Source organism: Halorientalis brevis (genome assembly GCF_042678165.1).
In the GTDB taxonomy this organism is placed as follows: Archaea; Halobacteriota; Halobacteria; order Halobacteriales; family Haloarculaceae; genus Halorientalis; species Halorientalis brevis.
The window spans coordinates 1-56,569 of the sequence record NZ_JBHUDJ010000012.1 but is presented as its reverse complement, the minus strand read 5'-3'; the positions used below and the strand labels follow the sequence as shown (position 1 = coordinate 56,569).

Sequence of the window (56,569 nt, the reverse complement as noted above, 5' to 3'; positions counted from 1 at the left end):
CGTGGTGGTGCGAGCAGGTCAAAAAAGGGCTGGAAGCACTGCCGGATATCAAAGCACCCCTATCTGAAGGTGGGCAGTGGCGTCCAGAAGATGCATACGAGGGGGGCTTCGAATCGGAAGACCTGGTTACCGATATCCTCGAGGAGTGGTATCTTTTCGAGGTCAGTTTCCACGAAGCAGAGCAAGAGCGAGAATTAGTTGCCTTCCACGACGAAATCACCCGACCCTCGGCTAAGCCCCTCCACGGACCTCCCGTATTCCGTTTTCAAAGCCTCACCACTGGAAAACGGTACAAAATCAAACGCCCAGATCTAACTGCGCTGGAGCCACTCACCCTTGAGCAATTATTTAACTCTTCGCAGGACGACGAGATTGAGTCGTTGGACGCCCTCGCAGACGAGCACTCAAATCGGGTTAGAATGGACGATGTCGACGCCACGCTTGACGCCTTACGGACGCAGTCTATCGACCCCACCGCTGGACTTGCGTTCCTGTCGACACTACTTCAAGAGGGTCACGAGGGGAAGGAAACGATTATCACCGAACTGTCGACGCTGCTCGGTGATCGCCCGGAGCTCCTCACCAATGAGGACGTATCGTTGGCTGCGACAACCTGCCTTGCCGATATTTCAGAAACAGCCCCAGAACAGGCACTCGATACGGTGCCGCTCCTCGAGACGGTGGCTAACTCTGGGTCTGAAGAAACGCGAGATATGGCAATCTATGCCCTCTCGAATATCTCGGCGGAATACCCCGAAGAACTCCTGCCGATGCTCGACATCCTGCTTGATAGCATAGCAGCCGGGAACACGACTCTCCGAACAAATGCATTGTCAGCAGTTGGGCATATTACAAAATCCTATCCTGACACAGCAACCACTGTTGTGGCCTCCCTTGTTGAGTGTCTCGATAGTGCTGAACCAAAGGTTCGAGCAAACGCGGCGGGCCTCCTCGGTGACATCGCACAGTTCCATCCCGACATCGTTGTCGACTATGCGTCCGTTATCGCGGGATGTCTGACAGCCGACGATGACCAAACGCGGATCAATGCGTCAATCGCACTCCTACGGGCTGGGGAAGCGAACCCGGAGACTATTCGAGCTGAATCTGAGCACCTAGCAGCGGCGCTTGATGATTCGCGGGCAGCCGTCCGTGCGAACGCATGTACGCTGATTGGGAACACGGAAGCCCCGGTTTCTATGACCCGTCTCAAACGGATCGCAGAGGATGACCCGGATGAAGAAGTCCGTGAAAAAGCTGAGTGGGCAGCCACCCGGATCGAATAATGGTTTAAATAACACACTTTGCTGAATACATACTCCTCTGTATAGGTATTGGCGGAAGTTACAGTAGTTCGATACAATGAATTGAGAAGCTAGAACTTCGATACCCAATCCGTTGTAACGCCAGACAACTACGGTGGCCCAATAGTAGAAATCAGAGTGCCCAAACAAGTGAAAAAGCCGCAAACGATCCGTACCCATACCCATCACGCTGGATTTCGGAGTAAGTCACAGGCGTTGTGACGTGGGGCACGAGCGCCAGGCCCATTCGCGTGTGTCGACCACGCTCACTGCTCCTAGAACGAAAGGGGGCCGTACAGTCCTGCAGCTACACATTAGCAGGCAATAGCTAGCCTGCGGAGCGGGGCCAACAGCACCAACTGGGATTGCTGGTCGACTTGATTGACCTATGCCGGGTTCGTCACGGGGTCATCCCGTCACCCCCGTCACAACGGGCGTGACGCCACCGGTCCGTGTTTTCCCGGCCGTCGCCTCCAGTAGATCCAATCCGAGATACCGGCTGTCCAGCAACCCCTCCGCGGTGTCCATGTCCATCGTCAGCAGTTCCTTGGGCTCTTGGCTCCGCCCGACCTGCCGGCGTTTCACCCGGACGTCCTCCCCGCCAAGATCCTGCAACTGATCCCACACGCGATGGATCGTCTGCCGGTGGGGCGACTCCCCCAGGTGCGCCGTCAGCGCAGTTTCCAAATGATCTCGCGTGAAGAAGATGCCGCTGCCGTCGGTCCGCCGCTGGGCGAACTCCGGCCAGCGCTTGGCGACGCAGATCGCCCAATAGGTGTTCGACCGGTTGGACTGCTCGACGAACAGCTCCTTGATCTTCGACTGTCGGCAGTTCGCGAAGAAATCCAGCGGCGACGAGGACGGCTCGACGCCCTGGGGCAGGGTTTCGGCGTCCTCCTGCGTGTCGGTGTCGGCGATGGCCTGCTCGGCTTTGGCGCTGGCACTCCGGGCGATGTCTCTGGTCTTCTCGCTGTCGGCCTCGAGCTCGTCGACGCGGTCCTCCAGCGTGTTGATCCGGCTGACCTGGTCGGTGATCGTCTGCTGTTGCTTCTCGATGGTTTGCTTTTGGGCCTCGACGGTCTCGCGGAGTTGCCGGCACTCGGCGAGGAGTTGCTTGGTAAGGGTGGCCTGGTCGCTTGTGTGGCCATCAGTCTCGTCAAGACTGGAGCTGTCTCGTGTACTGACGGAAGCGGAAGGGGCAGTCATGCTGCCTCCGAGCCGGCAAGCTTGATTCTCCTATGCGATCGGCAGTTCGTGGAGAGCGAGAAAATATTCCTAACCAACAGAGTCGAGAGATACAGGCCGTTGTTGGTTAACGAGATCCAGTCGGTGTGCAATGCTGGCTGTCGGTGAGAGGGTTCAAGCCCCTCGGTGTGATAGATGATCATGGCTTCTGCCTAATTCAGGAGCCTCATGCGGTGGCCTGGTGGTGACAGGTCGTCGCACCGCGGTTCTTCGGTATGATTTGCTACTGTGAAGTTCCGGTATTATCCGACGTACCGTCCCAAGCACTTAGTGGTTTGCAAGCTACTAAGCAAATGAGTGCGCCAGAATGCAAAATTGCACATTATTCAGCGGCTTTGACAGATTCGGTGGTGATATATCGCGCGTTCCCAATCCTGACGACATGGGAAAAGAGGACAGGAAACGGCTCATACTCAAAGTCCTCGCAGACGGAGGATTTGCTCTCCCTCCTGTCGTTATTTTTCGGAACGCGAAACTTCGAGGTGCTACCTTCGAACGGCGATCAGTCAATAACTATCTCACTGAACTGACTGAGGAAGGGTTAGTTCAGAAGATAGACGCCGAAGCCCTTGATGAGGGAGAAATCAAAGAAGTAGACCTGAGTGACGAGGGATATTTCATCGCAACTGACGACGGTATTGACGTTGCGTACGACCGGGACTAGTCAGGTATTCGCGCAACTTTGCACGATACCGGGCAAGCACTAAGTGGTTGCAGACCTAACTATTAGTTACGCAAACCCGGCGCTTTTGGGTGATTTCACCGGATGAATGAGAATCGCCCACCGTGGTCACAACACGGCGGGCCGGGTTTGCGTAGGAACCATCCCATGCAAACCAACGCTGAGAGCTACGACACTTCGAGAGAAAAATCTGTTGCACAGCGCGCCGGCGTCATCGGCTACGATCAACGCGGTCGCTGTCACCGCTGGGACCCCGTGCGAGCCACGCTGTACGTCACCGTCGACGGCGACGTCGTCCACACAGAGGAACTCGCCCGGCCGGCCGTCCAGCACTGGATCGACTACGTTCGCGAGGAGAAATGCGGCTGGATCGACGAGTGGTGGAACACGAAGATGCCAGCGCACGACCGACACCAAGACGCGAAAGCCCAGGCGGCGGACATTCGCTACAACCTGGCCAAGAACGTCGCGCAGGAGGCCACGGCATGAGCTGCCGCGTCGAAGCCCGCCACCGCGCCCACAACGCCGTGAACGAACTGGAGGCCATCCCTGCCGTGGTCGGCGTCGACGTGGTGGCACCGAGCGTCGACCCGACCGACCGCTGGACCGTGGAAGTGACGCTCCGCACTGACGGCATTCCCCCGGTCGTCAGCGGGATCTTCGGAGAACACAGCTTGACGCTCAGTCACGCTGGGCCGCGCGGCGACTGGTGGCACGGGCTCGCCGTCGTCGACCGGTAGTCACCCTCGTCACCCGTTTTTTTGCAGGGGCAAGATTCCATCGCGGACTGGTTCTCCCGACGGCATGGTCGAAATCTACCCACAACCGGTGAAACGCTAACCAGCGACCGGTGTACACAACCGGTGTAGAGCAAGCTGTGGTCACACACAGATACTACACCGAGACTGCGATGCTGATCTACGATGGCTGCAGATACGGGCAATACTCGTATCCAGAACTGCCACAACAGACAGGTCTGAACCACGGACCACGGACCGGTACCGACCACACTACTGCATACTGTTGCCCACTGCCCAGCCGCCAGGAGGGAGCGAGGTCTCGACTTACGCGAGGGCCGTGGGACCGGCCCGAGCGCCGAGCGACCGTCGGAGGGACGACGGCCCGGGAGGACCGCCCTCTTGCTGCGGGGCGGTCGCGGTGTACCGTTTGGTGATCGTTCTCGCTGCAGACGATCGCCACGGATCGCCCGGAAATCGCTCGCTTCGATGGCGACAAAGAGATCGTCATCTATCACGACAATTCCGCGCGCGATCGCGATCTGTCCTTCCGGACTGAAGCCGCCGCCAGTGACGACGCCGATCCTGAATCACTGTCACGAACGGATCGGGTCCAACTCGTCGCCCGGGAAGTCGCGAACAACTACTTCACAGAGAAGGACTTTCAGAACCATACTGGTCGGCCGGACATCATCGCCCTCGAGATCATCTCGCCGGATGGCAGCTACGAGTATCTCATCACGGAGGTCAAGAACAGCTCGCGCACCAAGACGATCAGACAGGGGATCAAAGAGACGCTAGAGTACGTGGCGTTCCTCCGGATGGACGACGAGTTCGTCTTCACCGACGAGTCCGGGAGCGTCTTCGGTGACGGCTGGAACGGCCTGCTCGTCGTCCAGGACGTAGAGCAGGAGACGGCGTCGTTCGCTGACCAGGCCGAGAGCGAACTCACAATCTTGCAGGCAGGGGAGGTCGACGACAAGCTCCAGCGGGTGCTTGAGCAAATTATCTGATCCTGTCTTTTGATCTGCGTCACTCTGTCTCGTTCTTAGCCTGCCGCACCGTCTCGTCCTCCCGAGTAACACGGTCGAACACTTCCAGATACGTGATGCGCTCTCTGACCACTGTGACATCGAGACCGAGTTCGTCTGCCACAGTCTCGATCGATTTCGGTTCATCGAGCACCTGGAAGACCTCCAGTCCGCGATAGTATCGGGTCGCCAGTTCTTCGACTCGATCGCCAATCGGCATCGTCACGCCATAGCGCTCTTCGAGGTCGAGTAGTGCCTCGTTTGCAAACGTCGCGAACTGATCGTCGCCAAGCTGTTCGATCTGCACCTCCAGTTCAGTCCCGACAACATCGTAGTCAAGCCCAGTTTCCACGAGGACACTCATGTCTTCGATATCGTCGTCACGGCCGGCAATCAGCTTGAACAGGAAGATGTCCTCGGTACTGACTAGGCGAACGGTCAGCGAATCAGTCGTGAGGAACGGCTCACTACGGTTAACCATCCCCTCAGTCAACACGAGCTTGTTTGCAACCTGCTGAGTCAACTGCCCCGCGCACGGTGGCGCGGGGCTTGTCAGTGAACTCGGCCTCTGCCGACCGTGGTTAGTCGGACGGGACAAACCCCCGATTCGGCGTCACCGTTCCTGACTTCAGGGCGAGTTGACTGTCGCCCGTCCGCCGCGACGACTGTAGGCCGCGACGGACGTACCGCCACCCAACGTTTTTCGCCCCAACGTAGTCCGCGTTCGCCGTCGCACCACACTTCTCGCACTCAAACTTTGCCTGCCTGACGCGGTTCCCTTCGCTCGTGTGTCCACACTCGGGACACCGCCGACTCGTGTTCTCCGGATCGACGTACTCCGCACAAATGCCCTCCTCTTCCGCCTTGTACTCCACGAGGTCAACGAGCTGGCGGTGCGCCCACTGGTGGAACTCCTTCACTGGGGGCGCACGTTCCCTGATGTGTTTCAGGTTCTCGAACGCGATGTACTCGCAGTCGTGTGTCAACGCTTCCTCGATGATGTCGTTGGCCACCCGATGTAGGACATCTCGAACGTATCGGGATTCCCTGCCACTCATCTGCTGGATGGTGCGGTGGGCGGACTGCGTACCGGTCTGTTGGAGACTGCTGCGAATCCGCTCGAACTCCCGGTGTCGATGTCTGAGTTCTCTGCCGGACGCGAAGTACGCCGTTGAGGTGGTGGCGATGTTGACGATGCCGAGATCGACGCCGAGAACTGTCCTGTCCTCGTCGTCGCCCTGTTGTACGACCTGTTTCTCGGGCTTCGGTTTGCGGAACCCAAGGTGCAGGTAGTAGTCTCCACCGTGTCGGGTGAGCGTGGATTCAGTGAGTTCCCAGTCCTCATCGTTGAGGTACTGGTATTGATAGCCGTCTTTGTCGTCCGGTAACGCGAGGTCACACCGAATACGGTCATCGACTGTTGCGAGTGAGACCGTCCCGTCGTCGAATAGAGTCATCGTCCGGGTGTCGTATTTCACCGTTTCGGCGGTGAACTCCGGCCGTGAGGTCTTGTACTCCTCGTCCAGTTCTTCGAGTTCTTCGACGCCAGAAAGGGCGGCTGCGGCTTGGTGGGTGGCGAGGATCGCGTGCTGACTCCCGAGACGCGTCTCCTCCTGTACCTCGTCATAGGCGAGGTCTTGGAGGTACGTTTTCCGCGTTTCACCGTGTTCCCATCCGATCTGGCTGCTGATGTTGCAGGCAGTTTGCCACTCGTTGATGGTGGTATCGAGCAGCTGCTTCTGCTCGTCGGTGAGGGTGGGGCGAGTGATTGCGGTGCGCCTCAGGTAGTCGTCCGCCACAAGTTTCAATAGGTGATAGAGGTACTTAATGGATCGTGGTTATTGGCAGCGAGTGTCGGCTTCAACCCCGCCCACGGTGGGGCGGGGAATCCGCCTCGCTACCTAGTTTGAAGATGTCAATGCGACATCCGTCGTCGTTTTCGACGCAGCTCGTCGCTCCGAGAGCACGGTAGTCAGGATCCAATGATTGGACTTCTGTATAGCTGAGCTCCATCAGTACAGCCCAGAGCTGAGCGTACGCGTCACCGTCAGCGACCACGAGATCGATATCCTTCGTTGCACCCTTCAGATCGCGCAGGGACATCGCACCGCCCCCAATCAGGTAGACCGTGAGCGGATCGGCGAGCTCATCGGCAAGTTGCTGGAACTCGGCCTCGACGTACGCACGCCCAAATGTTGGTCTCATTCTGCGAGAGTCACCTCGTAGTCAGCCGCCAAGTCCTCGAATTCGGCCCACTCGGGAAGCCGCTTGTCCTCGACGTCTCCGTCATTCTGTAAATATCGCAGCAGAGTATCGATTTCGTCTGCCAGGCCGTATTTCGACGCTGCGTCTCGGAGGGTCTCCTCGTCTATGTCGACGTGGCTGAGGAGGAGCAGACAGTACGAGCGATGGCGGGTATCATCGTCGATCAACAGTGTGTGACAGCACAACTCCGCTGGCTCAACGGCGTCGAGATGCTCCGAGTAGAAGTAGTACCGCTTGCTGGTCACGAGAAACTGGAGGTCGTAGGCAGCGAACCGGGCCAGCCCAGTCTCGTGAAACGCGTCAGCATCGACCGTCGTCTCGGTCTGGGCGAGAAACTCGTCGTATCCCTCCCAGAGAATCGTCCCTCGCGACGTGACTGCGTCGAGGCGCTGGCGATGCCGATGATGTGCGAGCTCGCGGGCGAACGCATGGAGTCGCTGGAAATCCTTGGTGAATCGGTAGCGGCCATCGTCTGCACTCACGAGTCCGCGGTCCCGAAGACGCTTCAGGACGCGGTTGACGGTGTTTCGGTAGTTGTCGCTCGCAGCCGAAATCTCGGCGACTGTGCGTGGCTGGTCGAGATAGTAGAGTATCTCGAGGGTCTTTCCGGTTAGCAGGTCCGGAAAATCGATGTGTGAATACTCGCGGACGAGATCCTGGTACACTTCCACAGCGCGAGCATCAGACGGAATGACTCGCTTTCGACGGCCATCCCGCTCAGTGTAGCAGAGCCCCTTTTCTGCAAGGGTCGAAACCGCACGGGAGACGTAGCTCTCACTGTGGTCGAGTTTCTCCGAAAGCTCGGAGATCGTATCACCACGCTCACCGGTGGCGAGGACTTCGAGTTCGATTCTCCCGAGCACGTTGTAACACTATACGAAACTCATTTATAAATTGGTTTCGGGTAGTGTTACAAGCTTGGTGTGGTGCGTATGGGCTGGTTCTGTTGGTGGTGTCATTCTAGAAATCACCAGCGGGACGCCCTCCGAATAGTAAAATCGTGATTAGTAAAATCGTGATTTAGATACCCGAGCGTATGAATACACCATCAGAGAGCTGACCAACGGCGAGCTCACACATTGCAAACGGGCCACGTCGGTGGTTCAGTGGACGCCACCAAGCGGCACTGATCGCGAGGACGTGTACTGTTGCTTCTGTCGGTCCGGGTTTTCCGATGACCTGCAGCAGGCGGCCGCTGACCGTGCGGACGTGTCCCTGTTTACGCCAGAAGACATCGTACCCGCGATTCACCCATAATGTGCCATTGATACATGAGTTCTACGACACATTGTCACGCTTCGGACACCGTCCACACACCGAAGTCTACTATCATTTGCGACAGCCGATAGTGCAAACCGCCCACCCGCCGGGAGGGAGCGCGATCTCGACTTGCGCGAGGGCCGTGGGACCGGCCCGAGCGCCGCACGACCGTCAGAGGGACGACCGCCCGGGAGGACCGTCCTCCTACTGCGGTACGGCAGAGTGGAGGTAGCCGTCATTTGTCATCGACATGGTGCCTGAAATTGACGCTGCTCACTGTGCCTGCCCACTTTTTACTCCCTCGGGTGTCCTCGCTTCGCTGCGGGCACCGCTCAGTCGCAAAACCTGGACTAAAACCCCCGGACGACTCACTCACTTCGTTCGCTCGCGTCCGGTGAACCACCTCGCTCGCGGTGCTCGCTCGGTGGATGCTTCCCTGGTCACTGCACAGCCTGCACTGATCATCGAGACATGCCAAGCTGATCGCCTATCGCAGTTCGTCGACGAGGGCAGCGACAGCGTCGTCGACGAGTCCGACCTCTACCCGGCCTTGCCAGAAGTCGATATCCTCGTGGTCGATTGATTGCACGCCCCACGGACGATCCGACTCTCTTCCGGCGTTCCACCACGCAGCCAACTCGCTGCTGGAATCTCGATCAGCCCGTCCATCCAGGATTTTGACGTCAACGTCAGCGCGATGTACTGCTCACCGTGGAACGGTCTCCCATCGTGATTCGAGAGTATGAGCCACGGGCGAGCGGCGGCGTCACCTTTGAACGGGTCGTCACCGTAAACGACGTCGCCCCGCTGGAAGAGTGGCGTGTTCTCGTCGGTCACCGGTCGTTCTCCACGCTCGGATGTGGCTCGCTGGGGGCGTGTTCGCGCCACGCCTCTTTGTCTTCATCACCGAACTGTTCGTTGAAGAGGGCTGTCGCTCGCTCGTACCCGCTGTATCCGTCGAGTCGCTCCGTGTCGTCAGTCACGGCCCAGTACGTTGCCTTGTGGTCGACCAGATCACGGTCCTTCAGCCGCGAGAGCGCAGTACTGACCGCGCCCTCGTCGACGCCGATCTGGGATGCGATTTCGCGCGCCTTGAACGCCCGATCATCGTGGGCAGCGAGAAATCCGAGTACCTGATCGGGGACCGATAGGGCTTCGAGTTCTTCCTCGCTCGTGTTCTCGAAGGTGTCTCGGTCGATAGACATCGGTGGATGGAGATACGCCGCTTACTGTAAAGAGTGTTAGGGCTGAAATCGATGAAAATACTGAACGGAGTGAGACATCCCACACCGATGCCCAGCGCCCAGCCGCCGGGAGGGAGCGCGATCTCGATTTGCGCGAGGGCCGTGGGACCGGCCCGAGCGCCGCGCGACCGTCAGAGGGACGACCGTCCGGGAGGACCGCCCCTCCTGCTGCGGTGCGGGGGCCACGCGGGAGCGAGTCCCTGAGCACTGTGGACGGAACCTGGCGAGCGAGCGGTCGCTGCGTACTCTCCCTGACGACCACTATTCGAAAATTGCCCAGTGGCCCACACCGCCAGCAAACCGACACCCCCAGCAGTGGCCCACAAAGACACCACCCGTACACGAAGCCCAGCCGAACGACAGGGGTAGATATTTCACTCTACCATCAGTAGCGACGAGCAGCAGCCCAGTGCGATGACACACAGCTATTCTCGCCGCCAAGTCCTCACAGTGGCTGGCCTCGCTACCACGGCGGGCCTCGCGGGGTGTAACCTGGAGACAGAACCGGCGACTGAGACAGACGAGACACCACGACACACCGCAGTTCGAGACTCGGCGGTGTATCTCGGGCCACACATTACGGCCGATCTCCCACCCTATGTCACGGTTGTCGAGAGTGCGACGGCGGCCGATGTCGCGATTCTCGCAAACGACACCCCCATCACAGGGGAGAGCGTAGTGGGCTGGTTGGTCGAAGGGATTCCAACCGGCGTCTATGGTGAACCTGCGATCTCCCGACTGCTGGAATTACTTCGAGACGGAGATGTCACGGAGCACTTCGACGGCGACTACTTGTCGGCCGGACGAGGAGCCCACGACATCGCTGTATTTGTTCCAGCTGGCGAGGAGATGAGTTCATACACGGGTCGCATTGAGGGCCGAGAGCCGTCCCTAGTCAACGTTCTTGATCGGGTACTTGCGTGGATTGCCTCCAATGACTCCGCACAGTAGTCTCGTACGGACCACTGCCCACAGGACACGAGGGCCGGCAGACCGGTGAGACACGACGGCACAAACCCCGATCGCCCGGAACACACTGGGTTTCGAGTGAAACCCTGGCCGACGCACAACACCCGGTCACCATGCAGGAGCCCTCTCTCCGAGAGGGTGTCGGAGGTGTGGTGGTAAATGTAATTCTACCATTATTTATGCGAGTTCGATGGCACTCTGGACAGCTGGTGACCGATACAGACCCGTCGCCCGTGTGCGGTTCCGAAGGGCATATTCATACCGACACGTACTGCCAATTATGAGTCATAAAAACAGTATTTCCAAGACAGCTGCAGTAGCAACGAAGTACTTCGTCGTCTGGATCGTCGTTGCTGCGGCTCTTGCACTCGGTGCCCCATCGACATTTGTCCCGATCCTCGAGTACGTCAATCCGCTGCTCGGGCTCGTGATGCTTGGCATGGGGCTGACCCTCCAACCCGAAGACATCCAGCGCCTCGTCGACCGCCCCATCGACGTGGGGATTGGTGCAGTCACCCAGTGGCTTGTGATGCCGCTGGCTGCATATGTCCTGTATCTCCTGTTGGATCTCCCAGATGCCATCGGCGTCGGGTTGATCCTCGTTGGAGCGGCCCCCGGTGGGACCGCGTCGAACGTGATGACCTACCTCGGCCGCGGGGACGTCGCACTCTCGGTCGCCATTACGACGGTGACGACGCTGGCTGCGCCCATCGTGATGCCAGCGTGGACGCTGTTCATCCTGGGGGAGAGCATTGATGTGACGTTCGCCCAGATGTTTACGAGCATCGTCCAGATCGTTATCATCCCCGTCGTACTCGGGTTTACACTGCGCTTCATCCTGGATCGGTATGCGCCTCGCGTCGCGGAGATCGGCGTCGACATCTTCCCGGTCGTCAGTGTCGCCGCGATCGTCGCGATCGTTGCGGGTGTCGTCGGCGCTAACGTCGAGAATATCCTCACTGCCGGCATCTTCGTGCTGCTTGCCGTTGTGCTCCACAACGGCCTCGGCCTGAGCGTCGGCTACGGGGTCGGCGCTGCGACTGGGATGCCCGAGGACCGAAAACGCACGAACGCGTTCGAGGTCGGCCTCCAGAACAGTGGCCTTGCCGTCGCCCTCGCCGCGTCGCTGTTTGAACCCGCGGCTGCCCTCATTCCGGCGCTGTTCAGCGTCTGGCACAACGTCAGCGGTCCGGCACTGGCAAATTACTTCACGTGGCGCGACACGCAAACAGCGGAGCGAGGGGAGCAGTCCACTCTGGAATAACGAGCGTGATTGGGCTCACCGCCCACTCGCCGGGAGAGCACGGACTCGCCGCCCGCGCGGGCCGTGGGACCGCTCGCCTGTTTCGAAGCGGTCGCATTGGCGTTGGCAACAAGTGAAAGGTACTGCCCTCGGGCGGCTCCATGGCAGACGAGACGAGGATGCACCCGGTACCTGCCTCGTGCGCACGGTACGTGCGAGCAGCATCGAAGCCAGTGATCACGCAGGAGGACCCACGAAGCGTCGCTCGGCCTGGGAACTCACTCGCCGTCGTCGTGATGAACAGCGGGTGACGCTCCTGGCCCCGCGTCGATTTCACGAGCGAACTGATCGAAGAAGCGCTCCATAAACGCCCATCGGGACTCGCCAAGGCGGCGGCCCGGTTCAGTGTACAACGCGTCGAGCCGCTCGCGGGTCCACTCGCGGACGAGGTCAATGTCCGGCAGTTCGGGACTCGGGCCGTCGAGTGTGGACGCGTCATCGATCACGGCATACTGCTCCCCGGTGCGCCCTGAGCGCTCACCGACGATACAGGCGAGGCGAACGAGCCCGACAGCCCCCGCCGCGTCGAGCTTATCAGCGTCGAAGAGTAATTTCGCCTCGAGTGTCTCTGGCTCGGGCGAACTCGCCCGGATGCTGTGGGCCCGCAGACAGTGCTCGATAGCCGTGATCCGGTCGGGTGCCACCGCTTCAGCCTGCAGGAGGGTCGTGGCTTCGGTGGCCGCCCACGCGTCGTGGTTTTCGATCTCGCCGACGCGTTCGAGTGGCCGGCCAATATCGTGGAACCACGCAGCGCCAGCCAGCACCTCCCGGTCGACACTGTCGGGATGCTGGGCCGCCAGTTGCAGGGCCACGTCACGCACTCGTTTCGCGTGGAAGATATCGTGTGCGGGGAAGGCATCCTCGTAGTACGGACGCGAGAGCTCGCGGGCAAGGGAACCGACGGTGGAGGGCATTGCTGCCAGAGAGTTCTCGCAGGACGCTTAGTGGTTATGAAGTTCACACAGCGACCTCAAAGCAGGGGTGACGACTGGAGCTGTGAACCGACCGGGAGACACTCACTGACGACACCTACTCTCTGCAGCAGCCGATTTGTGCCAGGGACTGATTCCGGGAGCCACGAGCAGGTGGGGAACTGGACGTCTCGTCCGGCGCTGGTTCGAACCCGTCACGACAGCTCCAGGAGCAGCTCGCCTGCGCACGACGCTGATGAGCAGTTGCGTCTCTACACCAGCCAGACCAGCACCACACGACTGCCCTCCGCCCAGCCACCGACCGAGCGTGGGCTCGACGTGCGCGCGGGCCGTGGGACCGGCCCGGCTCGAGCGCCGCGCGACCGTCGGAGGGACTGGGGACCGTCGTCTTGCTGCGGGGGGACAGGACATCACCTGTCAGTGGCACAGATCATGACGTGCGAACCAACGCTGTCCACTGCATGTGCACACTGTTTTTCTGCTCATGAGTAGATAGATAGAATATGGATAGCGAGACGAACACGAACCGAGCAGGCGGGAAATACGTCTTGGCTCTCCTCGGCTCACTGTTCGTTGCTACCGTTGTAACCCTGCCCTTCGAAGGAGATCCCGAACCTGGGAGCCTCCCACGGTTGGTCTGGGTTATCGTATTCTTTGCAGTATTCACGCTCTTCTTTCTGTGGGATTCAGGGGACGTGGGACGCTGACTCACGATTGGCGTGTACTACAAGATAGGACGCTGTCTACGAGCGGATCCAGGATCGCGAGACGCCAACGCACGTCTACACCGGTCGAATGAGTTGACGAAAGTGTCAGTTTAGAATATAATATGTCGAGGGACGCAGCCATCGAAACCCGGATGGAGTGGATGCGATCCGAAAACCGATTCGCCGTATTCGTCGCACTCCTCGGAGTGACCGCCTTTATCTTCGGCTACGAGGCGTGGCAGGCGTTTGCCGGGGCGCCGTTCGAGAGCCATCTCTGGCGGTCGTCATCTGTTGCAACCTCGGCCTGATGGGACTCCTTGCGGCAAAAGACGAGGAAGACAGGGGACCTGTCCCGGTCAGTTCAGAGGGCAGAGTAAGCACATTCCGTGATCGATTTTGGACTTCTGAGAACTGCCGTAGTGTCCGAGCCGCCCGGTTTATTATTCTATTCCTGAAAGACTCGCAAAGAGACATGGAGGTTGTCGAGACAGCGACCGCCCGCATTCCCAAGCTCGGACTTGGGACCTGGCAGAACACCGGGGAAGCGTGTACGCAGACTGTCCAAACCGCGTTGGACGCAGGGTATCGGCATATCGATACCGCGCAACACTACGAGAATGAGCGTGCAGTCGGGCGCGGGCTCGCACAAGCCGACGTAGACAGAGAGGAGGTCTTCCTCACAACCAAGGTCTGGCGCTCAAATCTCCAGTATCAAGACGTCATTGCATCCGTCACGGATAGTCTCGATAGATTACAGGTCGAGTACGTCGATCTCCTGTTGATCCACTGGCCGCACCCCCGAGTACCGATCGAAGAGACCCTCGACGCGATGGCCGAACTATGCGACCGAGGGCTGGTGAGACAGATCGGCGTGAGCAATTTTACGCTTCCACAGCTGCAAACGGCACAGGAAACCGCTGCAGTGCCCATCGTCGCGAACCAAGTCCTCTATCATCCCTACACGGACCAGTCCACTCTGCAACAGTACTGCGCCCGCCACGACATCACCCTCATTGCCTACAGTCCACTGGCCCGGGGAGACGTGCTGTCCGATGCTGTCCTCGAACGAATCGGCGAGCGGTACGACAAGCGTCCAGCCCACGTTGCCCTCCGCTGGCTCGTCCAACAGGACGGCGTCGTGGCGATTCCGAAGGCGAGTACGCCGGATCACCTGCACCAGAATCTCGACGTCTTCGATTTTGCATTGACTGCGGAGGAAATGACGCGAATCAGTGCTCGGTCCGGACCCCTTCGCGTGCGCCTTCGGAAGCGCCTCCCTGCTCTTATGCGTCATCTCCCGATTTGACTGCCGAGCGTAGCGGTCACGTTCGAGGACACTCCACTCACCAGCGAGCAGCGAGTGACGACTCGGCCACTGCTCCGACCTTCGCGTCCAGCTGTTCGGCGCTCACGCTTAGGCTCCAGCAACAGTGCACACCGTTAGGGCAGAGCAAACGGCACTCACACCTCGACGGCGAACCGCACGACGTAGGGAAAGGTCCCATCACGCGCTGCTGCCGTTGAGTAGCCGACGTCGTTCTCGATGCGATAGCGCCCCGGGGAGAGGCTGGGATCATCCACGGTAAACGTCCGTGCGACCGTTCCGTCTGGCTCGATCGACGTTTGGAGCGCGATCGAGTTGACCGCAGTGACCTCACCGTCCTCAGTGTGCACGTGCGATGAGTCCTCGTACGCCGGCGACCAGAGGAGCCCACTGTCCGCCGTCGACTTCGCGGGCTGATACCGGAGCACGCCGAACGGTTTCGGAGCCCCGCTGGAGATGTCGAGCTCACTGTCCGCTGTGTTCCGGAGCGTCAATCGGATTCGCGCCCCGTCGGCGTCGAGCGTCGCATCTTCGACCGTGGCATCGATCTCGAGCGGCTGGGGACCGGCTTGCTCGACGTACGTCGTGTAAAACCGCCCGCCGACGTAGACGTACTTGTGCTCTCGTAACTGTGCTAGCAGTCCATCGGGTGGGGACTCGAACGCGTACAACCCGCTCTTCGCGGCGGCGGACCGAACCACGTCTTGGACCGCCGGGGACGCAGCGGAAAGACGCCACACGGACCCGCCTGCGAGGTCCGACAACGAGGCCACAGTTGCGTCGACGCTGTAGGGTGAGCCTGGGTCGTTCCGCGTCGTCGAGAGTGCGAGCACGTCGCCGTGATACTCGACGGCGTCGTACGTGGACAGGAACGAGTCGAGTGTTGGCCAGACGTAGGGCAGAGTTTCACCGCCCTGCTGGGCACTGCGCAGCAGGCCGGACATGACAACGCCATCATGCGTCACGGCCTGTTCGTACGCCTCGTATGAGGCGATCTCGCCCGTCACGTCGTCCCGCGAAACAGGCGTCGCAGTAATGGTCGTCGTCGGCATCGTGGCTGTCAGCCGGTAGTACTGGTCCTCCTGACTGACGTAGGTAGTTTCGGCGACGAATTGCAGAAGCCACTCCGGCGGTGACCGAGTGGTATACGTCTCGTCGATCGCCGACGTGACGACGGACTGCTCGCGATCACTGAACGACTCGACAGCGGGCACGTCGCCGCGCGGTGACTCCCCCAGGTCGTTGAGCCGGATCGCATGCGTGTAGGAGCGAACGTCCGTGATCGACAGGCGGGGGGACGCGGAAGCCGTCGACGGCTCGCTCGACGTCGTCTTGGTGCTGGGCTCGGCAGGCCCCGACTGCGAGCGGTCGAGACAGCCAGTGAACAGGACGGTACCTGTGCCAAGAGCGCGAACGACTGTTCGGCGTTGCATGGACGAACCAGTCATTCCAGCAGGAAAACAACTTGTGGTGACTCAAGGACGTGTTTAACCATCCAGCGGCGCCATCACGTACTACTGAGGCGGGCTGGCCACGATTCCAGAACGCCACCGCTCAGTTCGCAACGGTATCGAAGCAGATGCTACAGGGCTTGTCCCGAGGTGACTTCCGTCAGCGCAGCTTCGGCGGCGTTCACAGACGGATACCACCGTGACTGGTGGTGCCTGCTCCGTGCCCGCAGTCATGAGTGCCAGCTACCGCCAGCCCCGCCACAGCAGGCGAGCCTGCATCACGGCGTGGCATCGAGTACCCTGTTGCCCACGCCCAGCCGCCGAAAAAGTGCGGTCTCGACTTGTGCGAGGGCTGTGAGACCGCCCTCTTGCTGCGGGGCGGCAGGGTACGGGTGGCCGTCAGTTGTCATGGACATAGTGCCTGGCACTCGAACCGCCGCTGCATATCCAGCACCAATAACCACCGTGGAGAGGAAGTTCCCGCCCGATAGGAAACGGTTCAGAATCCGCGCTCCGCAAACGCTGCCTGTGCCTGTTCGTATGCTGTCTCACCATTACTCGTGTAGAGCGGCTGGAGGTTCACCCGACGCCTGTAGGTGGTTTCCCCGTCGATGTAAGTGATAATGAGCCGTGGGCGTGTCAGTCCTTTCATGCCAGCCGTCGCAGAGACCTTCTCGATTGTGTCAAGCTGAATCCGATCTGGCGATCGGAATCCGCGCGCGTAATTCATCACCCAGAACATTGCTATCGACCCAACAACGACAGCTAAGAAGAAGAAATCACCACCGCGGACTGCGCTGACAACCCACCCCAGTCCGATTGGAAATGCAAGTATGTACCCGACAAAGATTCCGTTGTGCCACCAGGTCCCGCGCTGCCAGAATTCTTGATAGAGGGACTGAATGTAGCCGGAAAACGACTCCTCAAAGTGTATAGAATCCTCAGTGAACCGTGCTGTGCCGCGCTTTGTCGGAAAGGACTCAATGGAGGGCATACGACGAACTCCTTGATATCGGAGTTGCCACCAATCGGTAAAAATGTTCGACCGCTGTTTCATAGGCTCAACCGCTTCTGTCGGCACGTTTCTTCGCTGAGGTCACGCTCTATCCCGCACCCAGTTTCTGACGGAGTGTGGGTAGATCCGTGATCTGTGTCGGTATTTGAACTACCTATACTGACCGGGCGGGTAGCAGATTCGGTGCTCGATGCGCGTGCTGATTGAGTAAGCAAGAGTTGGGAAAAAGGCCTATGGAACGGTTGTACGTCTACAACGGCGCTCTTTCAGTAATCGGGCTTTCGCTTGGGTTCCCAGCGGTGCGATCGCTCATTGCTGGCGACCATAGTATTCCGGTACTGCTTATGACAATCGGTGGGGGTGGGATGATTGTCAGTGCTGGCTACGAATCACTGCGAACCGATCCTGATGAGTTTGAAATCTCCACTGCCACCCTCTTTGCGTTCGTCGGTGCCGCCTGTCTGAGTCTGCTTGGAACTGTTCTCTCTGCAGTGCCTGGTATATGAGTGACCTGTAGGAACTGCCGGGCAGATTCGTGGAGGTCATCGCGGCGCTCGTTGGGAACGACAAGTTTGACGGGCGCGGTACGCCTGACCTCCATATTTCAGATGTGTGCCCGACGGTTCTTACGTATTCGAGAGTCGAGCGGTCGTAGTATGTCGGTTGCGTCGTACTGTGTCGGTTTCTGCTCACGGGCCACAGGACGGTTCGCATGGTCAGAGGGAGCTTCGATCCCTCGCGATCCTCTCCGGCCTACTCGCTCCCTTCGCTACGCTTCGGTCGCTCCTTGAGGCCGGAGGCTCCACCTCGAAAATGCTGAATGGACTCCCTCGGGGTTTCTGAGACAGAAGTCCCGCACCCTCTCTTTTCCCCGGTGTCCGATTAAGTGAGAGTACGATGGATCAGCCGAGGACCGATGGGACAGTAAGCGGATCCACTATCGCAGACGGTGTTCGCCCTCTCACGGAGGCACAGACGTATAAGAACCTGCTGTACCTCGTGCTCACGTTTCCGCTCGGACTGGCGTACTTCGTGATCGTAGTCGTGGGTTTTGCTCTGGGCCTGGGACTGTCGGTACTACTCGTCGGACTAGGAATTTTGCTTGCGACTGGTATCGGACTGCGAGTCATCGCATCATTCGAGCGGCGACTGGCGAATACCCTTCTTGGCACGGAGATCACCGCACCAACGGACGTCGAGCAGACAACCGATGGACTCATCGAGACCGTCACAGCGTACTTCGAGGCCTCCTCAACATGGCGGGGGCTTGGATTCGTGTTGCTCAAGTTCTGGCTCGGCATTCTCTCACTGATCCTGTTGATCACCTTTCTGGGGACCGCCATCGAACTCACCCTGCTACCGCTGTTCACGGACGGTGTGTTAAATGTCCAAGTGGTCGGCTGGCGGGTCGCCCACAGTTTCCAGACTCCGACTCAACGTTTGCTGGCAGTCCCAGGTGGTGTAGTTCTCGGGATCGTCGCGGTACATATTCTGAACGCGTACGCCAGAACCAACGCCTCGATTGCAGTGTCACTGTTGGGTCCGACACGGGCGCCGGCCAATGCGGACCGCAGCCGAAAACAGTCCGAGTAAGTTGGAGCCCACCTAATGCGAAATCAAGAACAATCCTCGCTTTGAGTCGCTCAGCAGTGAGACCACAAGCGTAGTGAACTGTCGTTTCCTCGTCCGCATCGGTTCAGGGAACGATTTAACGACATGAACGCGATACTTCCACCGTGATGTCGATCGATCGCCTATCCATCGTGCGGGGCTTATCGACCGTGAGTGTCCTGGCGTTTCTTGGTACGTTAGGGTACTTTCTGATGCAACTGGGATACTCACGGACACGCGTGATATTTTTCGCAGGTCTCGGAGGGTTGGCAGTATTGGGGGAAGCCGGAGTCATCTTTCAACGAGAACTAGTGGCGGTTGTCGGGGTGTGTGGCCTCCTTGTGATTGGTTTCTGGCAGGCCGTCCTCTGGGTATACATCTTTCCCGTTGTAACTGTCCTCCTCGTCGCCACCATCGTCATTGCGAAGGAGAATCCGACACCCACACTGGCCGCAGAGTAGTCAGTACGCTAGTTGCCACCAGGCCTCGGAGTACGCCAGACTCAGCTCTCCTGCAGAGACTCGACGAGAGAGTTTCTTTCACCGTCCCGCTGCTGAGAGGGCATCGTGGCCAGCTTCTCCATCCTTTCAAAGCAGCAGGTATGGAGCTAACTGGATCGCAACTCCCGGTACCGCGGCCAGTGCTGCCTGCCACCACGATACGTCTCGAACAACCCTCACTCCAACCGTCCACAGCCCACCAGCCCACAGGGTCGCACCGTAATCCAGATAGTGTGTTGCTCTCACCAGCTGCGTCTGTTGGACGGCACGGATGAATTCAGAACTCGCAGCAACGGTGGTCGGCGTTGGCGTCGCCTGAATACTCACGATCATTGCGAGGAGCCAGAGTACGCCCGAGAAAAGAGGCGGAACGAACCCCCAGCCCACGATCCACAATGTCGTGCGGAGGTCCCCGGAGTCGGAAAACGGAGCCGTTAGCAGGTACGCACCGATCGTTGCAACAATCCAATAAACCAGTGCACTGGCAAAGCTAGCCAGTGAGGATCCGACTGCAGAGACAGCGACACTTGCAGTCTCCCCACCAACAACGTACGATAGTGTCAGACTGTTATCTGACTCGAGGACAATGGCTGAGGTGAGTGATAGCTGTGCTATCAACGGAACACAACCCGCTGCCAGAAGAATCAGCAGTACGAAGAGGCGGTCTGGCTCCCCCACCTGCCCCCGAAAGAATTGACGAGGATTCGTTAGGAGAGATCGATACGGCACGACTGAACGTGTTTGGGCAAGGCAATTAAATATTCCTGGTTACGCCGGAAATGATTTGTGACTTACAATTATAGGATCATGCGACGCACGCCTCGCTAGCAGTCTCTTTGGCACCTCCTGAAAAAGGATTACATATTACACATACAATATTTTCGCGTCGTTACTGACACAGAAGTTGTGCATTTGGTTTATATATGATTCCTGCAATAGAACGACTGTGTTCGACAACACCGGTCGAACGGTAGCTCAAATGTTCACCACTTGGCATGAGCGATGACGCAGAGTTCGACGACATCGCTGATATCCTCGCTGATGAGTACGCTCGTTCGATTCTCCGGGCAACGAGCGTTAAACCACTCGCCGCCGAGGAAATTACAGAGAAGTATGATATGTCGAAACCAACCATCTACAGACGGCTTGAGCGTTTATGTGAATTAGATTTGGTTGAGACTCGACAACGCGTGGACTTGGATGGACACCACGCCAAGGAATACTACGCCACGCTCTCCAGTGTTACGATCGATCTCGAGAACGGACACTTTGCCCTCACTGTTGAGCGCACAGAGACGGATGCCGCTGACCGCCTCACCAAACTATTCGAGGAACTCTAATGATCGTCAGTCCACTCCAAACTGCATCAACCAGCGGGACCAACACTGTAGCTAGTGTTGTGCTATTTTTGGGATTACTTGTCGCGGTTATCATTTCTGCTATCATTCTACTGAGAGGGATTCAGGGTTTTCGGCGGGCCCACAATCCGGCGTTACTCGGGTTATCCATCGGCATTGCATTCACTAGCGGCCTTCCAATTGTCATGAACACCTCCCTCTCGACTTTCACGGTATTAGATAACAGGCTCATCACGATAGTCACAAATGGACTCCGCCTCCTCGGATTAGGGATAATCCTCTACGTGATTGACCCGTCTCGAGGTGATCACGGATGACGAGTCTGATTACGTCGCTCTCGATTATTTCACACCTGGCAACAATCGTTGTTGGGACATACGTTGCGTATCAGAGCTATCGCGGGTACCGGCGCAACGACAGTCGCCCAATGTTGACACTCGCACTCGGGCTCGTGCTCATGATTCCGATCGCCTCGATCATCGATCTTGTCTTACTCGACCTGCGGATTCTCACTGCACTACAGTCCGAGTTGGTCATTCAAACGGTCAGTATCAGTGGCCTCATAGTGATTTTTTACGGCCTGATTCAGACATGACTGCCGCCGCACTGCAAACGCCGATTGGCTTTCCCTCGCTACCACTGTCATACTGTTCCGACCACCTGTGACTCGTTGCGGAATCTCAGGCTGTGTGCCTGTGGGATGTCACAGGTCGCCGACCTTGAATTTTCGATAGCCAATGCCGAGTGAACACACACAGTAGATACTGAGGACGAAAATCCCCATCCACCAATCGACGTAGAATGGCGTGCCAGCTGCCCGGTACCGGTTCGCGCGCTCGATATCGAATCCAAGCTGAAGCAGGCGCTAATAAGCCTCGCTAGGCTGGAAGAGGCGATAGAGGAACGCCCAGTCGGGCAGGTTCAGTAGAACCTGAGCTTGACCCCGGTGGAGGAACAGCAGCGTTGCGGTGTGGATGTCGTTGTAGAGGTTGACTAAAACCACGTACGCTGTGAGTGCGCCGAGCGTCAGCCGCCGATCGTTCGTCGTCACGAGAGGTGGCGAGACGGAGCGAACGGACTGGCAGGTAACACGGCGGCCAACGACTGCACACATTCGACTACGAGCGATATCGGCTGTCCCTGGACCGGACGTCGTCGTCTCGAACGGCACTCGAAAATGGGCGTACAACCGGGATAACGGCACTGTCCGACCTGCTGTTCAGTTAGGGGCGCCTATTCTTTAAGTATCACAAACTAGTCCGTTTTTGACGTTTTCCAACAACAGCGGGATAATACATTTGAATTACAAATCGAAGAGATACCGTAACTTATAATTCTGTCCTGAGCAGGAATCTCTCATGTCACGGGAGACATCGGAGATGGTTCCCCAATGTGACCATCCCTTCCAACGGTGCAGTGTCACTCCCGCATGGTCCCCGTGACTGGAAGCGCCGATCCCGATTATGTCGGGATCGGCTTCCACCCATCCTGCCTTCCATGACGCCAACCTTCTAGATCTGAAGATCACTGGGGTCTTTTATTAATGGACCGACGGAACTCCTCGCGTATGTCTCCAGAGTCAGGACTCTCGATCGGGAGTACGGGGAGTGACTCGGCTCGTGGTGTGCTGTTGATGATCAGCATCGGTCTCGCCCTCGCTGGGTACGGCGGATACGACTATGTACAGCAATCCGACGCCATCTCGAACGCAGTGACGGTCAACGCAACGGTTACTGAGACTGGCGTCGACACCGTCTCACAGCGCCGCGGTGGGGTCGAGTACAAACCGACAGTCACGTTCACCTATCGGTACGAGGGTGAATCGTACACGGGAACGAAGGTGTATCCAGCCTCTGTCACACCAAACTACGAGACGAAATCGAAGGCCCAGGCCGTCCTGGACGACTACGAGATCAACGAGACGGTGACTGCGTACGTCTCCCGGTCTTCGCCTGGAAACGCGTTCCTCAAAGAGAAGACGTCAAATGCACCATTGAAATTCGCAGGCATCGGTCTCCTGATCGTTCTTCTTAGTAGCGCGAAGTTCATTCGGTCGGGGTGATGGCTGTCTCCATCAGAGATTGGACAACGACAGCCAGAGAGTGGTGTTCGAGCTCGGTGTGTCTTAGAAGACCCTCGAGCTACCCGTCGTGAGGCCCGAGACTGATGCCAGATCCGAACACCCCCACGGACGCGGACAGCACCACGTCTCGGGGAGATCACGGCGACCGGGGCACTGACGCACTCGGGTCTCGTCCACCCAGTCGCCGCCGTCTTCTGGAACCGGACGGAGAGTCGACACGAGCCCTGCTCCAAGAGCGATTCCAATTCTCATCCCTGTGCTGGTGTCACGGTCAGCTTCCTGAATCATTCCCCTGGATTCTGGACTCATCTCATGTATACTCCGTTAGAGAGGTGCGATCCCCAAGTAACAGAGCAGGAGTCCAACGGATGCTGTGGCCGCGAGAACGACGATAGAGAGGAAGTCAGTGACGCCGTCGTTCTGTTTGTGCGTCATGAGAGTGTAGTTGGACTCGCCACGGTGGATGACGTACCACCCTGACCCGAGATCACTCGTGTCCGTCGGATAGTCGAAATGCGAGACAGTCTCGTCTTCGGTGTCGACAACGTATTCGCCACGCTCGATCGTGTTCGCCACGACACGCTGTCCGTGGGCTGAAAGACTCGTATATCGGATGTGCCCCTCGCGGGTTTCGTTAAACGTGGTATCCCCCTCGCTTTGCAGTGTATGGACATACGTGGTCGCCCCACCTTGTTGCCATCCTGCCACAGCGATCAGGAGGAAAAACAGTCCGCCCGCCACGAAGCCCCAATTTCGATCCGTTCCCATTAATCCCAGAACAAAGACAAGGAAGTATATGTTTTCTGCATACCATGTTGTGCGGCTCTCAAGGGAGAGAAGAGCAGCCAGCCACCGGTGGTTTCATACCGGTTCTGATGACTCCTCACCAACACTGGCGGTCACCCATCGGGCATCCACGTTGGCCGTGTCACCGTTGCAGTACCCAACGCAGAGAGGTCATAGCGCGTCTGGCGCGTGAATTCTTCGTTGCCTCTCGTGACGTTGTATGCGGCGATGAATCCCTCTCTGGCAACAGTAACGTGCCCCGTTGCAGTGTTCGACGGGACTGAGTCAGGGTGTTGAATACCAGTCACGGTATATCTGACAGCCGTCGTCCCTTCGACGCTGACAGTGTCAGTCGCGGTCAGTTCGAGGTTCCGGAGTGGTCGTTCCAGCCCTGCCACCGTGGCTACATCGGCTGCCGTCCAGTTCTCATCAGGGCTGCGACGCAGCTCTCCCGTCGTCCGATCATACTCGAAGACACCCGCAGCACTGTAGTATGCATGGACGTCGTTATTGAATCGCGTGTCGACAAAGCGTAGCGAGCCGGTCCCAGCCTCGGTATCTAGCGTTCTGACTACCGTCCGATTCGCGTCCTCGTCGGTAATGACCAGCCGACTCTCCCGGGAAACATTTGCGACCGTCTCATCGTGCGTTTCCAGCGCGGCCGAGAAGTCCGTAATCCCCGCTTGTGACCACCCTGCTGGGTACGAAAACTCCGCTACCGTCGGCTGTTGTGTGGCCGTCTGTTGGCCCACGACAGGTAGACCCGAACAGCCAGTCAACAGCACTGCAACCGTGAGCAATACTGCCGGGCGAGAGGCTCGCGGGAGCGCAACCATATCAATGAGCCATCCCACAGACCGGTGAACATTACGTTTCAGAGCAAGCAGTCCGCTCTCGTATGAGTCTGTATTGAGCGATTCACTGCCGCACTGCTCCGTAGAAACCGGGTGGCCGATGCGCCACCGTCCGCCTCACAGCAGCCTTAAAAAGAGGCGAACGCATACGACCCAACTCGCTTCTCGTCTCCGTGTCAACGATTCAATTGTCATGCGCCTAGTGCTCTCGACGCCCGGCAGGCAGTGGGGTACTGTCGAATGGAGGCGGTTGCAGTGAGCCGCGACACGCTCGGAAGGGAGGGAGACGGGTAACGATGCCCAGTTCGACGCCATGGGGACGCGACGCCGACCAGGAGGTGACCTGCATCGCCTGCGGCGAGACGCTCGCCCGCGAAGACGCTCGGGAGTACGACAAACACGGCGACCGCTGGAACCGCGAGGACAAGACGTTCGAATACCTCTGTAAGCCCTGCGACCGTGCGTGCTGCCACCAGCCCCGCGACGGCCTCGAGGCGACGCTCGTGGCGGCCGACGCCGGCCGTACCGACCGCAAGACGTTCCTCAGACGGTTCTGCGAGTTGACGACCGACGACACAGAACCGAACTGGCCGGAATCGTAGCAGGTGCCGCGGGCATCCGGGCAGCCACGCGGTGGGGGACCGTTCGGGCAGTTCAGCGTGTCTGTGAACAGAGTGGGAGTGGCGAGGTCGCCATCAGCAGGCGGCAGGGCCACTTACTGGGCCGCGAGTGCTGGATAGGAAAGCTGGAGTTCACCGGCGAGCGTGTAATCACTGCTGAAGGCAGTTCCACCCGACAGGTCGATAGTTGCGTGGATCGTGAGGTCTGTCGCCGTGTCTGTTCCCGGGATGACGATGAGATCGAGGGTGCTGATCGTCTCGTCCGCGAGGTCGTCTAGGTCGGTGATCTCGACGACCGTCCCAAGTTCCCGAGCGGGTGTATAGAGGGAGACCGATGGCGGCGGTGAGCTGTCTCCCTGAACTGGAGAGACGACAGCGACCTCCGCAGGCGAGTCAGTTGCGATTGCTGGCATCCAGAGTCGCAATTTGATCGACGTCACAACCGTTCCGTCCTGATAGAGATACGAGCGCATACCCCCGCCTTCTCGTGAGTGACGAGTGTTCCGACACCTGTCGGAACCGAGGAGCGAACAGGCGGGGGTTGAGCGGACACTCCGTGGGAGAAAACCACCGAACTGTGGCCGGACTGGATGACCAACCGAATATTTTTGTTGTGGCCCGACGTACCTGAAACTGCTACGGAATCGGTGAGACGCCGGCCCCCAACAGACAAGGGGCGGTGACGAACGCGGTCTGTTCGTCACACGGCAATGACATCGATCCGATGGGGCCTGCGTGACCGGGCCACAGCCCTATAGCGAGGGAGAAAACGAGAGTTTCGCCGGTATGCTGCCGGTTCCCTCTGAGTGCGGGTTGGAACCGGAATGCCGTAGTCTAACACGGTAGTCATCCGGTGGCCGGATGCCACGGCCTTCAGGTCGTGGAGGAGGTCACGCCAGATTTCCGTCGAGAGCCGGATGTGGTCGGCGTCAACGCTCCCATCGACACCGACATGGCCCACTTCCTCCTCGTTCGCCAGAAATGTGAGCGTCTTCCGTCCAGGGGAGTCAGTGCTCACAGTCGGCTCTGAAAGGGTCTGCTGCCCAGCAGGCGTGCGACAGCCTGCTGTGACCGTGACGCCAGCAGTAGAGACTGCCGTGAGATACGTCCGCCGGTTCATATCAAATCCGAACAGGCCCACTCGGAAAGGTGTAGCCAATGCTCAAACAGCCACTTGTGTCTCACTCGTGCTCGTGTCACCGGCTCCCGGGTACGTCAACAACCCGTCGAGAGACAACGGGGTCGCAACGAGGACGACCGCAGCAGGGACGACCACCCAAACGGGGGCGCTGTCGCTATCCACCAGCGTTCGAGCCACGACAGAGATCCGCTGTGGGAGAATGCAGACCGAGCGAGGAGAGTGAGCCGATCGGCCGTCTCGGACAGTAGAGTCAAGTGCGCTACGGCACGTAACGTCCAAGAGAGACATCAGATGGAGATACCGGACACGCTTCGCAGTCTGTTTACTGCCCAGGTCGAACAACGAGACGGCTCGTACGTTATCGAGGTACCAGACAGAGAAGTTCAGCTCGGCGAGATTGCACAGCACGAGACATACAGGATTGCAGTGTTGCCGTCGCCATCGAACGACGAAGAGACGGCGACGGAGACGGAGACAGAGACGAAGACGGAGACACAGCCATCCCGAGACCGCGCGTCACAACGGCCACCGGTCGAAGAAGGTGAGATCCGCCGGGTCGAAATCGAGGATCTGGGGGAGCAAGGCGACGGGATTACCCGAGTCGAGCGTGGGTACGTCGTCATCGTACCCGATACTGACCAGGGGGAGCGCGTCGCAGTCGAGATTAGCGACGTCCGCGAGAACGTCGCCTTTGCCGAGGTGACCGAGCGGCTGAGTTACTACGACTGATCCCCTCCTGACCGTCCACGGGACGAGGCAATGACCCGTCCTGCACAGTGACACTCACTCTTCGGCGGGCCGGCTGCAGTTGCCAGCTCCACCCGCGTACACAGGAACAGAAGACGGGACAAGGCGAGATAGTACGCTAGCGAGCGTCGAGTGCTGAGATGGAGCTCTGCGTCCTCCGGTGGCGGATTGGCGATGGGGTACGTAGTACGTTCGAGAAAGTCGTTATCTCTCAGTGGGAGACAGCAGCTCGACAGTAAACACTGCCCCGGTCGGCTCGTTGTCCTCCACCCAGACCTCTCCCCCATAGTTCTCGACGAGCGTCTTGACGAGATACAAGCCGATGCCAGTCCCCTCGCTTTCGAGTCCCATCTCTCCTTTCCCGAAGATGTCGTCTTTCCGGGACTCGGGGACACCCGGTCCGTTATCCGCGATGTGGACGACGACTGTCCCGGATTGCTCTGTCGCCGACACGACGATCTCTGGGACCTCCTTGTCGTTGTGCTGAACGGCGTTTTTCAGGAGGTTCCGGAACACCGACGAGAGCATACTGTCGGCCAAAATATGGGTATCTGGAATCTGCCCCTCGACCGTGAGCGCCACGTCGTCGTTCGCTGTCCGGATCTCGTCGAGTTGCGCCTCCAGGACGGGTTTGAGGCGAAGCGACTCCTGTTTCTCCCCCGTCTGGAGCATTACCTCCGCGAGATCACGCGCAGCCTTGGTCAGTTCGACTGCTGTGTCCACACTCGAGAGGATCCGCCCGATGTACTCCTGTTGGGTCTCGTCGACGTGCGCTTTGAGGGCTTCAGTGTACCCAGTGATGACCTGGAGATCGTTGCGGATGTCGTGTCGGACCATCTGATCGAGCACTTCGAGGTTGTTCCGCTGTTCTTTGACGGAGAGTTCTCGTTGCTTGCGGTCGGTAATGTCCTGGAACGTGCCACGAGCGCCGAGTAAGTCGCCGTCCTTGTACCAGGGCTCTCCAAGCGCTCGTACCCAGCGCGTTTCCCCGTCAGTCCGCGTTATTCGCAACTCCAAATCGTATGGCTCACCCTCGGTCGTCAGGCGCTCGTGCGCAGTTCGGATCGTATCCTGGTCTTGCGGGTGGTAGAACTCGATTGCGTCTTCGATACTGACGTCAGTATCGGGATCGACCCCGTGAATGTTGTAGACCTGGTCGGTCCAGCGCAACGTCTCGGTTCGGAGATCGATCTCCCAGCTACCGATCTCGGCGACTGTTTGGGTCTGTTTGAGGAACTCACGGTTGCGTTCGAGTTCCTGTTCGCGCTCCTTCCGATCGCTGATATCTCGCCCAACGCCTGCGAAGCCGACCACATTGCCCTCCGAGTCATACAATGGCGAGCCTGTGAACTCGTACGGGACTGATTTGCCAGCTGCTGTTAAATACCGGGTGTCGAGTTGCACTTCCTGTTCGTTCTCAACGACGTGAGCGATTTCGTCGATGACCCGGTCACGATCCGCTTCGACGACGAAGTCCCAGGGCTGCATCGACTGGAGCTCAGAGGGGCTGTATCCAGTTACTTCCTCCACCCGATCGTTATAGAATAGCAAGTTGCCGTCCAAGTCGTACACGTAGAAGATATCCTGCACAGCATTCAGGAGTTCTGTAAGAAATCCCTTGTGTTCATCTTGTAATAATGCAAGATCTTGTTTGACAGACGGCATTTTCAGTCCCTAGCTACTACGTTTAGTTATAATTTTCTTTCATCCTTGCAGACTCGCAGCCAGGCATTCGAGGAGTAACTCAGTGAGGATGTTAGCTATTGGATTGATGAGATTACTTCCGGGCTCGACAAGACCGTCACCAGGGTTCCCCTCCCTGCCGGTTGGAGCTGTTACGGTGTTGCACAGGTCCTGTATTCTCCCTCCGCCCTGGTCGATTGGGAGTCGTCCGGGGGCCCTGACAGGGGGACCGTCCACCGAACGCATCAGCCGACAGGTGACGGATCACGAGTGATGGTCGTCGACGTGGTCGGACAACTGGCCCGTGAGATCGAGGATGCGTCGCGTCCAGTTCTCGAGCGTGGACGGGGTGTCCGCGTCGCTGGCGGTGGCGTCGGCCACCACGTCGAAAAACCGCAGCAGGCCCTGGTACAGATCCATGCCAACTAGCCCAGCTTCGTTCCCTGCCTCGACGAGTGCACGCGGCTCGGACGGGACGTCGTCGCGTTCCGCCTGGAGTCCCGCCCGAAGGTACGCTTCCCAGAACGCAGCGAGGTGGGCCGCCGCTGTCGTCGCGTCACCGTCGCCCAGAGCCTCGTCGACCGTCTCGAGCAGTTGCCCGAACGCCTCGACGTCGGTTAGCGAGAGGTCGTCGTGTGGCGTCGTTGCAATGCGCTCGGCGAGGTGGGTGTGCTCGTGCCTACCTGCCTCCCGCTCGGACAGTGGCCAGTCCGTGTCGTCAGTGCCGTGTCTCATTGCCGCGAGGATTGCGGGGCTGGGCGCTTCAACGACGTGGTCCGCAGTCCACTCCCGGCTGAAGAGTCTGCGCCGCGAGAGTGGGGTCAGAGAGTGGTCCGTGCGTAGGGAGATCACGATAGTCACGGTGGCGTCTGCAGCAGTGAACCGCTATCTCGGACCGTCTGTCGCAGCTTCTGTGGTCGTGGTGTTTTCTTTAGACTCTGTGAGCCTGCTGGAATGGGTTCCGAAACACGTTTCGAGCACCTGCGTCCGCGAGACTTTCAGAACAGCTGGCAGCCTCCCAGAGCGATGGGTTCCATATTTCTCCAGAGAGCATCAGGCAGTCGGCAGTCGAATGGTGACGACGCTGCCGCGAGGGTCGTTGTCTTCGAACGCCACCGTGCCGTCGGACTGCTGGACGATGAGCGTCACCAACCAGAGACCGAGACCGCTGCCGTGATACAACGGATCGATGTCCGACTGTTTCGTCAACACCTGGCGTTCCATCTCCGGGATTCCCGGACCGTCGTCAGTGATGCTGATTTCGACCATGCCGTCCGCGCGTTCCACAGCAACCGACACCGTTGGGGTCGACTGATCCGAGTGGAGCACGGCATTTTCGAGAATTTCCCCAATAGCTCGAGAGATCGGGGCGACCACGCGGACCGAACACTGCGCAGAAACCGACAGCGAAATATCGGCGTCCGGGTGCCGTTCGCGGGCAGTCGAGACGATCGTTCTCACGATCTCGGCCAGATCGATCGTCTCCACGGACTGTGATTCGGTGAGGAAGTTCATGATGGCTCGCTCCTTGCTCACGGTCTTGAGGAGATCGTCGCTCGTTGCGACGATCTGTCGTGCGTTCGCGGCGGTGTCCCCAGACTCCGACTCTCGGATGACCGTTGCGTACCCCTCGATGACGTTCATCGCATTGCGGAGGTTGTGCCGGAGAACCCGATCGATGACTTGCAACTGCTGGATCCGGTTTTCACGGTCAGTGATGTCCCTGATGAGCCCGATGTAGCCGACGACGTCCCCGTCAGCGTCGCGAAGGTAGAAGATGGTAACTTCGACGGGGAAGCACTGACCGGATTTCTTCTGGCAGGTTGTCGTCCGGGTGAATCGCTGGTCACCTTCGTGCTTCTCGATCGCCGTCCCCATCCGCTCGAACGCCACGTCGTCCTCGTAGAGGTCTCTAGTCGACTGCCCTTCGATCTCTGCGAGGTCGTAGCCAAAGAGGTCCGTGAACGCCGGATTGACGTCGGTGATCCGACGGTCGGTATCGGTCATCAGGATGCCGTCCCGGATGCTGTTGAACAGCGACTCGTAGCGGTCCAGGAGTTCCTGCTCCTGTTTCTTGCGCTCGGAGATATCCATGTGGACGGCGACGTAGTTCTGGATCGTCCCCTCCTCGTCGGTAATGGGCGCGATGGTCTGGTTGACGACGAACTGCTCGCCGTCTTTCCGCTCGTTGACGATTTCGCTCTCCCAGACCGTTCCGGCAGTGATCGTCGCCCACAGATCCTCGTAGAACGCTTCGTCGTGCTCGCCGGATTTGAGTATGCTCGGCCGGTTGCCGCGCACTTCCTCGAGCGAGTACCCCGTGACCTCCTCGAACGCCGGATTGGCGTACTGGATCACGCCGTCCCGATCGGTGATGACGACCGAGTGCCCCGAGTGTTCGACCGCTTCCTTGAACTTTCGCGCCTCGGCTTCCCGCGCCGCCAGCGTCCGGTAGAGCGTCTTCTGTGGCTCCGTGATCCCGGTTTGCACGACCGCGAAGTAGATCAACGAAAACGAGCCGAACTTGAAGAGATGACCGACCACGTTCGAGAGCCCGTACACGTCGACGTAGAACGTGAAAGCGAGTTCCGACCCCGTACTCAAGAGTATCGAAACGACGAGCAGCCGATAGACGTACGGCTCGAAGCTCTCTCGCTGCTTGTACAGGAGCACTAGCGCGACGACGAGCAGTGCGACGATGAGATACTCGCTGCCGATCTTGAACTGCGTCAGACCGCTACCCTCGACGTACGCTCGTGGAAAGACGTCGAACACGAATATCGAGGAGAGACCGAGCGCGGTGACGACAGTGTATCCGACCCCGACGCCCGGCACGAGCCGGTTACACAACTGTCCGAGGGAGGAGTCGTCGTCACTCGAAACCAGCCCGGCCACGCCCGCCCCGACGAGCGTGAAGGCTTCGAGATAGCGGCCGAGAATCCAGAGTTGCGTCGGGAGGTCGGCTCCGTATCCAGGAAACACGCCCATCCCCTTGTAGGCGAGCGTGTGTAACAAGTCGATCCCACCGATGAACAGATACGCGACGCCGAGCACCGACAGGAACGTGCTCTCGAGTTCCGCCCGAGCGTTCCAGGCGACGATAAACACCGCGAACGCGATGAGAATGCTGAACAGTTCCACGAGACTGTGAAAGAGGAGATAGTTCTGCAGCTGGATCAGAAAGAGCGCGACACACCCCACAGCGGCCAATAACAGGCGAGAAGTGTACGTGGAGTAGCCACCGTCGAGATCCATCTAGTGATTTTGAACAGTCATCCGACGAAATTCTTACTGTTTGCGTCTCGGTCGTCATCAGTTAACGGTGAGATTGCCCGATCCATGCGTCGCGGACGGAATCGGCCCTCTCGTACGGTGGACGGCGTCGCTTGGCGGTGTGATCACATGCTTACAGAGTCGTGGACGTGTCCTGGCTCGCGCCGCCACAATCCGATGGGATAGACTGGACGCTCGTCCGATTGGTATCCCCCAGCCATTGCCCCATAATATAATTCATCCAACACTACATTTTCACACGATGAGAATGCTCGGTACGCTTTCTTTCACTGGCAACTGATATTCTCTCGTCGCGGGACGTATCCCCATGCTCCCTTCCCCCCTAAGGCGTGGCGTCCCGTGATGGCGGGGCTCGACTCCCGCATCCATGACCTTTTTGAGCAAGTCCATGCGTTGAAAGCCGAGTGTGATCGGCTGACTGTGACGGATGACCGAGACAAGACGTCAATGGTGAGTCGGTGTTTCTCACACAGTAACTCTGGGTAACACTAAACCGAACCGAGTGACAACGCTCTCATATGCGAGGGCACTCACGGGAATGGTTACCAACCAACCGATCCACCGCAGGTGGCCGAACGCGGTCACCGCTGCATAGCTAGAAAGCATCGCTGCAGATACCCGGTCCGCCTCCGCCGACGGTGGTGTCTCGCTCACAGGTCGGCCGACTGCCCTCCCGAGGAATACGATCGATGACAAACCAGAGTAACGCCGCGATCCCACTCGACATGCACCCCGATCCGGTGCTCGCGTACGCCAGCGAGGACGGGACTGCCTACATCACGGCGACGAACGACGCGTTCGAGACTGCGTTCGACGACAACTCGACCGAGGAACCCGTCGCGAGCGTCTTCGAGCAGTTCGGCGTCGTCGAATCGACCGGCGACGAGGAGCCAGCAACGCAGCTCGTTCGCGGCGACGACGTCGGTATCTATCTCGACGGGGTCGGCGAGCACGGGGCGTACGTCGCACGCATCGTTGCGACCGGAGACGGGACTGGCTACCTCGTGTTCACCGCCCTAGACGAGTATCCGGCTGTGGCGGAGACTGCAGGCGTCGGAGACATCGCGAGCGTCCTCAGCCACGATCTCCGGAATCCGCTCGACGTCGCGAAGGCCCACCTCCGGGCTGCACGGGAGACAGGTGAGACCGAGCACTTCGACGCGGTTGCCAGTGCACACGACCGGATGAGTCAGCGCATCCGTGACGTACTCGTGCTCGCGCGCGGTGACAGCGTCGTCGAGCCCGCTGAAGACGTCTCGATCCGGGACGCCGCCGAGGACGCGTGGCAGTCCGTCGAGACCACCCACGCGACGCTCGACGTCCAGGAGCCGCTTCCGACGACCACTGCCGACCCGGATCGCGTCCGAAGACTGTTCGAGAACGTCTTTCGGAACAGCGTCGAACACGGCTCCGCAGCAACCCTATCATCGTCGGAACACGACAGTGAGGCCACCGCCGCTGACTCGCCGATCACGGTCACGGTCGGTGCGCTGGAGAACGGCTTCTACGTCGCCGATGATGGAAAAGGCGTCCCGCCCGACGACCACGACGTCGTCTTCGACCCCGGATATTCCACGGCAGACGGGGGAACTGGGCTCGGGCTCGCGATCGTCGAGCGGATCGTGGCGGCACACGACTGGGACGTAACGCTCACGGCCGCTCACGACGGGGGTGCGCGCTTCGAGATCAGATTTTGAGAGGAAAAAAGTGGACAACCCAGTAACAGAACCGACAAACCGATATCGAAGGGTACGGCTGCTAGCAGGTATGGACGATCGGCTCCAGCGCGCACCCGTCGGCGTTCTCGAAGTCTCGCCCGAGGGGACTGTCACCGCCATCAACGACGTTGCTCGCGGGCTGATCGACGTCACAGCCGACCCGTCTGGCGTCCCGATAGCCGAGGTGTTTCCGCGGTCTGTCGAGGATACGCTCCTCGGTGCGTTCGAGGGGGAGGACGTGTGTGCGGTGGAGTTCGAGGAGTACTACCCCGATCTGGAACTGTGGCTCGCCGTCTCGGTTGTCCCGACCGACACCGACGTCGTCGTCTACCTCCAGGACGTGACGCGGCGACAGCGGTACGAACAATCGGTCGAACGGCTCCGGACAGAGCGGAAACGGATCACGCTCATCGACGAAGTGCTCTCGAAGGTGCTGGCGGCGCTCGTCGACGCCTCCACGCGGGAGGAAATTGCGGAGACCATCTGTCGCGAACTCGGTGACACGGCACTCTACGAGTTCGCCTGGGTCGGCGAACGCGAGATCGGGAGTGACGACCTCACCATCCGCGCTGCGGCGGGCGATACCGGTGAGACCTTTGCTGCTGTCCGCGACGCGCTCACGGGGCCAGCACCGACGCCGGAAGAGCGGGCCGTCGAGAGCGGACAGCTCCAGGCTGCCGATCCGCTCGCGGACGACGCGGCGGTGCCCGAGCGCGTTCGCATGGCGGGCTTTGCTGATGGCGTCCAATCGGCGCTGGCGATTCCACTCGTGTACGGCGCGAACGTCTACGGCGTCGTCGGCGTCTACGCGGACGGCACGGACGCGTTCTCCGACCGGGAGCGCAGGAGTTTCGAGACGCTCGGCGAAGTCGCCGGGTTCGCGGTCACCGCTGCCCGAAACCGCAACCTGCTGCTCTCCGACAGCGTGACGGAAGTCACCTTCAGCGTCGGAGCCGACTCGGTCATGGCCTCGCTCAGTGGCGCACTCGACACCGAGTACACGCTCGACGGGATGGTCCCGCGCGGGGACGAGACGCTCCTCTGCTATACCGTGATCGAGGGCGCAGCGTTCGACGAGATCGCCGCTGTCGCCAGCGACATGGAGTGCATCGGTGACGTCCGAGCCATCGGCGACTCGCAGTCCGATCCCACCGTCGAACTCGAGATCCAGGGGTCGACACCGCTGCTCGCAGTCTCGTCGCTCGGCGGCACGGTACGGCGGGCGCGGTTCGACGACGGGACTGGCCAGATCGTCGTGGATCTCCCACCGGAGTCGGACGTGCATCGAATGAGCGACGCAGTCAGCCGCACCTACGACGCTGACGTCGTCGCCAAACGTGAACGGGAGCGGTCGGTGACGACCGCTCGCGAATTCCGTGACGAGTTGGACGAGCGACTGACGGAGCGCCAGCGCGTCGTGCTTCGGACCGCGTACCTCGCGGACTACTTCGAGTCCCCGCGGGGCAGCACCGCAGAAGAAGTCGCAACCTCCCTCGACATCACCGGCTCGACGCTGCTGCACCATCTCCGCGCCAGTCAGCGAAAGCTCCTCGACGCGTACTTCCAGGACCAGTAGCGGCGACTGAATCGCTCGTGAGCGGTTAGAGTTCTTCGCGGCCGATCTGGTCGAACTGATCGATGAGAGCGTCGTCAGCGAGCAGCCGCCGGGCGCGTCGTTCGAGCCGCGCGGCGTGGTCGGCGAGCTCGCTGTAGCCATCGTGGTCCTGCACCGCGTCCGGACCCATTTCGGCTTCTAACACGGCGCGTTTGGATTCGGTGCTGAAGTACGCTCCGAGCGTCTCGTAGGCGAGGACCTGACGCTGGTGGTCGATAGCGGCACGCACGTCTTCGCGGTCGACCGGCTTACAGAGGTAGTCGTCGAAGGGCATCTCCAGCACGTCGAAGCCGGGGTCCACTGCTGTAACCATGATAACGCGGCCATAATACCCCCGATCGTCGAGTTCAGCCAGCACGTCGTCGCCCGACATCCCCGGCATATGGCGGTCTAACAGAACGACGTCGATGTCAGCGTCGTCGATTATCGAGAGGGCGTCAGTACCGCTGTAGGCCGTCTCCACGTCACAGAAGCCCCGGATTCGGAGCGCGTACGCGTCCGCCACTTCCCGCTCGTCGTCGACGACGAGCGCACGCAGGTCCGCTGACGCATCGGTGTCTGACATCTGTCCAGGTGACTCACGTTTGATTCGTAGCTGAATCCCTATAACTGGTGGCTTCTCGGCGAGACCACGTCTGCACTCCTAGAGTCCCGTGACCGAAGCGATCGGGATAGCTAGCATCGGCATCCAGGACGGAAGGGGGCTTTCGAACGACTATGTCCGCCCACCTCGAGGCACCCGAGGCGACGCGTTCGAACGAACCGATGCAGAACGACGGTCCCGCTGGGGCCGAACTCCTCGATCTCTTCGGCGACGAGTACACCCGGCGTGTCTTCGAAGCCGTCGCCGAACAGCCACGAGGAGGTCGTGCAGTCGCTGAAGTCGCCAACGTATCGCGGGCGACCGCCTACCGGCGGCTCAACGATCTCCGTGATGCCGGGCTCGTGCGAACCGAGATGGCCCTCTGCGAGGACGGCCACCATCGCGAGCAATACGAGGCCGTCGCCGAGTCGCTCTCGGTGTCGTTCGAAGACGGACAGATCGAGGCGATGGTCAGTGTCGACGACTGACGCGAGTCGTCGCCCATCGACCCGCCGGCCTCCGAGGTCACCCATCCTTTTGAGAGCGAAGCGTAAACTGTCACGCACCTGAATCCCTCAGCACCGACGTGGGCCCTGCCAGTCATGTCAGAGAAACCGGCCGGAAACACGGAGCCATGATCGTCGCGACCTCACCAGCCGCGCTCGCAGCCAGTCTGGTGGCACTCGCGACCAGTGGCGTCTTCCTGGCGACGATGGTTCGCTACCGGGACGACCCGACGACGCGGCCCTTGATCGGAGTGGCGGTCACGCTCCTCGTCGGGGCCGTCGTCCACGTCGGCGTCGTGGACCTCGCACCGATCCGCGAGCTACTGGGAATCCAGTGGCAGCCCACGGCTTTGGTCGGTGGCCCGTGGTTGCTTCTCGCGTTCGACCTCCAGGCAGTCGTCAGCGGGTTCTGGTTCCTGTTCGCACTCCAGTACACGGGGCGAGACAGACGGACGTCCCCGATCGCTCTGTCCGCAGTCGGCGTCCTTCTCGTCTGCCTCGTCGCCCCGACCGTCGCACTCACGGTTCTCGGATCCGTGGTCGCCACTCCGACTGGGACGTTCAACGCGCTCCTCGGGAGTACGATCGTGCTCGCCGAGTCGCTCGCGTTAATCGGCGTCTTCTTCGTCCTCGCGACGACCCTCCGGCACAAGGCGTTTCCTGCCGGACAGACTGCAGTCCTGACTGCTGCAGTCGGCGCCGTCCTGACCCTCCCGTTCGCAGCCACCACGCTCCAGGCCCCGATGACGACGCCCGTTGCTGTGACAGTGTCAAGCCTGCTTTTCACAGCCGCCGTCCGCCGGTACCGCCTCTTCGAGAGGCTCCCAGTCGCGTCGGTTATCGGTCGAGACCGCGTCAGCAACGAGATGGCTGACGGCGTCGTCATGGTCGGTCGAGACGGCCGGATTCGCGACCTCAATCTCGAAGCCGAACGCCTCCTGGCCGTCAGTCACGCCGACGCAGTGGGTGCGCCACTCGAAACCGTCGCGCCGGCCGTCCCACAGCCAGCCGTCGCGGCGACCGAACCGACCGACGTCCGCCTCGATTCGGGCCGGATTGCCGCCATCAGCGCAGAGACGGTCACCGACGACCACGGTCGGGAACTCGGCGCCTTGCTCGTCTGTCGGGACGTCACCGAAGCGCGGCAACGGGAACGCAGACTCGGTGTCCTCACGCAGTTGCTCGTCGGGGCGCTCCAGGCGGAGATGACCGATGTTGCACACCGTGCAGACGCGGTCGCCAATGGCGAAGAGAGTCCGGAACACAGTGGGCAGGACATCCACGAAACGGCGACGGACGTGGCGACGTTGGTCGCTCGCGTGCGCGAGATCGAGCAGGCGCTGGCCGCGCACCCGAACACGAGTACGTCGGCCGATCTGGAAGCGGTCCTGTCCGAGCTGCGGGAGGCAACGGCTGTCGACGTCGTGACGACGCCAGCGCAGGTATCGCCGGTGGTGGGAGGTGACACGGATCTCCTGACGGCCACACTTCACACACTGACCACAGCCGCGGGGACACCGGACGAGCCGGCCACCCTGCGAGTCGAGGATCGGAACGACGCGGTGACAGTGACGCTCTCCCCGTTTGCTCCTGGGCCCGACGGGACAGTTGCCGACGTGTCACTCCGGATCGCCCGTCTCGCAACTGAACAGACCGAGTGGAGCGTTCGACAGCCCACCGACGCTGGGGACCCGTCAGTCATCGTGCGCCTCCCCACGGCTACCCGTCGCTCGGGCGGCCCGCAACCGCCGGAGGAACAGGCATGACGACGGCCCTCCTCGGCGTCGAACTGGTTGTGACTGTGGTGTTCGTGGGGCTGTCTGTCGTGGCAGTCCAGAATCGGGATCGGCCCGGTGCACTCAGTGCCGGGCTGCTCTGGCTCGTGTTCGCGCTGCTCACCTGTCTGCTCGCCGCCAGTCGTGCGGCGATCCTGTCTCGGCAAACAGTCGTGGCTGCGCTCGTCATCGGCTGGCTGGTACTCGTTCCGCTGTGGGCCGGGTTCGTCTTCGAGTACACCGGTCTCGGGCCAGCTGTGACCCGTCGGTGGCTTGGCCTCGGCACCGGGTACGTGATCGTCACCGGAGCGACGACGGAATTTGCAGGTGCGCTCGACGGCCTCGTCGCGCAGTTGCTTCGCGTTGGGTCCTCGCTCCTCCAGACCGGACTCGTCGGCGTCGGACTGTTCGGCGTGTTCCTGCTCGTGCAATCCGCGGTCACGTACGACGACCTTCCGAACGCACAGGCGAGCGTCCTCTCGCTCAGCGGGACCGGCGTCTCACTGTTGCTGTTCTCCCTGGGCACCGTCGACCCGGCGGAGCCGACGACGCTCCCGCCAGTCGTCACGGGCTTCCTCGGCGTCATCGCCGGCGGATTCGCCGTCGGCGTGTTCCGGTATCGCCTCTTCAGTGACACTCCCGGAACGGGACCACTCGCACGACGGTCTGTGCTCGAGGCGATGAGCGAATCGGTCGTCGTCGTCGATCGCGAGGACCGTCTCGTTGACGCAAACGAGGCTGCCGAAGCGACGCTCGGAATCGATCCCACCCGTGACGCAGGCCGCCCGATAGCGGCGATTCTCGGACTGTCCCTCGATGGCATCGACACTGGGACGACGACGGTTCCGACGCCCGATGGACGGCGTCAGTTCGACGTGAGTGAGTCCCTGCTGACGAACCAGCACCACGAGACGGTCGGAACGTCGTATCTCCTGCAGGACGTCACCGACGAGCAGACCCAAAAACAACGCCTCGAAGTGTTCAACAGGGTCCTGCGACACAACCTTCGGAACAACTTGGACGCGGTTCGCGGATTCGCTGAAGTCCTGTCCGACGGCTCACTCGACGATCCGACTGACGTCGCTTCTCGCATCCAGCGAACCGCCACCGACCTGGCTGAGATCGGTGAGACGGTCGAGCGGGCCGACCGGGTCATGACCCAGGACACCCTCACGCTCCAGCAGGTCGATCTCGAAACCCTGTGTGACGCGGTGGCCGCTGCTATCAGGGAGCGCTACGACTGTCAGATCACGGTTGTGACAACCGCCACCGACCCTCTCGTTCGGACTGACCGTGCGGTCCTCCGGATGCCGCTCTTCGAGGTGGTCGAGAACGCCGTGGAACACAGCGACGCGGACGTCCCGACAGTGACGATCGAGATCTCGCGGGCCGGTGACAGCGGGCAGATCGCCGTGCGTGACGACGGTCCCGGCATTCCGGACCGCGAGCAGGCCGTCTTGCTGGACGGTGAAGAAACGCCACTCCGACACGGGAAGGGTGTCGGACTGTGGTTCGTCTCGTGGGCCATCACGCGTCTCGGCGGCGACCTCTCGTTCGAGGACGTCGCTGACGCCGGGAGCGAGGTCCGTCTCACCGTCCCCGATCGCGCTGAAGGGACCGACGATGACAGCAAGTGAGCAGTTTCTGGGTCCGAAACTCGCAGTACCCCCTTAAGTGCCGGACCAGTGAACACGTCGTTCGATGTCGCCCATTCCCTCACTTTCCCTCCAAACGTGGGAGCGGTCGGCGAAGGACGCCCGCACACGGCGCAGAACGTTGGTGTTCTGTCTCGCCGGCGGTCTCCTCGTGCCGACGTACTTCCTCGGGATCGCCGACGTCTCGCATTTCGCGTGGGACTTCCGCGCCTACTACACCGCCGCTCAGGCTGCGCTGCACGGCGACCCCTTCATCGGACTGTCTCCTGGCCTCCCCGGAGTGTCGTACGTGTATCCCCCAGTCTCCATTACGCTGTTTCTGCCGCACACAGCGGCAGGAAGCTGGCAGCGTGCCTTCGCGGTGCAGACGATCCTGAACGTCGTGTGTGCCCTCTTCCTCGCTGGACTCACTGTCTGGACGATCGAGCGCCACAGCGGTCGGCTACCGCCAGTCGATCGCGTTCTCGTCACCGGCTTCTGTCTCGGGACTGCCCCCATCATGGCTATCTTCGGACAGGGACAACTGGACGTGTTGATCGCAGTCGCACTCGCCGGGGCGTTCCTGGCCGTCGAACGCGGTCGCCAGGTGCTCGCTGGCGTCGCCCTCGCGGGCGCGGCGTTGATCAAGGTCTTTCCGGTCGTCCTCGGCCTCTGGCTCGTCTGGCGCCGGGCCTGGCGCGCGCTCGTCGCCGCCGTCCTGACGGGCGTGAGCGGCCTCGTGCTGGGTGCGTTGCTGTTCGGCCTCGACGCCTACCGCCGATACCTCGACGTCCTGGCTGGCCGCAGTCGGCTCGCCGAGTTTGCCGGGACGGTCTCGCCAAACTTCTTTGCGATGTCGCTGTATCGCCCGTTCTCCCAGTTGCTCCCGAATCTCGATCCGTCCCTGTACGCACCGCTGTCACTGCTCGCGCTCGCACCCACGGTGATACTCGTCGCTCCTCGCAGGCGGCGTTTCACCGATCGATTGACGACGTACCTCGTTGCGCTCACGGCGATGTTACTCGTCTCGCCTGCTTCGAACGCGCTGTACGTGGTGTACGTGTACTTCCCGCTGCTCTGTCTGCTGTACGTCGGTGTCCCAAGTCGCGGCCACTCCTTGCTGCTGTTCGGGACCGTTCTGATTACGTTCCCCGTGCAGCCTGCACAGGTCAGCGCAGTCCTGTCACTGGGAGCCGTTCCGGTCCCGATCGCCAGTGCCGTCGTCGCTGCCGTCCGAGTCGTACTGACGGTGGTCTCGCTGCCACTCGGTGGACTCCTCGCCATCCTCGTGTGGTGTACCCTCCGGGCGACGGGGAGTCGGAAAGCGACGGCCGCCAAGCGCCACCCTGCGAAATCGGACTGAGACACCGGTTTCTGGTGTGAGCGGCGCTTCCTGCCAGGAGATCCCGTGACAGCACTGTGTCCCGTCAGCGATCGCGTACCCCGTCGGATCACGATCCAAGCCGGTGGATTTTAAAAATCCTGGCACTCAGTATACAATAAATCGCATCACACGTTCGGTGCGAGTGCCCGCCGTCCCCCACCATGTCCCCTCACACCCGCCGTCGATTCCTCGCGCTCGGTGCCGCAACGACAGTTGGCGCTCTCGCAGGCTGTTGGGGCACGACGGAGACGGCCACGTATGCCGACTGGCTCCCGGCGACGGACGACCCGATGCTGACCGCGTACATCGACCTGACGTTCTCGCAGAAGACGTCGAAGATCGATCCGTTGCTGCCCTTGATTCTCCCGTCCAGCGACGACTCGAACCCGCCCGGAATCGCCCCGGACCTCTCGGCGCTCGATCGTATCGACGAACCCCTGCTCAAACTCCCGCTTCAAACCGGTGGACAGGTCATCGGCGTCTCGGCCATCTCGTTCGCCGCGTCCGGCCTCACCTATCTCATCGATGCCGCACAGCCGACGCAGGGAGTGACGGAGTTGTTCAGAGTGAACGACACTGTCGTCGGCACCGGTGACATCGACGTGACCAAGGCCGACGAGTCGCTTCGCGCTGGCGGCACGGACTTCCTCGGGGAGATCAGATTCGAGGTCGTGACTGACGGTGACGAGTACACGCTCTACGAGCCGAAACCGGATGTCTCACAGTTCGTTGCCGTCAGCGAATCGTCCGTGGTGCTGTCCGAGTCACGGACGAACGTCGAGACGGTCATCGATACCGGGCAGGGCGATCACGATCGAGCCGTCGAGCAGCAAAACACCGTCGAGTGGTTGGTCGACACTGCTGGCACAGGCGATGTCGTGGTCGGCTGGCTCGGGCCAGCGGATCTCGACGGGTACTACTGGCGAAGCAGTGACGCCGACCCACCAACAGCGGTCGTCTCACAACGCGACGACGTGTGCTCGTCGGTGACGTTTTCCCCCGAGGACAAACGGATCACGGCCGACCTCGCGCTCCGAAGTGACACCGTCAGTCAGTCGACCACGGGCCGCCTGAAGACGCAACTCGGGATTGCGGGGGCAGACGCCTCGCTGTCCACCGACGGCGATCGACTGTCTGCAACGAGTACGTACGCCGACAGTGACCTCGATATCGACTTCGTCAGACAGACTGCCACCCCGGAGGAGACCACAGCGCCCGAGCGACCCCCGGGGTCTCGCTCGAAACCGGATGCGATTCCCGACAACGCCTTCGAGTTCTCCTACAAGGAGGAGAAAGGCACCGTTCGGGTCAATTTCGTGAAAGCGGTCGAGGCGGACGAAGTGACGGTTCGCGCAGTCAACTCCGGCAGCGAGACGTCGACGACGACACCGGGAGTCGTCTCGTATCTGACGGTGTATCTCGCGTCCGACGGCGACGAAGTCGTCGTGACAGTGACCGTCGACGGCGTCTCGACTGAGGTCGCCCGGAAACAGTTTGCGTGACGGCTGCCCCCAAGAAGGTATCGACGAGCGCCGACTGAATCGACTGGTCGGTAACTCAGGGAGTCGCGCGCACCGGAAACGTGATGGTCGCGCTATAACTCGAAATCGGGTGTGTGCGCTCACTGCCGGGTGTGCATCCGAGAGACGGTTTCGGCGTCCCACATCAGCCGGTGTTCCTTGTACGAGCCGGTCCCTTTGCCGCCGTGGTTCGAGCGGTTTTCCGTCACTTCAAGGAACGCGAGTTCTTTGAGCAGCTGTCGAATCCGGTCTTTCGTGAGCGAATCCGTCCCCTCTTTCTCACACACTCGTTCGTACGCGTCGATGATCTGGGTGGTTCTGAACCACTCCTGGTCGTTGTTCTGTCTCGTCAGGGCAGCCAGGCCACTGAGAACGTGCCTGGTGTGGCTCGGGAGCCCGGAGACGAGATCTCGGAGGCGTTCGGCTTCGGCCGAGGCCCGAACCTCGAGCAGGTGGTCTTCTTTGACCATCTCCGCGCCGTTGTTCTTGGCGTAGTCACCGGCGTATCGGAGGAGGCGCATCGCTTTCCGGGCGTCACCGTGTTCTTTCGCACCGAGCGCCGCTGCGCGTGGAATGACGGCGTCCCCCAGTTTGCCGTCTTTGAACGCGTCCTTCCGATTGTCCAGGATTTCCCGCAGTTGGGTCGCGTCGTACGGATCGAAGATGTACTCGTTGTGACCGAACGAACTCTTCGTTCGTTCGCTCATCTGGTCACGGTAGTTGATCTTGTTCGAGATGGCGATCACGCCGATCGGCGTTTCGACGCTGCCGGTCTCGCCCGCACGCGAGAGGATCATCAGGAGGTCGTCGTTTTTCAAGCGGTCGATCTCGTCGAGCGTGAAGATCGCAGCGTCGTAAAATTCGTCGAGGACGTCCCACACGCGATTGAAATACTCGTTTTCGGAGATCCCACGCTCGGGGAACGAGATGCTGCTCTCGGAGGGGTTGATCTGCTGGCCGAGTTGCTGCAGGGCATCGGCGTTGCCCTTTGCCTGTGAGCAGTTCGCGTACGCGACCGCGAGATCGTTTTCGCGTCGCTCTGCTTCCTGTTCACTCCGTTTCATCACGTGTTTCGCGACGAGCGACTTTCCGGACCCGGTTTTCCCGTAGATCATCACCGAGTTGGGGGGAGCACCGGAGACGGCCGGGCCGATCTCGTTGGCGATCATCTTGATCTGATCGTCACGGCCAACGATCCGGTCCTCGGTCGGGAGGTGGTCGATCGTAACGAGTTCCCGCCGCTCGAAGATAGGATCACCGCCGGTGAGCTCGACGGAATCGAAAAGCGGGTCTGGCTCGGTGTCCAGCCCGTCTTGGGGGGCCATACGTACACCTGTTCGTGCATCACATAAAAGAATTGGGACCGGGTTTCGAGTTATGTTCATTTCTAGAGCGCTTGAAAGACGGAAATATACACAGTTAGGGTTAACTCGAAATGGTGTACACACCCCCCTGATTTCGAGTTATATCGCCTCTATCGTTCGTTAATCGCAGATGAGGTGTTACTCAGAATATACTCTCGCCGGGGGAGAAGCGGCGACGGACACACCTGATTTCGAGTTATATCTGGGTTCGTATCCGGTGGGAGAGCGACGAACACACCCAGTTTCGAGTTATAGGGTGACGAGTCGTGTTGGCGCCCCGACGGTCACACACCTGGTTTCGAGTTATATTTCGACGGTTCGTTTCGGAAGATCTCGAGGGCACACACCCAGTTTCGAGTTATACACTGGCAGTACGAGTGAGGACTGGATATCGAAACACACCCGGTTTCGAGTTTTACTCACGACAGGGCGTGTAGCGTCGTCGGGAAGCGACGGCGATCAGCAGTCATCGAAACCCTGCGAACCGAGGGGTCCGGAATCAGTCGGAGTGACATCCCTGTGCGGAGGGAGATGGATGTGTGATCACACATATACAACGCGGTTATCGGGATCTGGTCGAGGAGGGAAATCGTCGCGAGCTGGCTGATTGTTTCCAGACCCTAGGTGCGACAGTCGACGATGGGCTGAAAGCCACTGGTGAATCAGGACGGGAGACTGACAGGATCTGTCGGATCGGGGTCTCGAAAGGTGGCAAGAAATGTTGTGGCTGACGAGAGTCAAGCGGAATCACCACAGGAAAGGGGGGACACACACCTAGTTTCGAGTTATAGGGTTTCGAGAGGGGGTCCCCCCGCTGTGGGCTGTGCTTTCCTTACTAGAGGCTGTTTCTCTCTCTTTCTTTTCTTCTTTCTAGTTCTTCTAGCTCTTCTTCTAGTACTACTAGACTAGCTAGACTAGTGGCAACACACCTAGTTTCGAGTTATAGTTTGCTGGTTTCCGAACGAAACAGCCATTCTCACAGCACAGAGAGATTCTCCCCACCTCCGCAGCGGCTATAACTCGAAACTAGGTGTGTGTGTCCCTGTTCTTTCTCTCACCCACCTAACACACGGCATCGTCGTTACTCTGTCTCGATGTGTTCGTCTAGTATCGTGACGATGACTGATACAAAATCGGCTGTATAGCGGTCTTTCCCGCATAAAAGGCCAGTTTTGCTACTGGCGTTCGGTAGCCGCCTCAGACCTCCCTAGAACCACTCACTTCGATAGCTCCCCGTGATGTTTCGGCGTTCGACGGGACACGTTCGGTTAACGGCTTAACCAACACCTCCGTTTGGCTGCTGTGTGTTGGTTAAGCGATGCTCGTCTGCCCTGACCACCTTCCGTCGATCGGTGGTGATTCTGACTCCGACGTCGAAGGGACTCCACTCTGGTCGGAGTTGCACACTTCTCACTCCGACGAACGCGACACCCCATTCGACGATCTTGCCCCATCTTCACACCTCTCGAGGACTCAAAACACGGGCACGAAGGCATACTCCCAAAATGGACACGAGATGTAGTAACACGCCCCAGTGCGGGCGGCAGTATACAAATATATCGCGGTCGTGTCCGAACGGAGCAATATGGAGAAAGCATCCATCGACGACGTGGAACCGAACGCGTTCGGCCGAGACGTCGACTGTCGTGGACTTTCAGAACCGCTGGGAACGACCGACTTCTCGATCAACTACTTCCGGCTGGAACCCGGCGAGGGGTTCTCCAACGCGATGCACACCCATCTGGACCAAGAAGAGGTGTTCGTCGTCGTCGAGGGCGAAGCCACGTTCACGACGATGGACGACGAGGTCGTCGTCGGCGAGGGTGAGGCGATCCGGTTCGCGCCCGGGGAATACCAGACTGGGGCGAACGAAACCGACGAGCCAGTGGTTGCCTACGCTATGGGTGCCCCGCGTGACAGCGAAGACGTTCGCGTGCCACAGGACTGTCCGGACTGCGGGAACGACAACATGCGAGCGGTGCCGGGTGACGACGGGTTCACACTCGTCTGCCCCGAATGCGGAACAGAACTCGACGCCGAGTAGTCTCTCATTCTCGATCGCCAGCACTCCCGAGTCCCGAGGACACGAGACGCAGTTCCGGGATCCTTTCGGGGTTTCTCGCTTGCGTGGGCAACCGTGGAGGGCCACGACTACTCGACAGACAGCGGGTTTCCTGTTGGATTCGCTCGGCAACGTCGCGAATGCTTCTCATCAGCTCCGAACCACTGCTGAATCGGGAGTCGAGCAGCACGAATACACCCGTACGACCACATCAGTAGTGACCGACAGGTTCAATTAATTCTGTGTCTTACGATGCGACACGATGATGCTGCCAACCCATGCGCTGGGCGGAATGGCACTCGGGCTCGTCGTGGGTGCCGTCGTGCCGGAGTTCGCTGGTATTGCCCTCGTGGCGGGGTTGTTCGGCGGAATCCTCCCGGATCTCGATATGTACGCTGGGCACCGCCAAACCCTCCATTTCCCAGTGTACTACTCCGTGCTCGCTCTCGGTGCCCTGGTGCCTGCACTGCTGGTCCCGTCTCCCGCTACGGTCGGGAGTGCCGTGTTCCTTCTTGGTGCAGCCACGCACAGCCTCGCTGACGTCTTCGGTGGCGGGCTGGAACTGCGCCCCTGGGAAGGGACGTCGGACCGCGCGGTGTACGATCACTACCGCAGCCAGTGGATCGCCCCCCGCCGCTGGGTCGGCTACGATGGCTCTCCGGGCGATCTCGTCCTGTCGATGGCGCTGGCCGGCCCGCTGTTACTCAGAGTTGACGGCGTGTTCCGCGACGCCGTCGTCGCGAGCGTGGCCGTGGGCGTGCTGTACACCGCTGTTCGACGGTTCCTGCCCGACCTCGCCGAGGTCCTCTTCGGCACTCTCCTCCCGGTTCTTCCACGCCGTCTGCACGAACGAGTGCCGGACCGGTACCTGCAATCCCACTCGCGATGACTCTGGCAGGCACCAACATCGAGCGGTAGCCGGATTCCGTTGCCGCTCCGTTCCCGCCGCGATGCACTGCCGCGGAGCAAGCCCAAGAGTCATGCCGATGCGGTTTCGACTCCCTGACAACAACCGTTACCACCGATGGCCTGGATACTGACAGCGGTCCTCACAGCGCTTCTCGGCGCGCTGGCGTGCACGTTGCTCGTCGCGCTGCACCGCCGAGACGTCTCTGCGTCCGTGAACGCGCTGGTCTCTCTGGTCCTCGCCCTGCTCTCGCTCTCGCTTGCGACCGGCTCACTGTCGCCGTTGCGGGGGCCGTTCCTCACGCCAGAACTCCCAGTGTGGGTCACTGCCGCCGGGCTCCTGCATTCGGTGGGGATGTTAGGCCCCTACGACTCGTGCTGGTGGTGGGATCACCTCACCCACACCGTCTCTGCCACGATCGTCGCAGCACTGGTGTACGCTGGACTCATCGTCGCCGTCAGCACCGGGACGACGCGGGCGCTCTCCCCAGCCGCGATCGCCGGGGCGACGATCATCTACACGTTCGTCATCGGCGTCTTCTGGGAACTCGTCGAACTGGTCGCACGAGCCGTGGGCGAGCGCTACGACATCGAACCGATGCTCGTTCACTATGGGTGGCGGGACACCGCGTTCGACCTCGCGTTCGATCTCGTCGGGGCGATCATCGTCGTGGCCCTGGACGTGCGGATGTTCGTCGAGCTCGCGGCGCTCGCTCCGGAGGTAACGCAGGTCCTTCTCGGCGTGACTGGAACCGTGATCACGGTGGGTTCGGTACTGATGGGCGTGAGCCTCGGAGTGACGTCGTCGCTGAACTGAGTTGGACGAGCCGGCCCAGGGCGGCGCCACGACCGACGCGCTTCTGGCCGAACGATCGCTGGCAGCGTCCGCACTGACCGCGTGGCAGTGACCGCTCTGATCGTCGACAGCGACCGCATTGATCGCGTGACAGCGACCGCACTGGAAGTGGCAACTGCGAGCGGCACACGTGGATTCCGCTAGCCCAACGGTTATCTTTCGCTCCCTCTGAACCCGGGTATGGATCTCTCTGTCGTCGACCTCTCTCCAGTTCCCGACGACGGTACCGCACGTGACGCGTACGCCAACACAGTCGAAACGGCACGCCAAGCCGAACGGCTCGGCTACTCCCGGTTCTGGGTGGCCGAACATCACGGCATGGCGGACACCATCGCCGGAACCACGCCCGAGGTCCTGCTCGGCCACCTCGCGGGGAAGACCGACTCGATCCGGCTGGGGTCTGGAGCCGTGTTGCTCAACCACTACAGCCCGTTCAAGGTCGCTGAACAGTTCGGCGCGCTCGACGCGCTTGCCCCGGGGCGTATGGATGTGGGTCTCGGGCGGGCGAACGGCTCGCCGGCCGCGGATCGCGCCCTCGGGACGGAACGGCGGGTCCAGAACCCCGACGCGGACCACGAAGAGAAGATCGAGGCCGTCGTCACGCACCTGTACGACGACTATCCCGCGGAGCATCCGTACAGCGACCTCACGCTCCCACGCTCGGATCAGGCGACGCCCGAGCCGTGGGTGCTGGGATCGAGTCCGTCGAGCGCGGCGATCGCTGGCGAACTCGGCCTCCCGTACTGCTTTGCGGCGTTCATCCGCCCGCAGCTCGCCACCCGCTCGTTCGAGACGTACCGCGAGCAGTTCCAGCCGTCGCGGCTGGCCGGCGGCGTCGACGAACCGGAGGGAATCGTCGCGGTGAACGCGATCTGTGCCGAGACGGACGCCGACGCTGCGCGGCTCCGCGCCGTGGCCGAGGCGACGTACAAACGCATGCAGCGAGGCGAAATCGGCACGCGACCGTCCATCGACGCGGCCATCGACGAACTGGGTGGCGTGCCCGATCCGACTCCCGAAACCCTCGACGCCGACGAGTGGCCCCGTGCGATCTCCGGCAGCCCGGAGACGCTCGCCGGACTCTTCGAGCAGCTCACGGAGCGCGTCGGCGTCGACGAGGTGATGATCCAGCACATCGCCCCCGACCACGACGACGCGCTGCGCTCACACGAACTGCTGGCCGACGGCGTCGGCCTCACGCCGCGCTGACGGACCCACGCGACGCCGACGAGACGAGCGGTCGGTCTCGCGTCAGTGGCGGGGCGGGAGTCGATCGCACGCCGTGACAACCAGGCCGTTCCCGCGTTCGAGAATTATACTACGGGAGTGAAGGCGGTCCGACGCTGACGATACGGACGATTGGTCGAAACTCCCGATGCGTACTGGCACAGTCATCCTCGTCGGTGTGTTCGCCGTGAGCGCGTTTCTCGTTCCGTTCGCGATCGGTCCGAGCGGGACGACGCCGGACCCGGTGCGGTTCGGCGAAACCATCCAGACGGGCCTGTCGAGCGAGACCGTGCGGGTCGCACAGGCGAAGGGACACACGATTCCGAAGGTCCAGGTGTTCTACGCCCAGTCCGAGTTCGTCGTCGGCTACTACGGCGTCTCGTCGTTCGCGCGGTCGGCGAATCGAGACGGACGGACCCAGCGGTTCGGGCCGCCGGTCGCGATCTACGTGTCCGCGTTCCCGGACGCCAGTCCCCGCTTGACGTCCGACGGGTTCGTCAACGCGTCCATCGACACCCGGGCGACGTGGGTTCGCGCGACCGCGGCCCAGTACGCAGTCGTCCCCACGCCAACGAGCACGGCCGTCGTCCCCTTTACCGACGCGACCGCGGCCCGGTCGTTCGCCGCTCGGCACGACGGGCAGGTCCGTTCGTGGCAGGCGGTACGCGACGAGTTCGACGAGCGGGCGGCTGTGGATCGTCCCGAGTGGCCGACGCGCCGGAGCGAGCGCGCGAACGAGACCGTCGCAGCGGTCAGGCCGCTCCTCGATCGGCCAGTGTCGACCGTCGTCGGGCGGGACGCCCCGACGATTCAGGCGGCCATCCGCGACGCGCCCCCGAACACGACGGTTCGCGTGCCGCCCGGCCGGTACGAGGAGCAAGTTCGCATCGCGAAGCCTATCACGCTCCAGGGGGCGGGTCGAGGGACGCATCTCGCGGGCGAGGGCAACGGCACGGTCGTCACGGTCGCGTCGTCGGACGCCGCCGTCGCCGACCTCCGGATTTCCGGGGTCGGGACGACCCGCATCAACCTGAGCGACGACTCCGACCGGACGCGCGAGTGGGACAGCAAGGTCGAGCAGACGTACGGCCGCGGTGACGCCGGCGTCGCGGTGCTCGGCGGGACGCGAACGCTCGTCCAGTCGGTCACCGTCGAGACGCCGTCCAACGGCCTGCTCTATCGCAACAGTTCGCGAGCCGTCGCCAGCGACGTCACCGTCCGCGGGAACCCCACGCCGAACCAGGGGTACATGGGCGTAATGGCGATGGGGTCGCCGGTCGTGGTCCAGCATTCGACGTTCCGCGGCGGGCTCGACGGCGTCTACGCCCATCGGTCGGACGGCATGGTCGTCCGCGACTCCGCGATGTCGAACGTCCGGTTCGGCGTCCACGTCATGTTCACCTCAGAGACGCTTCTGGCGGACAACACCGTCCGGGACGCCCAGACCGGGCTCGTGATCATGACGCGTCCTACGGGGAACGCCCTGGTCGGCAACGACGTGCGCGCCAGTCGCCACGGGATCGTCACGGCCGGCACGCGGTCGTACGTCGCCGACAACGTCCTCGTCGACAACGGCGTCGGGCTCACGATCGGCTCGCGCACCTCGCGGTACGTCGGCAACGTCGTCGCCGGCAACGACCTGGGCGTGCGCGCCGAGAACTACGTCGCCTCGAACCGAGTGGTCGGCAACGATTTCGTCGACAATCGAGAACAGGTGCACGCGACGGCCGGGATGGCACGCGTGTGGTCGACGCCCGGGCGCGGGAACTACTGGGACGGTGCGATCTCCGTCGGCTCGAACCAGTCGATGCGGCCGTACGCCCCGCTCGACCCCGTCGATGCGACCTTGCGTGAACCGGGGCGGCTCACGCTGGCGCACTCGCCGATTCACATCGGCCGGCGGCTGCTCCAGCAGCTCGTGCCCGGGATGCGAGCACAGGGCATCGTCGACCGGCACCCGGCGACGACCCCGCTGAACCCGGTGCGCCTCGGCCAGGCAGGTTACGCCGATGCGAGACAGGAGGATTCTCATTCATGACTGCGACCGACGACACCCGACGGCGAGCAGCGGAATCGACACCCGTAGTGACTGTCACGGACCTCGAACACGGCTACGACGGGCTGTGCGTGCTCGACGGCGTCTCCCTGTCGGTCCCCACGGACGCAGTGACGGCACTGGTCGGGCCGAACGGTAGCGGCAAATCGACGCTGTTGCGGCTCGTCACCGGCGTCCAGGCGCCACAGTCCGGGACGATCACGCTTCCGGACGCGGACGCACCGCGGACTGTCGGCTACCTCCCGCAGTCGCTCCGTCCCCGTGACGGCTTCACCGTTCGACAAACCGTCGAGACGTACGCGGCGCTCGTCGACGGCGGGCCGGGGACGGACGACGTGCTGTCGACGGTCGGGCTCGACGAGGTCACCGACGAGCGGGTCGACGCACTGTCCGGGGGGATGCGCCGGCTGCTCGGCGTCGCCATCGCGCTCGTCGGCGATCCGCCGGTGCTCGTCCTGGACGAACCGACGAGCGGGCTTGACCCTGCGATGACCGCCAGAGTGTTCGACGTGCTGTCCGACCTGGCCGCCGCTGGCCGGGGTGTGCTGGTCGCCTCACACGATCTCGACGCCGTCGGCACCAACGCCGACCGGGTCGTCCTCCTCGACCAGGGGACGGTCCAGGCACAGGGGCCGGCTGCGACAGTTCTCGCTGATCTGGACGTGCGATCGCTGAGCGACGCGTTCGAGACGACAGTGGCCGACGATGCAGGCGTCACCGTTCGCCACGGGGTGTGAGTTCGATGGCACAGCATCCGCTGACGCGACTGCAGGCACTCGCCCGGCGCGAGATTGCGACGGTGGTGTCGACGCGCGCGTTCGGCCTGTTCGTCGTCTCGCTCGCGGGACTCCTGGCGGGACTGGTCTGGGTGAGCGGGGCCGCCGCCAGTGGGTATCTGCCGACGGCCGTCGACCTCCTGCCAGCGCTCGAACTGCTCGTGCCGCTCCTTTCCTTTACCGTCGGCTATCGCGCGTTGCTCGACGACCGCCGGCGCGGCGAACTCGCCGTGCTCTCGACGTTTCCCGTCTCGCGGGCGACGGTCGTCGCGAGCGTCCTGGTCGGCCGTGGGATCGCGCTAGCGGTCGGCATCGTCGCGGCGCTGCTCCCGACGATGGCGCTGGTGTGGGTCCTCGGCGAGCCGACGACGCTCCTCGTGGCCACCCACAGCAGTACCGACTCCGTGGTCCTGTTCATGCGGTTGCTCTCGGCGACGACCCTCTTCGGACTGGCCGCGCTGTCGGTGGCCATCGCCGTGTCGGCCGTCGCGAGCGGCACGCGCCACGCTGCAGGAGCCCTCGTGGGACTCTGGATCGCACTGACGGCAGTCGTCGACCTTGGCCTCGTCGAGGCGCTCGGCGCTGACCTCGTCGGAACGCAGGGCGTGCTGGCGCTGCTGGCTCTCTCGCCGAGCGGCGCGTACCGCGGACTGGTGTTACAGACCGTCGTCGACGTCGCCACGGGCGGTACCCTGCAGGCGGCCGCGCCGCTCGCGAGCGTCGCCGGACTCCTCGCCTGGATCGGCGGCGGCTTCGCCGTCGCGACGCGGTCGGTCTGGCAGGAGTGATGGGTTTCGAGAGGTGTACTACGGGGTTTTCGTAGCTCTCGCTCGAAGCGCACGCTAATGCACCGACGCACGTATCTCACGGCGGCCGCGACGGCAGGCGTCATCGGGACCGCTGGCTGTCTCGGCTCGGTTCTCGGCGACGGCGGGAACGGACAGACGATCCTCGAGGAACCGGAGGGCCGACAGTTCAGTAGTTCCGACCTCCCGTACCCCGCGTACGGCCAGCAACTGCCCGAGGTGACGCTGCGCGCACCGCTGGCGGAGCGCGACGTCACGACGACCGAGTTCGACGACCGAAACGTGGTGATGACGTTCTTCTACAGTAACTGTAACACGGTCTGTCCGATTCTCATCTCCTCGCTCAAGCGAGTCCAGGATTTCGCATCGGAGAACGGGTTCGCCGACGACGTCGCGTTCCTGGCGGTCACGTTCGACCCGCAACGCGACGACGCCGAGCGACTGCGACAGTACGCGGACACGATGAACGTCGACCGCGACGCGGGGAACTGGTACTTCCTCCGGCCCGACGGTCGCGATCGGGCGAAAGACGTGGTGCAGGGAACTTACGGCGTGACCTTCGAGCGAACCCAGCAGTCCAGCGCGGAGGAATACATGTTCAACCATCTCGGCCTCGTCGTGCTGGCGAACGAGCAGGGCGTCGTCGAGCGCGCTTACACCGGTGACGGTCCGAAATCGAAGCAGTTGCAGGCTGATCTCGAAACCCTTCGCGCCGAGCAGAGCTAGCTCCCGTCACTGCACCCGATCGACTTGCACAGCCCGGCCGTCGTCTGCGTCCGGTATGCTATCCGACCGTCGACCCAGTCGCTTGCAATCGCCCTGGCAGTGTGTACCACGGCCAGCGCACCGAAGTCGTTCTGGCATCCGAGTCGCCGATAGCAATCGGTTGTGAAGCAACAAAAAGGTGTGACACAACAACGAAAATCAGTGGTGGTGTATTTTACACGTCGAACGACGACTGTTTGCTGATGAGTCGATCAGGGAGAGATCGGGAAGTCTCTGACCACGAACTCCTCGTTGCCGGGAGAGACGTCCCAGAGCCCGTGTTCACGGCGACTGAAGTCGGCGAACGGGTCGGGATGAGTCAACAGGGCGTCGACAAGCGGCTCCGAGAACTCGCAGAAGATGGCCTCATCAACACTGCGATGAAAGGTGCATCGCGCGTGTGGTGGCTCTCGTACCGTGGCAGGCAGTTTATCGACGAGGAGTAGCCGGCAACCTGCCACAGAACTGGCGACGATGGCTCTCTCGGCTCGATTTTCCCAGCGCCCCGGAGACAGTTATTCGAACACTCACCGTTAGGGGGTCCGAACGGCTCCCCAGGCCGGGGAGACTACGGCGGTGATTCGATGCTGTATAACGGACCCGGAGTGTTGATATTTCCACTGCACGCTCACGTCAAATGTGGAAGGTACCAAATACAACTTTCATTCGTTGTTGTTTAACTATCAAACTGTGGCAATACCGAAAAGGGAGGGAGCGACGGGACTACTACCTTCGAATCCGACGGTGCCGCGAACAGAATCGTCAGACGGTGGAACAGACGGCGGTTCTGGCACACGTGTTCGCCCCATTCAGGGGAGAGAACCCGTTACCCTTGCGTTCGGTACGGAGACTTAGGCGCCAGTTTCGTTCACAGAGCGGTGCGGCTGGCGGTGGAGACCAGCGGCGACCAAACAGAGCACTCCGAGCGCTCCCCCGACGATACTCAATACGACGATTGCGGTCTTGATGGCTCCTGTGGCCCCGACGATCGGCCGCAACCGATGGATCGCGGCGCCGAGGAGCACTGGCGTGAACGTCGATCCGACGCGACCGAGTGACGAGCCGAGGCTCACGAGACTGCCGCGGAACGTCTCCGAGATGCTCGTGATGACGCTTCTGTACAGCGAAAGCGTCGTTCCGAACCCGAAGCCGACGAGCACGCTGCCGAGGAGGACCACGGGGAACGACGGTGCGAACCCCACGAACGAGAGGCCGACGCCCATTCCGAGCGTCGCGCCGAAGAGCGGCTGGAACCGAGTGCTGAAGTAAGCGGTCATGCGACCGCTTTGAGTCGCTGCGGCCGCGTGTGCCAGACTCGCTGCCGCGACTAACAGCCCGGCTTGCCTGGGCGAGCCATCGAGGACGCGCACGATGACCAGCGAGTTGTAGGTCAAAAACGCCGTGTAAAACGCGTTCGGGAGCGCTCGCGCGATCAACAGTGCCGTGATGCGAGCGTCGAGATAGGCGACGAGGTCGCGAACGGTCGGCCGGTCGGCGACTTCCTTCGACACCCCTCGCTCTCGTGGCTCGTCGAGAAACAGGAGCAACACGACTGCGATGGGGATCGAGATCCCGTAGAAGAAAAACGGGAGCTGCCACGCGACCGCCACCAGCACGCCGGCCACGAGGGGAAAGACCATCATCGTCACCCCGGACGTGGCAAACCGGATGCCCTGTGCCGTCGCCTCAGCGCTGTCTCTGAAGAGATCGCCGGTACTGGTGACGATAACTGGCGTCAACCCGGCGAACCCGATCCCCTGGACGAACCGGAGCGCCAGTGCGACGCGGAACTCCGTCGTCAATCCGACGGCCGCACCGGCCCCGCCGAACACCAGCAATCCAGCCACTAACACCGGTTTCCGACCGTAGCGGTCCGCGAGGGTCCCGACGAGCGGGATCGAAACGATGCTCGGTGCGGAAAAGGCGGTGATGAGCAACCCGATCTCCGCACCGGAGACGGCGAAGGGCCCTGTGAGCGTGTTCAACAGCGGCGAGATGAGCGCCACGCCGAGCGGCGGTGTGAGATTCGTCAGCAAGAGCAACTGGAAACTCCTGTCGCGGAGGACGGCAGCGTCTCTCCCGAAGAGGGCGGCGAGTGAACCCACAGTAGGGTGGTATATTTCACTACTCGTATATAAGCCGTCGGACTCCCACCTTTTTCGGTGAGTGGGTCGCAGAGCGACCCGAACCGAAAAAATCTGTTCCCGCGAGCTTGCGAGCGGGAGCTCGGAAGAGCTTGCTCTTCCGATGGACCAAAAAGGCGCGGCCTCGCGTTACTCGGCCGCGTGAACTGGGCTTGCTCCGCTCGCACGGATGCTAGAAAAACGAAAGAAAATTGCCGAGTTTAGACGTCTGGCACGTCGCCGCCGAACTCTTCGATCAGCGCCGGCACCACGTCGAAGAGGTCGTCTTCGATGCCGTAGTCCGCGAGGTCGTAGATCGGCGCGTTCGGGTCCGTGTTGATCGCCACGATCGTGTCAGCACCCTTCATGCCAGCGACGTGCTGGACGGCGCCGGAGATGCCGATCGCGATGTAGACATCCGGCGTGACGACCTTCCCGGACTGGCCGACCTGGCGGTTCGCCGGCAGCCAGCCGTTGTCGACGATCGGACGCGACGAGGACAGCGTCGCGTCGGTCGCTTCGACGAGCGCCTCGATCAGCGGGAGGTTCTCTTCCTCTTCGATCCCGCGACCGATGGAGACGAGGAACTCCGCTTCGGCGATGTCCACGTCGCCGCCGGCGACTTCCTCGAAGCCGGTGACGGTCGACTTGATCGCGCTCTCGTCGATGTCGGCGTCGAACGCCGAGACGTCGGCGTCGCCCGTGCCTTCGGCCTGGGGCCACTCGGCTGGGCGGACGGTGACGGCT

Annotated in this window: 54 protein-coding genes and 4 pseudogenes (1 of these 58 cut by a window edge); 35 read left to right on the top strand and 23 right to left on the bottom strand. The window is 61.2% G+C overall.

The features are described from left to right. Positions 1-1,286, top strand: the 3' portion of a protein-coding gene (locus tag ACFR9U_RS15920; protein WP_247382186.1) for a HEAT repeat domain-containing protein. It extends 727 nt beyond the left edge of the window; 1,286 of the gene's 2,013 nt are visible here — the last part of the coding sequence; its start codon lies beyond the left edge, outside the window; it ends in the stop codon at positions 1,284-1,286. A 426-nt stretch (positions 1,287-1,712) separates the two neighbouring features. Here ACFR9U_RS15920 and ACFR9U_RS15915 read toward each other — a convergent pair whose 3' ends face one another. Further along, entirely contained in the window at positions 1,713-2,510 is a 798-nt protein-coding gene (locus ACFR9U_RS15915; RefSeq protein WP_247382183.1) for a PspA/IM30 family protein, read from the bottom strand. A gap of 421 nt (positions 2,511-2,931) precedes the next feature. On the opposite strand from ACFR9U_RS15915, the gene ACFR9U_RS15910 reads away from it, so the two are divergent. The 4 genes from ACFR9U_RS15910 to ACFR9U_RS15895 all read left to right on the top strand — a co-directional run bounded on the left by ACFR9U_RS15910 (position 2,932) and on the right by ACFR9U_RS15895 (position 4,981). Beyond that, positions 2,932-3,213 (top strand): hypothetical protein, encoded by a 282-nt coding sequence (locus ACFR9U_RS15910; protein ID WP_247382180.1) that lies wholly within the window; start codon positions 2,932-2,934, stop codon positions 3,211-3,213. A 165-nt stretch (positions 3,214-3,378) separates the two neighbouring features. Further along, positions 3,379-3,720, top strand: coding sequence for a class-II aminoacyl-tRNA synthetase family protein (locus ACFR9U_RS15905; protein WP_247382178.1), 342 nt, complete (start codon positions 3,379-3,381; stop codon positions 3,718-3,720). Further along, positions 3,717-3,971: a hypothetical protein gene (locus tag ACFR9U_RS15900; protein ID WP_247382175.1), complete on the top strand. Its 255-nt coding sequence runs from the start codon at positions 3,717-3,719 to the stop codon at positions 3,969-3,971. The genes ACFR9U_RS15905 and ACFR9U_RS15900 overlap by 4 nt, the downstream gene beginning before the upstream one ends. An 818-nt stretch (positions 3,972-4,789) precedes the next feature. Further along, complete coding sequence (locus ACFR9U_RS15895) at positions 4,790-4,981, top strand: hypothetical protein (RefSeq protein WP_247382172.1); 192 nt, start codon at positions 4,790-4,792, stop codon at positions 4,979-4,981. A 19-nt stretch (positions 4,982-5,000) separates the two neighbouring features. On the opposite strand, the pseudogene ACFR9U_RS15890 reads toward ACFR9U_RS15895, so the two are convergent. The 6 genes and pseudogenes from ACFR9U_RS15890 to ACFR9U_RS15865 form a co-directional block, all read right to left on the bottom strand. Next, positions 5,001-5,516 (bottom strand): annotated as a pseudogene (locus ACFR9U_RS15890) (hypothetical protein); the annotation flags it as partial. A 64-nt stretch (positions 5,517-5,580) separates the two neighbouring features. Continuing rightward, positions 5,581-6,798 carry an RNA-guided endonuclease InsQ/TnpB family protein gene (locus ACFR9U_RS15885; protein WP_247382168.1) on the bottom strand — a complete coding sequence of 406 codons (1,218 nt, stop codon included), beginning with the start codon at positions 6,796-6,798 and terminating at the stop codon, positions 5,581-5,583. A 109-nt stretch (positions 6,799-6,907) separates the two neighbouring features. After that, positions 6,908-7,204: pseudogene (locus ACFR9U_RS15880) on the bottom strand (hypothetical protein); the annotation flags it as partial. Beyond that, positions 7,201-8,127, bottom strand: a complete 927-nt coding sequence (locus tag ACFR9U_RS15875; RefSeq protein ID WP_247382162.1) for an ArsR family transcriptional regulator — start codon at positions 8,125-8,127, stop codon at positions 7,201-7,203. The pseudogene ACFR9U_RS15880 and the gene ACFR9U_RS15875, both read right to left, overlap by 4 nt. Positions 8,128-9,011: 884 nt before the next feature. Further along, a pseudogene (locus ACFR9U_RS15870) lies at positions 9,012-9,361 on the bottom strand (type II toxin-antitoxin system PemK/MazF family toxin). Next, complete coding sequence (locus tag ACFR9U_RS15865) at positions 9,358-9,729, bottom strand: MarR family transcriptional regulator (RefSeq protein WP_247382155.1); 372 nt, start codon at positions 9,727-9,729, stop codon at positions 9,358-9,360. Before ACFR9U_RS15865 ends, ACFR9U_RS15870 begins: the two are co-directional and overlap by 4 nt. 453 nt (positions 9,730-10,182) lie before the next feature. Here ACFR9U_RS15865 and ACFR9U_RS15860 point away from each other — a divergent pair, with 453 nt between their 5' ends. Further along, positions 10,183-10,719: a hypothetical protein gene (locus ACFR9U_RS15860; protein WP_247382153.1), complete on the top strand. Its 537-nt coding sequence runs from the start codon at positions 10,183-10,185 to the stop codon at positions 10,717-10,719. 298 nt (positions 10,720-11,017) lie between these two features. Continuing rightward, on the top strand, positions 11,018-12,001 hold the full coding sequence (locus ACFR9U_RS15855) for a bile acid:sodium symporter family protein (RefSeq protein WP_247382150.1): 984 nt from the start codon (positions 11,018-11,020) through the stop codon (positions 11,999-12,001). Positions 12,002-12,258: 257 nt separating this feature from the next. On the opposite strand, the gene ACFR9U_RS15850 is transcribed toward ACFR9U_RS15855, so the two are convergent. Then, positions 12,259-12,954: an HD domain-containing protein gene (locus ACFR9U_RS15850; protein WP_247382147.1), complete on the bottom strand. Its 696-nt coding sequence runs from the start codon at positions 12,952-12,954 to the stop codon at positions 12,259-12,261. A 521-nt stretch (positions 12,955-13,475) separates the two neighbouring features. Between ACFR9U_RS15850 and ACFR9U_RS15845 the strand changes: the two genes are divergently transcribed. The 3 genes from ACFR9U_RS15845 to ACFR9U_RS15835 all read left to right on the top strand — a co-directional run bounded on the left by ACFR9U_RS15845 (position 13,476) and on the right by ACFR9U_RS15835 (position 14,985). Further along, positions 13,476-13,679 carry a hypothetical protein gene (locus ACFR9U_RS15845; RefSeq protein WP_247382146.1) on the top strand — a complete coding sequence of 68 codons (204 nt, stop codon included), beginning with the start codon at positions 13,476-13,478 and terminating at the stop codon, positions 13,677-13,679. Positions 13,680-13,801: 122 nt separating this feature from the next. Next, positions 13,802-13,987, top strand: coding sequence for a hypothetical protein (locus tag ACFR9U_RS15840; RefSeq protein WP_247382145.1), 186 nt, complete (start codon positions 13,802-13,804; stop codon positions 13,985-13,987). A gap of 164 nt (positions 13,988-14,151) precedes the next feature. Next, positions 14,152-14,985 carry an aldo/keto reductase gene (locus ACFR9U_RS15835; RefSeq protein WP_247382144.1) on the top strand — a complete coding sequence of 278 codons (834 nt, stop codon included), beginning with the start codon at positions 14,152-14,154 and terminating at the stop codon, positions 14,983-14,985. 155 nt (positions 14,986-15,140) lie between these two features. On the opposite strand, the gene ACFR9U_RS15830 is transcribed toward ACFR9U_RS15835, so the two are convergent. Then, on the bottom strand, positions 15,141-16,436 hold the full coding sequence (locus ACFR9U_RS15830) for a DUF8130 domain-containing protein (protein ID WP_247382143.1): 1,296 nt from the start codon (positions 16,434-16,436) through the stop codon (positions 15,141-15,143). A 517-nt stretch (positions 16,437-16,953) separates the two neighbouring features. Further along, entirely contained in the window at positions 16,954-17,448 is a 495-nt protein-coding gene (locus ACFR9U_RS15825; protein WP_247382142.1) for a hypothetical protein, read from the bottom strand. A 254-nt stretch (positions 17,449-17,702) separates the two neighbouring features. Between ACFR9U_RS15825 and ACFR9U_RS15820 the strand changes: the two genes are divergently transcribed. Beyond that, entirely contained in the window at positions 17,703-17,975 is a 273-nt protein-coding gene (locus ACFR9U_RS15820) for a hypothetical protein (RefSeq protein WP_247382141.1), read from the top strand. An 8-nt stretch (positions 17,976-17,983) separates the two neighbouring features. On the opposite strand, the pseudogene ACFR9U_RS15815 reads toward ACFR9U_RS15820, so the two are convergent. After that, positions 17,984-18,070: pseudogene (locus tag ACFR9U_RS15815) on the bottom strand (transposase); the annotation flags it as partial. 296 nt (positions 18,071-18,366) lie between these two features. Here ACFR9U_RS15815 and ACFR9U_RS15810 point away from each other — a divergent pair. Beyond that, positions 18,367-19,062 (top strand): sensor domain-containing protein, encoded by a 696-nt coding sequence (locus tag ACFR9U_RS15810; protein WP_247382140.1) that lies wholly within the window; start codon positions 18,367-18,369, stop codon positions 19,060-19,062. A gap of 146 nt (positions 19,063-19,208) precedes the next feature. Beyond that, entirely contained in the window at positions 19,209-19,541 is a 333-nt protein-coding gene (locus ACFR9U_RS15805; RefSeq protein ID WP_247382139.1) for a hypothetical protein, read from the top strand. 126 nt (positions 19,542-19,667) lie between these two features. Here ACFR9U_RS15805 and ACFR9U_RS15800 read toward each other — a convergent pair whose 3' ends face one another. Further along, the gene (locus ACFR9U_RS15800) at positions 19,668-20,309 is read right to left on the bottom strand and encodes a YIP1 family protein (RefSeq protein WP_379814726.1); all 642 of its coding nucleotides are present in this window, start codon (positions 20,307-20,309) and stop codon (positions 19,668-19,670) included. A gap of 266 nt (positions 20,310-20,575) precedes the next feature. On the opposite strand from ACFR9U_RS15800, the gene ACFR9U_RS15795 reads away from it, so the two are divergent. The 4 genes from ACFR9U_RS15795 (at position 20,576) to ACFR9U_RS15785 (ending at position 23,000) form a co-directional block, all read left to right on the top strand. After that, a complete protein-coding gene (locus ACFR9U_RS15795) occupies positions 20,576-20,920 on the top strand; it encodes an ArsR/SmtB family transcription factor (RefSeq protein ID WP_247382138.1) in 345 nt (114 codons plus the stop codon). Next, positions 20,920-21,255: a hypothetical protein gene (locus ACFR9U_RS15790; protein WP_247382136.1), complete on the top strand. Its 336-nt coding sequence runs from the start codon at positions 20,920-20,922 to the stop codon at positions 21,253-21,255. The genes ACFR9U_RS15795 and ACFR9U_RS15790 overlap by 1 nt, the downstream gene beginning before the upstream one ends. Then, positions 21,252-21,533, top strand: a complete 282-nt coding sequence (locus ACFR9U_RS21405; RefSeq protein WP_428222024.1) for a DUF7521 family protein — start codon at positions 21,252-21,254, stop codon at positions 21,531-21,533. The genes ACFR9U_RS15790 and ACFR9U_RS21405 overlap by 4 nt, the downstream gene beginning before the upstream one ends. Positions 21,534-22,505: 972 nt before the next feature. After that, entirely contained in the window at positions 22,506-23,000 is a 495-nt protein-coding gene (locus tag ACFR9U_RS15785; RefSeq protein ID WP_247382134.1) for a DUF3592 domain-containing protein, read from the top strand. Between the two features lie 345 nt (positions 23,001-23,345). Here ACFR9U_RS15785 and ACFR9U_RS15780 read toward each other — a convergent pair whose 3' ends face one another. Next, a complete protein-coding gene (locus tag ACFR9U_RS15780) occupies positions 23,346-23,789 on the bottom strand; it encodes a DUF7979 domain-containing protein (RefSeq protein ID WP_247382133.1) in 444 nt (147 codons plus the stop codon). A 131-nt stretch (positions 23,790-23,920) separates the two neighbouring features. Next, entirely contained in the window at positions 23,921-24,559 is a 639-nt protein-coding gene (locus tag ACFR9U_RS15775; RefSeq protein ID WP_247382132.1) for a hypothetical protein, read from the bottom strand. 398 nt (positions 24,560-24,957) lie between these two features. On the opposite strand from ACFR9U_RS15775, the gene ACFR9U_RS15770 reads away from it, so the two are divergent. Next, positions 24,958-25,263 carry a DUF7562 family protein gene (locus ACFR9U_RS15770; protein WP_247382131.1) on the top strand — a complete coding sequence of 102 codons (306 nt, stop codon included), beginning with the start codon at positions 24,958-24,960 and terminating at the stop codon, positions 25,261-25,263. Positions 25,264-25,376: 113 nt separating this feature from the next. Here the strand turns inward: ACFR9U_RS15770 and ACFR9U_RS15765 are convergent, their stop codons facing one another. Both ACFR9U_RS15765 and ACFR9U_RS15760 read right to left on the bottom strand, forming a co-directional pair. Continuing rightward, a complete protein-coding gene (locus tag ACFR9U_RS15765) occupies positions 25,377-25,754 on the bottom strand; it encodes a DUF8121 family protein (RefSeq protein WP_465262024.1) in 378 nt (125 codons plus the stop codon). 227 nt (positions 25,755-25,981) lie between these two features. Beyond that, positions 25,982-26,401: a hypothetical protein gene (locus tag ACFR9U_RS15760; RefSeq protein WP_247382127.1), complete on the bottom strand. Its 420-nt coding sequence runs from the start codon at positions 26,399-26,401 to the stop codon at positions 25,982-25,984. A 312-nt stretch (positions 26,402-26,713) separates the two neighbouring features. Here ACFR9U_RS15760 and ACFR9U_RS15755 point away from each other — a divergent pair, with 312 nt between their 5' ends. Continuing rightward, a complete protein-coding gene (locus ACFR9U_RS15755; protein ID WP_247382125.1) occupies positions 26,714-27,151 on the top strand; it encodes a TRAM domain-containing protein in 438 nt (145 codons plus the stop codon). Between the two features lie 222 nt (positions 27,152-27,373). Here the strand turns inward: ACFR9U_RS15755 and ACFR9U_RS15750 are convergent, their stop codons facing one another. From ACFR9U_RS15750 to ACFR9U_RS15740, 3 genes are all read right to left on the bottom strand, one after another. Continuing rightward, the gene (locus ACFR9U_RS15750; protein WP_247382124.1) at positions 27,374-28,834 is read right to left on the bottom strand and encodes a sensor histidine kinase; all 1,461 of its coding nucleotides are present in this window, start codon (positions 28,832-28,834) and stop codon (positions 27,374-27,376) included. Between the two features lie 282 nt (positions 28,835-29,116). Further along, on the bottom strand, positions 29,117-29,587 hold the full coding sequence (locus ACFR9U_RS15745; protein WP_247382123.1) for a hypothetical protein: 471 nt from the start codon (positions 29,585-29,587) through the stop codon (positions 29,117-29,119). 318 nt (positions 29,588-29,905) lie between these two features. Continuing rightward, entirely contained in the window at positions 29,906-32,107 is a 2,202-nt protein-coding gene (locus ACFR9U_RS15740) for an MASE3 domain-containing protein (RefSeq protein WP_247382121.1), read from the bottom strand. 728 nt (positions 32,108-32,835) lie between these two features. Between ACFR9U_RS15740 and ACFR9U_RS15735 the strand changes: the two genes are divergently transcribed. Next, positions 32,836-33,843, top strand: coding sequence for a sensor histidine kinase (locus tag ACFR9U_RS15735; RefSeq protein ID WP_247382118.1), 1,008 nt, complete (start codon positions 32,836-32,838; stop codon positions 33,841-33,843). A gap of 70 nt (positions 33,844-33,913) precedes the next feature. After that, positions 33,914-35,440 carry a bacterio-opsin activator domain-containing protein gene (locus tag ACFR9U_RS15730; RefSeq protein ID WP_247382116.1) on the top strand — a complete coding sequence of 509 codons (1,527 nt, stop codon included), beginning with the start codon at positions 33,914-33,916 and terminating at the stop codon, positions 35,438-35,440. Between the two features lie 25 nt (positions 35,441-35,465). On the opposite strand, the gene ACFR9U_RS15725 is transcribed toward ACFR9U_RS15730, so the two are convergent. Then, positions 35,466-36,044, bottom strand: coding sequence for a response regulator transcription factor (locus tag ACFR9U_RS15725; RefSeq protein ID WP_247382115.1), 579 nt, complete (start codon positions 36,042-36,044; stop codon positions 35,466-35,468). Between the two features lie 152 nt (positions 36,045-36,196). Here ACFR9U_RS15725 and ACFR9U_RS15720 point away from each other — a divergent pair, with 152 nt between their 5' ends. The 5 genes from ACFR9U_RS15720 to ACFR9U_RS15700 all read left to right on the top strand — a co-directional run bounded on the left by ACFR9U_RS15720 (position 36,197) and on the right by ACFR9U_RS15700 (position 42,863). After that, a complete protein-coding gene (locus ACFR9U_RS15720; protein ID WP_247382114.1) occupies positions 36,197-36,550 on the top strand; it encodes a winged helix-turn-helix domain-containing protein in 354 nt (117 codons plus the stop codon). 146 nt (positions 36,551-36,696) lie between these two features. Continuing rightward, positions 36,697-38,334 (top strand): histidine kinase N-terminal 7TM domain-containing protein, encoded by a 1,638-nt coding sequence (locus ACFR9U_RS15715; protein ID WP_247382113.1) that lies wholly within the window; start codon positions 36,697-36,699, stop codon positions 38,332-38,334. Continuing rightward, a complete protein-coding gene (locus ACFR9U_RS15710) occupies positions 38,331-39,980 on the top strand; it encodes an ATP-binding protein (protein WP_247382111.1) in 1,650 nt (549 codons plus the stop codon). Before ACFR9U_RS15715 ends, ACFR9U_RS15710 begins: the two co-directional genes overlap by 4 nt. A gap of 64 nt (positions 39,981-40,044) precedes the next feature. Beyond that, the gene (locus ACFR9U_RS15705) at positions 40,045-41,340 is read left to right on the top strand and encodes a glycosyltransferase family 87 protein (protein WP_247382110.1); all 1,296 of its coding nucleotides are present in this window, start codon (positions 40,045-40,047) and stop codon (positions 41,338-41,340) included. A 182-nt stretch (positions 41,341-41,522) separates the two neighbouring features. Then, on the top strand, positions 41,523-42,863 hold the full coding sequence (locus ACFR9U_RS15700) for a hypothetical protein (protein ID WP_247382107.1): 1,341 nt from the start codon (positions 41,523-41,525) through the stop codon (positions 42,861-42,863). A 119-nt stretch (positions 42,864-42,982) separates the two neighbouring features. On the opposite strand, the gene ACFR9U_RS15695 is transcribed toward ACFR9U_RS15700, so the two are convergent. Beyond that, entirely contained in the window at positions 42,983-44,206 is a 1,224-nt protein-coding gene (locus ACFR9U_RS15695; RefSeq protein ID WP_247382103.1) for an orc1/cdc6 family replication initiation protein, read from the bottom strand. A gap of 1,624 nt (positions 44,207-45,830) precedes the next feature. On the opposite strand from ACFR9U_RS15695, the gene ACFR9U_RS15690 reads away from it, so the two are divergent. The 9 genes from ACFR9U_RS15690 (at position 45,831) to ACFR9U_RS15650 (ending at position 54,145) form a co-directional block, all read left to right on the top strand. Continuing rightward, a complete protein-coding gene (locus tag ACFR9U_RS15690; RefSeq protein WP_247382101.1) occupies positions 45,831-46,289 on the top strand; it encodes a cupin domain-containing protein in 459 nt (152 codons plus the stop codon). 280 nt (positions 46,290-46,569) lie between these two features. After that, positions 46,570-47,196 (top strand): metal-dependent hydrolase, encoded by a 627-nt coding sequence (locus ACFR9U_RS15685; RefSeq protein ID WP_247382099.1) that lies wholly within the window; start codon positions 46,570-46,572, stop codon positions 47,194-47,196. Positions 47,197-47,331: 135 nt separating this feature from the next. Further along, positions 47,332-48,030 carry a DUF2238 domain-containing protein gene (locus tag ACFR9U_RS15680; RefSeq protein ID WP_247382097.1) on the top strand — a complete coding sequence of 233 codons (699 nt, stop codon included), beginning with the start codon at positions 47,332-47,334 and terminating at the stop codon, positions 48,028-48,030. 219 nt (positions 48,031-48,249) lie between these two features. Then, positions 48,250-49,278, top strand: a complete 1,029-nt coding sequence (locus ACFR9U_RS15675; protein ID WP_247382096.1) for an LLM class flavin-dependent oxidoreductase — start codon at positions 48,250-48,252, stop codon at positions 49,276-49,278. Positions 49,279-49,444: 166 nt separating this feature from the next. Then, positions 49,445-51,334, top strand: a complete 1,890-nt coding sequence (locus ACFR9U_RS15670) for a NosD domain-containing protein (RefSeq protein ID WP_247382094.1) — start codon at positions 49,445-49,447, stop codon at positions 51,332-51,334. After that, positions 51,331-52,089: an ABC transporter ATP-binding protein gene (locus ACFR9U_RS15665; protein ID WP_247382092.1), complete on the top strand. Its 759-nt coding sequence runs from the start codon at positions 51,331-51,333 to the stop codon at positions 52,087-52,089. The genes ACFR9U_RS15670 and ACFR9U_RS15665 overlap by 4 nt, the downstream gene beginning before the upstream one ends. 5 nt (positions 52,090-52,094) lie before the next feature. After that, positions 52,095-52,916, top strand: coding sequence for an ABC transporter permease (locus ACFR9U_RS15660; protein WP_247382091.1), 822 nt, complete (start codon positions 52,095-52,097; stop codon positions 52,914-52,916). 57 nt (positions 52,917-52,973) lie between these two features. After that, positions 52,974-53,660 carry an SCO family protein gene (locus ACFR9U_RS15655; RefSeq protein WP_247382090.1) on the top strand — a complete coding sequence of 229 codons (687 nt, stop codon included), beginning with the start codon at positions 52,974-52,976 and terminating at the stop codon, positions 53,658-53,660. A 242-nt stretch (positions 53,661-53,902) separates the two neighbouring features. Then, a complete protein-coding gene (locus tag ACFR9U_RS15650) occupies positions 53,903-54,145 on the top strand; it encodes a winged helix-turn-helix transcriptional regulator (RefSeq protein ID WP_247382088.1) in 243 nt (80 codons plus the stop codon). A gap of 405 nt (positions 54,146-54,550) precedes the next feature. Here ACFR9U_RS15650 and ACFR9U_RS15645 read toward each other — a convergent pair whose 3' ends face one another. Further along, positions 54,551-55,804: an MFS transporter gene (locus ACFR9U_RS15645; protein ID WP_247382085.1), complete on the bottom strand. Its 1,254-nt coding sequence runs from the start codon at positions 55,802-55,804 to the stop codon at positions 54,551-54,553. A gap of 239 nt (positions 55,805-56,043) precedes the next feature. After that, positions 56,044-56,569: electron transfer flavoprotein subunit alpha/FixB family protein (locus ACFR9U_RS15640; protein WP_379814714.1), on the bottom strand; the 526-nt coding region annotated here is incomplete at its 5' end.

Bases quoted from the DNA above. Each gene is read 5' to 3' on its own strand.
- ACFR9U_RS15760 (WP_247382127.1), bottom strand. From the start codon at position 26,401: ATGAACCGGCGGACGTATCTCACGGCAGTCTCTACTGCTGGCGTCACG.
- ACFR9U_RS15840 (WP_247382145.1), top strand. From the start codon at position 13,802: ATGTCGAGGGACGCAGCCATCGAAACCCGGATGGAGTGGATGCGATCC.
- ACFR9U_RS15755 (WP_247382125.1), top strand. From the start codon at position 26,714: ATGGAGATACCGGACACGCTTCGCAGTCTGTTTACTGCCCAGGTCGAA.
- ACFR9U_RS15655 (WP_247382090.1), top strand. From the start codon at position 52,974: ATGCACCGACGCACGTATCTCACGGCGGCCGCGACGGCAGGCGTCATC.
- ACFR9U_RS15795 (WP_247382138.1), top strand. From the start codon at position 20,576: ATGAGCGATGACGCAGAGTTCGACGACATCGCTGATATCCTCGCTGAT.
- ACFR9U_RS21405 (WP_428222024.1), top strand. From the start codon at position 21,252: ATGACGAGTCTGATTACGTCGCTCTCGATTATTTCACACCTGGCAACA.
- ACFR9U_RS15720 (WP_247382114.1), top strand. From the start codon at position 36,197: ATGTCCGCCCACCTCGAGGCACCCGAGGCGACGCGTTCGAACGAACCG.
- ACFR9U_RS15670 (WP_247382094.1), top strand. From the start codon at position 49,445: ATGCGTACTGGCACAGTCATCCTCGTCGGTGTGTTCGCCGTGAGCGCG.
- ACFR9U_RS15835 (WP_247382144.1), top strand. From the start codon at position 14,152: ATGGAGGTTGTCGAGACAGCGACCGCCCGCATTCCCAAGCTCGGACTT.
- ACFR9U_RS15730 (WP_247382116.1), top strand. From the start codon at position 33,914: ATGGACGATCGGCTCCAGCGCGCACCCGTCGGCGTTCTCGAAGTCTCG.
- ACFR9U_RS15830 (WP_247382143.1), bottom strand. From the start codon at position 16,436: ATGCAACGCCGAACAGTCGTTCGCGCTCTTGGCACAGGTACCGTCCTG.
- ACFR9U_RS15825 (WP_247382142.1), bottom strand. From the start codon at position 17,448: ATGCCCTCCATTGAGTCCTTTCCGACAAAGCGCGGCACAGCACGGTTC.
- ACFR9U_RS15650 (WP_247382088.1), top strand. From the start codon at position 53,903: ATGAGTCGATCAGGGAGAGATCGGGAAGTCTCTGACCACGAACTCCTC.
- ACFR9U_RS15915 (WP_247382183.1), bottom strand. From the start codon at position 2,510: ATGACTGCCCCTTCCGCTTCCGTCAGTACACGAGACAGCTCCAGTCTT.
- ACFR9U_RS15690 (WP_247382101.1), top strand. From the start codon at position 45,831: ATGGAGAAAGCATCCATCGACGACGTGGAACCGAACGCGTTCGGCCGA.
- ACFR9U_RS15765 (WP_465262024.1), bottom strand. From the start codon at position 25,754: ATGCGCTCGTATCTCTATCAGGACGGAACGGTTGTGACGTCGATCAAA.
- ACFR9U_RS15715 (WP_247382113.1), top strand. From the start codon at position 36,697: ATGATCGTCGCGACCTCACCAGCCGCGCTCGCAGCCAGTCTGGTGGCA.
- ACFR9U_RS15790 (WP_247382136.1), top strand. From the start codon at position 20,920: ATGATCGTCAGTCCACTCCAAACTGCATCAACCAGCGGGACCAACACT.
- ACFR9U_RS15675 (WP_247382096.1), top strand. From the start codon at position 48,250: ATGGATCTCTCTGTCGTCGACCTCTCTCCAGTTCCCGACGACGGTACC.
- ACFR9U_RS15910 (WP_247382180.1), top strand. From the start codon at position 2,932: ATGGGAAAAGAGGACAGGAAACGGCTCATACTCAAAGTCCTCGCAGAC.
- ACFR9U_RS15780 (WP_247382133.1), bottom strand. From the start codon at position 23,789: ATGGGAACGGATCGAAATTGGGGCTTCGTGGCGGGCGGACTGTTTTTC.
- ACFR9U_RS15745 (WP_247382123.1), bottom strand. From the start codon at position 29,587: ATGAGACACGGCACTGACGACACGGACTGGCCACTGTCCGAGCGGGAG.
- ACFR9U_RS15905 (WP_247382178.1), top strand. From the start codon at position 3,379: ATGCAAACCAACGCTGAGAGCTACGACACTTCGAGAGAAAAATCTGTT.
- ACFR9U_RS15680 (WP_247382097.1), top strand. From the start codon at position 47,332: ATGGCCTGGATACTGACAGCGGTCCTCACAGCGCTTCTCGGCGCGCTG.
- ACFR9U_RS15685 (WP_247382099.1), top strand. From the start codon at position 46,570: ATGATGCTGCCAACCCATGCGCTGGGCGGAATGGCACTCGGGCTCGTC.
- ACFR9U_RS15900 (WP_247382175.1), top strand. From the start codon at position 3,717: ATGAGCTGCCGCGTCGAAGCCCGCCACCGCGCCCACAACGCCGTGAAC.
- ACFR9U_RS15740 (WP_247382121.1), bottom strand. From the start codon at position 32,107: ATGGATCTCGACGGTGGCTACTCCACGTACACTTCTCGCCTGTTATTG.
- ACFR9U_RS15850 (WP_247382147.1), bottom strand. From the start codon at position 12,954: ATGCCCTCCACCGTCGGTTCCCTTGCCCGCGAGCTCTCGCGTCCGTAC.
- ACFR9U_RS15810 (WP_247382140.1), top strand. From the start codon at position 18,367: ATGGATCAGCCGAGGACCGATGGGACAGTAAGCGGATCCACTATCGCA.
- ACFR9U_RS15710 (WP_247382111.1), top strand. From the start codon at position 38,331: ATGACGACGGCCCTCCTCGGCGTCGAACTGGTTGTGACTGTGGTGTTC.
- ACFR9U_RS15805 (WP_247382139.1), top strand. From the start codon at position 19,209: ATGTCGATCGATCGCCTATCCATCGTGCGGGGCTTATCGACCGTGAGT.
- ACFR9U_RS15700 (WP_247382107.1), top strand. From the start codon at position 41,523: ATGTCCCCTCACACCCGCCGTCGATTCCTCGCGCTCGGTGCCGCAACG.
- ACFR9U_RS15695 (WP_247382103.1), bottom strand. From the start codon at position 44,206: ATGGCCCCCCAAGACGGGCTGGACACCGAGCCAGACCCGCTTTTCGAT.
- ACFR9U_RS15750 (WP_247382124.1), bottom strand. From the start codon at position 28,834: ATGCCGTCTGTCAAACAAGATCTTGCATTATTACAAGATGAACACAAG.
- ACFR9U_RS15895 (WP_247382172.1), top strand. From the start codon at position 4,790: ATGGACGACGAGTTCGTCTTCACCGACGAGTCCGGGAGCGTCTTCGGT.
- ACFR9U_RS15865 (WP_247382155.1), bottom strand. From the start codon at position 9,729: ATGTCTATCGACCGAGACACCTTCGAGAACACGAGCGAGGAAGAACTC.
- ACFR9U_RS15725 (WP_247382115.1), bottom strand. From the start codon at position 36,044: ATGTCAGACACCGATGCGTCAGCGGACCTGCGTGCGCTCGTCGTCGAC.
- ACFR9U_RS15860 (WP_247382153.1), top strand. From the start codon at position 10,183: ATGACACACAGCTATTCTCGCCGCCAAGTCCTCACAGTGGCTGGCCTC.
- ACFR9U_RS15660 (WP_247382091.1), top strand. From the start codon at position 52,095: ATGGCACAGCATCCGCTGACGCGACTGCAGGCACTCGCCCGGCGCGAG.
- ACFR9U_RS15820 (WP_247382141.1), top strand. From the start codon at position 17,703: ATGGAACGGTTGTACGTCTACAACGGCGCTCTTTCAGTAATCGGGCTT.
- ACFR9U_RS15845 (WP_247382146.1), top strand. From the start codon at position 13,476: ATGGATAGCGAGACGAACACGAACCGAGCAGGCGGGAAATACGTCTTG.
- ACFR9U_RS15855 (WP_247382150.1), top strand. From the start codon at position 11,018: ATGAGTCATAAAAACAGTATTTCCAAGACAGCTGCAGTAGCAACGAAG.
- ACFR9U_RS15665 (WP_247382092.1), top strand. From the start codon at position 51,331: ATGACTGCGACCGACGACACCCGACGGCGAGCAGCGGAATCGACACCC.
- ACFR9U_RS15785 (WP_247382134.1), top strand. From the start codon at position 22,506: ATGTCTCCAGAGTCAGGACTCTCGATCGGGAGTACGGGGAGTGACTCG.
- ACFR9U_RS15770 (WP_247382131.1), top strand. From the start codon at position 24,958: ATGCCCAGTTCGACGCCATGGGGACGCGACGCCGACCAGGAGGTGACC.
- ACFR9U_RS15735 (WP_247382118.1), top strand. From the start codon at position 32,836: ATGACAAACCAGAGTAACGCCGCGATCCCACTCGACATGCACCCCGAT.
- ACFR9U_RS15705 (WP_247382110.1), top strand. From the start codon at position 40,045: ATGTCGCCCATTCCCTCACTTTCCCTCCAAACGTGGGAGCGGTCGGCG.